The 57,665-nt window shown below is 64.9% G+C and carries 51 protein-coding genes; 8 read left to right on the forward strand and 43 right to left on the reverse strand.

Features of this window, described 5'->3' with window-relative positions; translation table 11 throughout:
* Positions 1-437 precede the first annotated feature (437 nt).
* Positions 438-1,502 (forward strand): alcohol dehydrogenase, encoded by a 1,065-nt coding sequence (locus C2L80_RS03110; protein ID WP_103262620.1) that lies wholly within the window; start codon positions 438-440, stop codon positions 1,500-1,502.
* A gap of 331 nt (positions 1,503-1,833) precedes the next feature.
* Here the strand turns inward: C2L80_RS03110 and C2L80_RS03115 are convergent, their stop codons facing one another.
* From C2L80_RS03115 to nrfD (C2L80_RS03155), 9 genes are all read right to left on the reverse strand, one after another.
* The gene (locus tag C2L80_RS03115) at positions 1,834-3,402 is read right to left on the reverse strand and encodes an amino acid permease (RefSeq protein WP_193602620.1); all 1,569 of its coding nucleotides are present in this window, start codon (positions 3,400-3,402) and stop codon (positions 1,834-1,836) included.
* Between the two features lie 202 nt (positions 3,403-3,604).
* Complete coding sequence (locus C2L80_RS03120; protein ID WP_103262621.1) at positions 3,605-4,942, reverse strand: ATP-binding protein; 1,338 nt, start codon at positions 4,940-4,942, stop codon at positions 3,605-3,607.
* Between the two features lie 87 nt (positions 4,943-5,029).
* Positions 5,030-5,800: a TorD/DmsD family molecular chaperone gene (locus C2L80_RS03125; protein WP_103262622.1), complete on the reverse strand. Its 771-nt coding sequence runs from the start codon at positions 5,798-5,800 to the stop codon at positions 5,030-5,032.
* A 62-nt stretch (positions 5,801-5,862) separates the two neighbouring features.
* On the reverse strand, positions 5,863-7,089 hold the full coding sequence (nrfD, locus tag C2L80_RS03130) for an NrfD/PsrC family molybdoenzyme membrane anchor subunit (RefSeq protein ID WP_103262623.1): 1,227 nt from the start codon (positions 7,087-7,089) through the stop codon (positions 5,863-5,865).
* A 15-nt stretch (positions 7,090-7,104) separates the two neighbouring features.
* Entirely contained in the window at positions 7,105-7,722 is a 618-nt protein-coding gene (locus tag C2L80_RS03135; protein ID WP_103262624.1) for a 4Fe-4S dicluster domain-containing protein, read from the reverse strand.
* A gap of 10 nt (positions 7,723-7,732) precedes the next feature.
* Positions 7,733-10,162, reverse strand: coding sequence for a molybdopterin-containing oxidoreductase family protein (locus C2L80_RS03140; RefSeq protein ID WP_103262625.1), 2,430 nt, complete (start codon positions 10,160-10,162; stop codon positions 7,733-7,735).
* A 1,376-nt stretch (positions 10,163-11,538) separates the two neighbouring features.
* Entirely contained in the window at positions 11,539-12,531 is a 993-nt protein-coding gene (locus C2L80_RS03145) for a slipin family protein (RefSeq protein ID WP_103262626.1), read from the reverse strand.
* Positions 12,512-12,991, reverse strand: coding sequence for a GntR family transcriptional regulator (locus tag C2L80_RS03150; protein WP_087195730.1), 480 nt, complete (start codon positions 12,989-12,991; stop codon positions 12,512-12,514). Before C2L80_RS03150 ends, C2L80_RS03145 begins: the two co-directional genes overlap by 20 nt.
* A 1-nt stretch (position 12,992) precedes the next feature.
* Positions 12,993-13,928, reverse strand: a complete 936-nt coding sequence (gene nrfD, locus C2L80_RS03155; protein ID WP_103262627.1) for an NrfD/PsrC family molybdoenzyme membrane anchor subunit — start codon at positions 13,926-13,928, stop codon at positions 12,993-12,995.
* 443 nt (positions 13,929-14,371) lie between these two features.
* Between nrfD (C2L80_RS03155) and C2L80_RS03160 the strand changes: the two genes are divergently transcribed.
* A complete protein-coding gene (locus C2L80_RS03160) occupies positions 14,372-15,841 on the forward strand; it encodes a DEAD/DEAH box helicase (protein WP_103262628.1) in 1,470 nt (489 codons plus the stop codon).
* Between the two features lie 286 nt (positions 15,842-16,127).
* On the opposite strand, the gene C2L80_RS03165 is transcribed toward C2L80_RS03160, so the two are convergent.
* From C2L80_RS03165 to C2L80_RS03205, 9 genes are all read right to left on the reverse strand, one after another.
* Positions 16,128-17,051 carry a slipin family protein gene (locus C2L80_RS03165; RefSeq protein ID WP_103262629.1) on the reverse strand — a complete coding sequence of 308 codons (924 nt, stop codon included), beginning with the start codon at positions 17,049-17,051 and terminating at the stop codon, positions 16,128-16,130.
* 25 nt (positions 17,052-17,076) lie between these two features.
* Positions 17,077-17,541, reverse strand: a complete 465-nt coding sequence (locus C2L80_RS03170) for a GntR family transcriptional regulator (protein ID WP_103262630.1) — start codon at positions 17,539-17,541, stop codon at positions 17,077-17,079.
* A gap of 134 nt (positions 17,542-17,675) precedes the next feature.
* Positions 17,676-18,302, reverse strand: coding sequence for a TorD/DmsD family molecular chaperone (locus C2L80_RS03175; protein WP_157941005.1), 627 nt, complete (start codon positions 18,300-18,302; stop codon positions 17,676-17,678).
* 60 nt (positions 18,303-18,362) lie between these two features.
* Entirely contained in the window at positions 18,363-19,346 is a 984-nt protein-coding gene (gene nrfD / locus C2L80_RS03180) for an NrfD/PsrC family molybdoenzyme membrane anchor subunit (RefSeq protein ID WP_103262631.1), read from the reverse strand.
* A gap of 71 nt (positions 19,347-19,417) precedes the next feature.
* On the reverse strand, positions 19,418-19,945 hold the full coding sequence (locus C2L80_RS03185; protein WP_103262632.1) for a 4Fe-4S dicluster domain-containing protein: 528 nt from the start codon (positions 19,943-19,945) through the stop codon (positions 19,418-19,420).
* Between the two features lie 2 nt (positions 19,946-19,947).
* Positions 19,948-22,365: a molybdopterin-containing oxidoreductase family protein gene (locus tag C2L80_RS03190; RefSeq protein ID WP_169998973.1), complete on the reverse strand. Its 2,418-nt coding sequence runs from the start codon at positions 22,363-22,365 to the stop codon at positions 19,948-19,950.
* 1,129 nt (positions 22,366-23,494) lie between these two features.
* On the reverse strand, positions 23,495-25,150 hold the full coding sequence (locus tag C2L80_RS03195; protein ID WP_103262634.1) for an ABC1 kinase family protein: 1,656 nt from the start codon (positions 25,148-25,150) through the stop codon (positions 23,495-23,497).
* Positions 25,151-25,197: 47 nt separating this feature from the next.
* A complete protein-coding gene (locus C2L80_RS03200) occupies positions 25,198-25,596 on the reverse strand; it encodes a phasin family protein (protein ID WP_087195735.1) in 399 nt (132 codons plus the stop codon).
* Between the two features lie 286 nt (positions 25,597-25,882).
* Complete coding sequence (locus C2L80_RS03205) at positions 25,883-26,902, reverse strand: DMT family transporter (protein ID WP_103262635.1); 1,020 nt, start codon at positions 26,900-26,902, stop codon at positions 25,883-25,885.
* Between the two features lie 358 nt (positions 26,903-27,260).
* Between C2L80_RS03205 and C2L80_RS03210 the strand changes: the two genes are divergently transcribed.
* Positions 27,261-28,145, forward strand: a complete 885-nt coding sequence (locus C2L80_RS03210; RefSeq protein WP_103262636.1) for a LysR family transcriptional regulator — start codon at positions 27,261-27,263, stop codon at positions 28,143-28,145.
* A gap of 50 nt (positions 28,146-28,195) precedes the next feature.
* Here C2L80_RS03210 and C2L80_RS03215 read toward each other — a convergent pair whose 3' ends face one another.
* From C2L80_RS03215 to C2L80_RS03230, 4 genes are all read right to left on the reverse strand, one after another.
* Complete coding sequence (locus tag C2L80_RS03215; RefSeq protein WP_103262637.1) at positions 28,196-28,849, reverse strand: HAD family hydrolase; 654 nt, start codon at positions 28,847-28,849, stop codon at positions 28,196-28,198.
* 312 nt (positions 28,850-29,161) lie between these two features.
* Positions 29,162-30,919, reverse strand: a complete 1,758-nt coding sequence (locus C2L80_RS03220) for a proline--tRNA ligase (RefSeq protein ID WP_103262638.1) — start codon at positions 30,917-30,919, stop codon at positions 29,162-29,164.
* The gene (gene ispG / locus C2L80_RS03225; protein ID WP_103262639.1) at positions 30,916-31,983 is read right to left on the reverse strand and encodes a flavodoxin-dependent (E)-4-hydroxy-3-methylbut-2-enyl-diphosphate synthase; all 1,068 of its coding nucleotides are present in this window, start codon (positions 31,981-31,983) and stop codon (positions 30,916-30,918) included. Before ispG ends, C2L80_RS03220 begins: the two co-directional genes overlap by 4 nt.
* Positions 31,984-32,275: 292 nt before the next feature.
* The gene (locus tag C2L80_RS03230) at positions 32,276-33,364 is read right to left on the reverse strand and encodes a site-2 protease family protein (RefSeq protein ID WP_103262640.1); all 1,089 of its coding nucleotides are present in this window, start codon (positions 33,362-33,364) and stop codon (positions 32,276-32,278) included.
* A 1,156-nt stretch (positions 33,365-34,520) separates the two neighbouring features.
* Here C2L80_RS03230 and C2L80_RS03235 point away from each other — a divergent pair.
* On the forward strand, positions 34,521-34,712 hold the full coding sequence (locus tag C2L80_RS03235) for a DUF4160 domain-containing protein (protein ID WP_224759267.1): 192 nt from the start codon (positions 34,521-34,523) through the stop codon (positions 34,710-34,712).
* A gap of 13 nt (positions 34,713-34,725) precedes the next feature.
* Entirely contained in the window at positions 34,726-35,397 is a 672-nt protein-coding gene (locus C2L80_RS03240; RefSeq protein ID WP_087195742.1) for a DUF2442 domain-containing protein, read from the forward strand.
* Here the strand turns inward: C2L80_RS03240 and C2L80_RS14635 are convergent.
* The 21 genes from C2L80_RS14635 to C2L80_RS03340 form a co-directional block, all read right to left on the reverse strand.
* Positions 35,318-35,797, reverse strand: coding sequence for an RNA polymerase factor sigma-54 (locus C2L80_RS14635; protein ID WP_420820254.1), 480 nt, complete (start codon positions 35,795-35,797; stop codon positions 35,318-35,320). The genes C2L80_RS03240 and C2L80_RS14635 overlap by 80 nt on opposite strands.
* 180 nt (positions 35,798-35,977) lie before the next feature.
* On the reverse strand, positions 35,978-36,802 hold the full coding sequence (locus C2L80_RS03250) for a biotin--[acetyl-CoA-carboxylase] ligase (RefSeq protein WP_087195744.1): 825 nt from the start codon (positions 36,800-36,802) through the stop codon (positions 35,978-35,980).
* A 36-nt stretch (positions 36,803-36,838) separates the two neighbouring features.
* The gene (locus tag C2L80_RS03255; protein ID WP_087195745.1) at positions 36,839-37,705 is read right to left on the reverse strand and encodes a triphosphoribosyl-dephospho-CoA synthase; all 867 of its coding nucleotides are present in this window, start codon (positions 37,703-37,705) and stop codon (positions 36,839-36,841) included.
* A gap of 25 nt (positions 37,706-37,730) precedes the next feature.
* Entirely contained in the window at positions 37,731-38,495 is a 765-nt protein-coding gene (madM, locus tag C2L80_RS03260) for a malonate transporter subunit MadM (protein WP_204600524.1), read from the reverse strand.
* A gap of 12 nt (positions 38,496-38,507) precedes the next feature.
* Positions 38,508-38,897 carry a malonate transporter subunit MadL gene (gene madL / locus C2L80_RS03265; RefSeq protein ID WP_087195746.1) on the reverse strand — a complete coding sequence of 130 codons (390 nt, stop codon included), beginning with the start codon at positions 38,895-38,897 and terminating at the stop codon, positions 38,508-38,510.
* Between the two features lie 63 nt (positions 38,898-38,960).
* On the reverse strand, positions 38,961-39,170 hold the full coding sequence (locus C2L80_RS03270; protein ID WP_087195747.1) for a biotin/lipoyl-containing protein: 210 nt from the start codon (positions 39,168-39,170) through the stop codon (positions 38,961-38,963).
* A 28-nt stretch (positions 39,171-39,198) separates the two neighbouring features.
* Positions 39,199-39,891, reverse strand: coding sequence for a malonate decarboxylase holo-[acyl-carrier-protein] synthase (mdcG, locus tag C2L80_RS03275; protein ID WP_087195748.1), 693 nt, complete (start codon positions 39,889-39,891; stop codon positions 39,199-39,201).
* 4 nt (positions 39,892-39,895) lie between these two features.
* The gene (locus C2L80_RS03280; RefSeq protein WP_129589882.1) at positions 39,896-40,990 is read right to left on the reverse strand and encodes an AMP-binding protein; all 1,095 of its coding nucleotides are present in this window, start codon (positions 40,988-40,990) and stop codon (positions 39,896-39,898) included.
* Positions 40,991-41,000: 10 nt separating this feature from the next.
* Positions 41,001-41,879, reverse strand: a complete 879-nt coding sequence (gene mdcE / locus C2L80_RS03285; RefSeq protein WP_087195749.1) for a biotin-independent malonate decarboxylase subunit gamma — start codon at positions 41,877-41,879, stop codon at positions 41,001-41,003.
* A gap of 12 nt (positions 41,880-41,891) precedes the next feature.
* Positions 41,892-42,842, reverse strand: a complete 951-nt coding sequence (locus C2L80_RS03290) for a biotin-independent malonate decarboxylase subunit beta (protein ID WP_087195750.1) — start codon at positions 42,840-42,842, stop codon at positions 41,892-41,894.
* Between the two features lie 3 nt (positions 42,843-42,845).
* The gene (gene mdcC, locus C2L80_RS03295; RefSeq protein WP_087195751.1) at positions 42,846-43,166 is read right to left on the reverse strand and encodes a malonate decarboxylase acyl carrier protein; all 321 of its coding nucleotides are present in this window, start codon (positions 43,164-43,166) and stop codon (positions 42,846-42,848) included.
* 30 nt (positions 43,167-43,196) lie between these two features.
* Entirely contained in the window at positions 43,197-44,867 is a 1,671-nt protein-coding gene (gene mdcA / locus C2L80_RS03300; RefSeq protein ID WP_087195752.1) for a malonate decarboxylase subunit alpha, read from the reverse strand.
* Between the two features lie 54 nt (positions 44,868-44,921).
* Entirely contained in the window at positions 44,922-45,380 is a 459-nt protein-coding gene (locus C2L80_RS03305; protein WP_087195753.1) for a HutP family protein, read from the reverse strand.
* 52 nt (positions 45,381-45,432) lie between these two features.
* Entirely contained in the window at positions 45,433-46,647 is a 1,215-nt protein-coding gene (gene madB / locus C2L80_RS03310) for a Na+-transporting malonate decarboxylase, carboxybiotin decarboxylase subunit (protein WP_103262641.1), read from the reverse strand.
* A 33-nt stretch (positions 46,648-46,680) separates the two neighbouring features.
* The gene (locus tag C2L80_RS14525; RefSeq protein ID WP_275668726.1) at positions 46,681-46,809 is read right to left on the reverse strand and encodes a hypothetical protein; all 129 of its coding nucleotides are present in this window, start codon (positions 46,807-46,809) and stop codon (positions 46,681-46,683) included.
* Positions 46,810-47,178: 369 nt separating this feature from the next.
* Positions 47,179-48,537, reverse strand: a complete 1,359-nt coding sequence (dxr, locus tag C2L80_RS03315) for a 1-deoxy-D-xylulose-5-phosphate reductoisomerase (protein WP_103262642.1) — start codon at positions 48,535-48,537, stop codon at positions 47,179-47,181.
* Between the two features lie 132 nt (positions 48,538-48,669).
* Positions 48,670-49,599, reverse strand: a complete 930-nt coding sequence (locus C2L80_RS03320; protein WP_103262643.1) for a phosphatidate cytidylyltransferase — start codon at positions 49,597-49,599, stop codon at positions 48,670-48,672.
* A 3-nt stretch (positions 49,600-49,602) separates the two neighbouring features.
* Complete coding sequence (locus C2L80_RS03325; RefSeq protein ID WP_103262644.1) at positions 49,603-50,385, reverse strand: isoprenyl transferase; 783 nt, start codon at positions 50,383-50,385, stop codon at positions 49,603-49,605.
* A gap of 297 nt (positions 50,386-50,682) precedes the next feature.
* Positions 50,683-51,240 carry a ribosome recycling factor gene (gene frr / locus C2L80_RS03330; protein ID WP_087195758.1) on the reverse strand — a complete coding sequence of 186 codons (558 nt, stop codon included), beginning with the start codon at positions 51,238-51,240 and terminating at the stop codon, positions 50,683-50,685.
* A 68-nt stretch (positions 51,241-51,308) separates the two neighbouring features.
* Positions 51,309-52,025 (reverse strand): UMP kinase, encoded by a 717-nt coding sequence (gene pyrH, locus C2L80_RS03335; protein WP_087195759.1) that lies wholly within the window; start codon positions 52,023-52,025, stop codon positions 51,309-51,311.
* Positions 52,026-52,272: 247 nt separating this feature from the next.
* Positions 52,273-53,760 carry a S1C family serine protease gene (locus tag C2L80_RS03340; RefSeq protein ID WP_103262645.1) on the reverse strand — a complete coding sequence of 496 codons (1,488 nt, stop codon included), beginning with the start codon at positions 53,758-53,760 and terminating at the stop codon, positions 52,273-52,275.
* A gap of 485 nt (positions 53,761-54,245) precedes the next feature.
* Between C2L80_RS03340 and C2L80_RS03345 the strand changes: the two genes are divergently transcribed.
* Genes C2L80_RS03345 through C2L80_RS03355 form a run of 3 tightly spaced genes read left to right on the forward strand, consistent with a single transcriptional unit; the run spans position 54,246 to position 57,390 of the window.
* Positions 54,246-54,767: a D-alanyl-D-alanine carboxypeptidase gene (locus C2L80_RS03345; protein WP_087195761.1), complete on the forward strand. Its 522-nt coding sequence runs from the start codon at positions 54,246-54,248 to the stop codon at positions 54,765-54,767.
* A 33-nt stretch (positions 54,768-54,800) separates the two neighbouring features.
* Positions 54,801-55,991, forward strand: coding sequence for an iron-containing alcohol dehydrogenase (locus C2L80_RS03350; RefSeq protein ID WP_087195762.1), 1,191 nt, complete (start codon positions 54,801-54,803; stop codon positions 55,989-55,991).
* Positions 55,984-57,390 carry an aldehyde dehydrogenase gene (locus C2L80_RS03355; protein WP_087195763.1) on the forward strand — a complete coding sequence of 469 codons (1,407 nt, stop codon included), beginning with the start codon at positions 55,984-55,986 and terminating at the stop codon, positions 57,388-57,390. Before C2L80_RS03350 ends, C2L80_RS03355 begins: the two co-directional genes overlap by 8 nt.
* Positions 57,391-57,665: the final 275 nt, after the last annotated feature.

The raw sequence follows: 57,665 nt of genomic DNA on the forward strand, positions 1-57,665 counted from the left end.
AGCTCGGCCGCCTCGGTCAGGCTGAACCCCGCCGCGACGGCCTCCACGGCGAGCTCCCTGGTCTCCAACGGGTACATGCGGACTCCAATCCGGACACCGGAGTGTCCAACTTTTTGTCCGCACCCCCTACTCGCTCGAAATCACCCAAATCGGTAAAAATATCGCCGACAATCGTCGATCCATTACCGAAACGGCCCGAAGGAAAATCATTGCGGTAAAATATCGATGGAAAAATTCCAATTCGTTACCGAAATGCACCCGATGCGCTTCCGGAACCGCAGGGCGATCGGCGCGCGAGGGGAAGGCGCCGTCTGCGCGCGGCGCAAAGGCGCCTCGAGCGCAAGGCGAAAACGCCCGCACGCAGGACAGGTCGTCCGCATGCGGGTAAAATCGCCGCAGAGCAACGGAAACGCAAAACGCACAAGAAAGGAGCCCTCATGAAAGCACTCGTCCACGACGGCAACGGCATTATCACGCTCACCGAGCGCCCGCGTCCGCGCATCATCGAGCCCACCGATGCCATCGTGCGCGTGACGCTATCGTCCATCTGCACGAGCGACCTGCACATCATCCACGGCGCCGTGCCGCGCGCGCTGCCGAACACGGTGCTGGGGCACGAGTTCGTGGGCGTGGTGGAGGAAGTGGGCGGCGACGTGCGCGGATTCGCCCCCGGCGACCGCGTGGCCGTGAACGTGGAGACGTTCTGCGGCCAGTGCTTCTTCTGCAAGCGCGGGCATGTGAACAACTGCGAGCAGGGCGGCTGGGAGTTGGGCTGCCGCATCGACGGCTGCCAAGCGGAGTACACGCGCGTGCCGTTGGCCGAACAGGGCCTCACGCGCATCCCCGACCACGTGACCGACGAGCAGGCGCTGCTTCTGGGCGACATCCTGGCGACGGGCTACTTCGGCGCGGAGATCGCCGAGATCGAGCCGGGCGACACGGTGGCCGTCATCGGCGCGGGGCCGGTGGGGCTGTGCGCGATGGCGTGCGCGCGGCTCTACGGCGCGGCGCAGGTGGTCGCGCTCGACATCGACGCCGCGCGGCTTGCCGTGGCGAAGCGCGAGGGGCTGGCCGATGTCACCATCAACCCCGCAGGCCCCAACCCCGCAGCGGCGGCCAAAGGCGCCGAGCTGGCCGTGCGCGACCTCACGGAGGGCCGCGGTGCCGATGCGGTGATCGAGTGCGCGGGCGGCACCGGCACGTTCGAGATGGCGTGGCGCGTGGCGCGACCGAACGCCGTCGTGTCGGTGATGGCGCTGTACGAGCAGAACCAAGTGCTGCCGCTGCCGCTCATGTACGGCAAGAACCTCGTGTTCAAAACCGGCGGTGTGGACGCCCACTGCCTCGACCGCGTGATGAACCTCATCGCGGCCGGCCGCTTGGATGTGAGCTTCCTCATCACCCACCGCTTCCCGCTCGACGACATAGAGGAAGCCTACCGATTCTTCGCCGCCCACGAGGACGGCTGCCTGAAAGTGGCCATCACCCCGCCGCGCGGATAACCCAGTCCTGAGCCCATCTGCAAACGAATGCGTTCGACGATCCGACGGCCCGGCAAGATGGCCCTACCCCACCGGCCCTTCTATCGGCTCTCGAACAATCCCGCGAAGTAGACGAGCAGGTACACCTTTTCCAATTAATATTGGATTCTTCTATTCACCTTTTTCCGTGAATTTTGAAACGAGATTTCACTTTCCCACAAATCGATGTTCTTGAAACCCTCATCCGATATCCCCCCCCCGCCAGCCACCGACCGGTGCCGGGACGTCCGCATGATGCCGCACTGCGGGACAAGCTGCGCCGCCGTACTAGGCCGCCGAACCGCCGCCCCGCCTACTCACGCCGCTGCGTCAGTTGGTAGGCCACCAGCAAAACGGCCAGCCAGACAGGCCCCACGATCACGGCCACGCGATAGCTGGGCGAGAAGCACATCGCCACCACCACGCACGCCAGAAACGCCAGCACGAGGTAGGGCATCACGCGCGCGAAGGGCAGCTTGAACTGGATGCGATCCACGGCCTCCTTGCCCGTAAGCCCCGCCAGCTCCCCCGGGCCGCGCCCGGCGGCCACCGCGCGGCGGAAGCGCAGCTGGGTGACCATGATGATGGTCCAGTTGATGATGGCCGAGATGGTGGCGATGCTCATCAGGTAGTTGAACGCGAACTCCGGCCACAGAAACACCACCACGACGGCCACCACGGTCACCCCGGCCGAGGTCAGCACGCCCGCCGCCGGCACGCCCCGGCGGCTGAGCCGCTTCAGGTACGCCGGCGCGTTGCCCTGATGCGCCAGCGAGTACAGCATGCGCGAGTTCGCGTACAAACCCGAGTTGTACACGCTCATCACCGCCGTCAGGCACACGAAGTTCAGGATGCCGGCCGCCGCATGCACGCCCACCGAGTCGAAGATGCGCACGAACGGACTCACCTGCCCGTCAAGGGTGTCCCACGGCACCACGGCCATGATGACGCCCAGCGCGCAGAGGTAGAACACGAGGATGCGCCAGATAATGCCGTTGGTGGCCTTGGGGATGGTGCGGCGCGGATCCTCCGTCTCGCCGGCGGTGACGCCGATGAGCTCGGTGCCGCCGAAGCTGAACATCACCACGGCAAGCGCCATCAGAAGGCCGGTCCACTGCCCGTCGGGCCGCTGTTCCATCAGCCCGTTCGGCAGAAAGCCGCCGTCCAAGGCGAACAGGTTCGCGAACGACGCGGGAATGCCCGAGTCGGTGGGCAGCGCCAGCATGATAACCGCCAAGCCGCCCACGATCATCGCGATCACCGCCGTGATCTTGATGATGGCGAACCAGAACTCGAACTCGCCGAACTTCTTCACGCCCAAAAGGTTCGCCGACGTGATAACCACGAGGAAGAACGCCGCCGACACCCATGCGGGAATGCCGGGGAACCAGTAGTTCACAAACGACCCCACCACCGACAGCTCCACCATCGACACGAGGATGTAGTTGAACCAGTAGTTCCACCCCGAGACGAAGCCCGCGCGCTTGGACCAGTAGCGCGTGGCGTAGTAGCTGAACGCGCCGGCGCGCGGATCCTCCACCGACATCTCGGACAGGGCGCGCACGATCATGAACGTCAAGAAACCGCCGATGAGGTAGGCCAGAAGGATGGAGGGGCCCGCCAGCGAGATGGAGTCGCTCGAGCCGTAGAACAACCCCGTGCCGATGGCGCCGCCCAGCGCGATCAGCTGGATGTGGCGGTTCTTAAGCGAACGGCGCAGCGCGCCCTCGCCCTCGGCAGCAGCGGTACCGCCCTGCGCGCCCTCGGACATGCCGGCATTTTCGGTCGCACCCGCGCATTCGCCCGCGCCTCGACCGGCGCTCGTCGACGCGCCGCCGCGCAGCACCCGGCTGCACACCGCTTTCGGATCGTTCTCCTCCATGCCCCTCGCCTCTCGTCCCTGCCCACATAGTGCGGGCGGCTTGCGCCCGAAGCGCTCATTATACGGCAAGCCCAACGCGCAGAATGCGGGAGGCGGCAAGCGATTCGACGGAGGTTCGCGGAATCGCGGCTGATCTTCTGCATTTGATTCCGCTCCCCCAACGACCCGGCAGCATCATCCCAGCATCTGACGGAAAGCAGCTTCACGCCTCCACGATGAAGCGCTCCGGCAGGGCATCCTGCTTCAGGAACGCGGCGGCGTACCACGGCAGGTAGGTGATGCGGCCGCACCTCTCCACGTTCCCGCGGCACAGCACCATCGCCTCGCCGAGCTGCCATTCCCCCACCGCCATCAGGTTATCGAGCGCCACGTGCTTGGCGTAGTCGACCCCCGACTTCGCCTCGAGGGGGATGACGCGCGACCCCTTCTGGATGAGGAAATCGACCTCGCCGATCTTGCTCTTGTCGTAGTAGAACAAGTCGAACCCGTTGACCGCAAGCTCCTGCGCCAGCGCGTTTTCCAGAAAACTCCCCCAGTTCACGGACACATCGCCCTGCACAAGGTCGAACTGCACAGCCCCCACCGAGGCGGCGCTGAGCAAGCCCACGTCGCACAGGAACAGCTTGAACAGGTTGTGGCGCGCGTTCACCGCAAGGGGGGCTTGCGGCGCCACGGCGTTGTAGCACGGCAGGGCCACCCCCGCGTCCACCAGCCACATGAAGTCGCTCGCATAGCGCTCCATGCGAGCCGATTTGGCGAGGTCGGACAGCTTGAAGCGCTTGTTCTTCTTGTCGAGTTCCGCAGGCAGCGCATCGAAGATCATGTGAACATGCGCCTTGTCAGCCGCGTATTTCGCTATGTCTTGGCGGTACATCCCCACGATGTCGCGTTGCACCCGCAGCACGCGCGCAAGGTCACTCGTCTCCACGAACTCCTGCACGGCCGCGGGCATGCCGCCCACGGCGAGGTAGAGCCGAAACAGGCGCATGAGCCTTTTATGGGCGACCGTCGGAACCGGCCGGCCCTCCTCGCAGCACCGGCGAACGAGGTCGAGCGTTTCTTGCTGGACGCCGTTTTCCAGAAAGAACTCCGTAAGCGACAAGGGGTGCATCCGCAGCATCTGCTCGTAGCCCACCGGAAGCGAGGGAACCTCGCCGGAAAGCACGCCGAGGAGCGACCCCGACTCGATGTAGTCGAAGCGCCCGTCATCCACGAGGAATTTTATGGCCGTGCGCGCTTTCGGGCATTCCTGCACCTCATCAAGAAACACGAGGGTGCCGCCCGGTTTGAGCGCCGTGCCGCTGAACGCGGTGAGGTTCGCGATCAGCGTCTCGGCATCGAGATCCCCTTCGAAAATGGATTTTGCGCTGGGCGTCTCAACGAAGTTGATCTCAAGAAGCACCTCGTAGTTCTCCCGCGCGAACTGGCGGATGAGGAACGTCTTGCCCACCTGACGCGCGCCCGCAACCAGCAAAGCGCCGTGGCGGGGCGCTTCTTTCCAAGCCTCGAACTGGGAATAGATACTCCGCGTAAGCGCCATGTTTCTCCTTTGCGACGTGCTTCACCAAAAGAAACCCGGTCTATGCGACGCATTTTAGCAGAATATCTTCTACCTGCGCGACGTGTTTCAGTATTTTTGGCAAGCAGTTTGCGACGCGTTTAGTCCCAGCGGAACGCGCAGGAGGGCATCGGCGAGGGCTAGCAGATGGGAGAAGTAGCCATCCGGAACGGCGTCCTCCACGGCGGCGCGCAGGGAGGAAAGCCACGCGAGAGGGTGGGCCTCGATGAAAGAGGCTACCTTGCCCGCCGCGGAGCCCTCTGCCACAGAAAGGGACTCCGCTTCTGCGACGGTTGCGGCAGCCGCAGCGGATGGGTCGGTCGTGGCGGGCGCCGCCTTCTCTTCGACGGCCCCCTCCTCCCCCTCGGCGGCGCGGGCGCAGAGCGCGGAGAGGTAGAGGAGCTCGATGCCGATATGGTCCTCGTACTGGTTGTTCTCGTTCTTCACTTCGAGACCCGCTTCGCGCAGAAGCGCCCGCATCTCGAAGGTGGCTTGGCCGAAGCCCACCGTTGCGCCCCCGACGGCCGCGCCACCCCGGTACATCGTCTCCCACGGGGCGGCCGCGGGACGCGGCGGGCCCACGAACAGGCGCGTGTACTCCACCGCGCAGCACTCCACCGCATCGCGCCCATCGGAGGCGGCAGCTTCGCGGGCAGCGAGGGCGTAGGCGGCCAACGCAGCGCAGACCCCCGCGACCTCGGAGCTGCCGAACGTCGGAAACGCCTCCCAAAACGCCGGATCCAACCCCACGTCGGAGGTCTGCGTCATAGGCTTCAGCAGGGAGTTCCCCACGAAAGCGTAGGCTTCGGAGAGTTCCTTCCAGGAAACGTCGACAGGCATGGCATCTTCCTTTCTCGAAATGCCCCGCCGGACAGAGCGTCCGGCGGGGCAGAATGGAACCCCTACACGGCGGCGTCAACCCCGCCGGGGGTCGGAGCTGCGGCGGGCTCGCCCTCCGCGACCACGCCCTTCCCCAGCAGCTTGCGGCACAGCACCATGAACGCCAGCGCGCCCAGCGACACCACGCCGATCACCACCACGAACTCGACCCATGTGGGCATGTACGAACTCGCCACAGCCCACACGTCCATGCCCGAGGCGCCGCGCGCGGTCGTGGAGCCGGAGATCACGCCCGGCGCGCCGGCCACGTTGAACTCCGCGAACGACGTGAGCAGAAGCCACACGCGCTTGCACAGCACGCCGGCCACCACGAGCGCGCTCGCCAGCGCCACGAGGTCCATCCGGGCACGGTTGCGCGCGAACACCAAAATGCAGAACGGCACCAGCACCCCAGCCAGAATCTCGAACCAGAAGAACGGGGCCGTCGCGCCCGTCGCCATGATCGCCAGCGTCTCGGCGCCGGCGGCGCCGGGATAGGCCATCGTCAGCACCTCGCAGCCCACCATGAAGCCGTCGATCGCCACGCAAGTGGCCAGCAGCCCGGCTAGATTCGACAGCAGCTTCCTGTCGGTCTTGAACCAACCGGCCTTGTCCAGCCCCAGAAGCGACAGGATGAGCAGCGCCAAGCCGGAATCCATGGCGCTCACCACGAACAGCGGCGCCATGATGGCCGAGTACCAGCCCTCCTTCGCCATCTCGAGGCCGAAGATCCACGCGGTCATGCTGTGCACGAGGATCGCCACCGGCAGCGCGAAGCGGCTCACGACGGCCACCTTGCCCTGCGCGCCCGGCTTCTTCGAGGTCATGAACACCAGGTAGACGACGTTGATGACCAGATACAGCGTGATGACGCAGATATCCCAGAACAAAGGAGAGGTCGGGTTCGGCCCCGTCACAATGCGCCACACGCGCTGGATGCCGCCGAGGTCGATGAGCACGAACATGCCCGCGCAGCAGATGCACACCGTTGACAGGATGACAGCCGGCAGCGCCACCTTCTTGTACTGCGCCACGTGGAACACGCTCGCCGACGAGGCCACGATGAGCCCGCCCGCGGAAAGCCCCACGAAGAACATGAACATCGTGATGTAGAGGCCCCACGAGGTGCCGTTGCTCATGCCGGTCACGCCGAGGCCGCCCGCCAGCTGGTAGATCCACGCCGCCAAGCCGGCAGCCGTCAGCGCGCCCAGCACGCCGGCGACTGCTTTGAATTTCATTGAAGCTCCCATAGCTCGCACCTCCCCTTAATCGAAGTAGTAGACTTGCGGTTTCGTGCCCTGCTCTTCCAGCAGCACGTAGGCGCTTCGCTCGCGGACGATGCGCGATATCTCGCTGTCCGGATCGTCCAAGTCGCCGAAGATGCGAGCGCGCGTGGGGCAGCACACTACGCACATGGGCTCCTCGCCCCTGTCGGTACGCTCTTTGCACAGCGTGCATTTCTCCACCACGCCCTTCGAGCGCACAGGCACCGCCGCGTCGCCGTAATTGAAATCGGGATCGCGCACCGGTTCCGACCAGTTGAACACGCGCGCGTTGTATGGACACGCCGCCATGCACATACGGCACCCGATGCATTTGTCGTAGTCCACTTGCACGCGCCCCTTATCGTCCTTGTAGGTGGCACCTGTAGGACACACCCGCTGGCACGCCGGATTCTCGCAATGCTGGCAGGCAAGGGGCAGGTAGGTGCGCGTAAGGTTCGGGAACTCGCCTAGGGCACCGTCCTCGACATCGCAGCCTTCGGTCAAGACCCGATTCCAGCGCATGCCCTGCGGCACGCCGTTTTGCATCTTGCACGCGAAAGCGCACGTCTGGCAGCCGATGCAGCGCGTTTTGTTAATCGCCATTCCAAGCTTCGTCATGGCGCATCACCTACGCTTTCTCTATTTGGACAAGGGTGTCGTTGTAAGGAATCTGCGGACCGAAATACAGCGAGTACGCGCGTTCGATGCGCGCCGAATTCGTCACATTCTGCAAAAATCCCTCGTCATAGTAGCGGGTATAGGTGGTCTCAGCCATGAACAGCACACCCGGCTGCAAACTGGGGTTCACATGTACGCCGCATTTGAACTCGCCCCGGCTGTTGAACACGCGCACCTTGTCCCCTGTCGAAAGGCCACGAGCCTCGGCATCCTCGGGACTGATGTTCACGTACGGACCGAAATTCTCTTGGAACCACTGGTTCGACGTGTAGTACGCATGGATGCGGTAACGGGTCTTGCCCTGCATGAAATACAGCGGATACTGTTCTTTAAGAGGATTGGCTTCATATGCCTCATTGGCATCCTCGTACACGGGGAACTGGTGCCCGAAGTCGCTCAGATACTCGAAGTAGCATTCTATCTTGCCGGATGGCGTAGGTATCTCATCCACCCCGCCATCAGGACGGTAATCCGGCCCCGCGCCGGCCACCGGCAGACACCCACCGCTTTCAAGCAGTTTCTCGTAGGTGATGCCTTTCATATTCGGATCGAGTTCCTCCACCCCATCCAGCATGAAACGGGCCAACTCTTCGTAGGTTTCCGGCAGCAGATGCTCAAGCCCCCATTCGGCAGCCAGCAGACGCTCGATCTGCAGGTCGGACTTCGATTCGAACAGGGGCTGAACCATGCCGTTCGCCAACATCACATGGCCGTAGCTGGCGCGAAGGGCCTTCACGTTCTCCTCGCACTCGAATTTCGAGCAAGCCGGCAGCACGATGTCGGCATAATCCACCGCAGAAGAATGATAGATATCGACGATGGCGAAGAAGTCCAGGCTTTTAACCCAAGCCAAGGTGTCGTTGGCCGCTGCAGCTTGCAACGTGAACGCATCACCGAACGTAAGCGCCACGCGAATGGGATTCTCCTTATACGGCATATCGTACATGGATATCCCGCACGTTGTGTATGCGTACTCTTCGGGAAGGGCCCAAGCGTTCAACGTGGCGGCAGGATCGTCGGCGCCCAACCCGCCATGATAGAAACCGAAGCCGGCGCCCGGCTTGCCGTAGTTGCCCGTGATGGCAACCAAGATGGAGGTCGAATGCCCCAGCACATCGGCATTGGTGTACTTGTCAGGACCGCCCAACCCGAAGTCGATGATAGCGGGCCCGTTGTTGGCATAACGGTCGGCCAACGCGGCTATCGTCTTCTGCGAAATGCCGCACGTCTCGGCCGCCCACTCCAAAGAGTAATCGGCCAGCCATTCCTTCATCAGGGTGAACTCGGTCGAATACTCCTTGCCGTCAATCACCCACGTGCCTTCGAGCGCCGGCTGCACGCCGGATTCGCTGTACAGACGCGGCTCGCCGGCGGCCTCATCCCACACATGCGGCGCACCCACTTCCTCCAAAGAGACGACAGCGGGATTGGGGCACATCGCTTCGGCGCTGCGGTACGTCTTGCCCGCCGCGCGATCGACCAGATGTACCAACGAGGTGTTCTCCTTTATGAACTCCTCGTCATACCAGCCCTCGTCCAAGATGACGCGTATCATGCCTTGGATGAGCGCCGCGTCCGTTCCAGGACGCACCGGAAGCCACTCATCGGACTTCGACGCCGTGCCGGTGAAGCGCGGATCGACGGTGACGATATGCACGCCGGCTTCCTTGGCGTCCATCAACGCGCGGGACCACACGATGCCGCTTTCCAGCGGATTGTGCCCCAACTCGATAATGGTGGAAGCGTCCGTGAACTCCCAGATGGAGCGGTTCGGACAGTAGCTGAAAGGCCCGAATGCGCACGCCGTTCCATTGGGCTGACCGCGGTCGAGGCCCCACTCGCCGCCGGAGTCCGCCTTGATGAGCGCTCCAAAGAAATCGAAGTCTATACCGGCCTCGGTTGATTTGCGGACGAACACCGATTCCTCGCCGTATTTCTTTTGGGCTTCCTTGATGGCATCGGCGATGGTCTTGATGGCTTCTTCCCAGCTTATCTGCTCGAACTTGCCCTCGCCGCGCTCGCCCACACGCCTAAGCGGCGTCTGGATGCGATCCTGCGCGTAAATGTGCTGAACCTCGGATATGCCACGTAGGCAGATAGTGCGATGGTGCTCGTCCACCAAATCGCTCGGCTCCACCATAGCCACACGATCATCGCGAATGGTGCACTTCAGATTGCAACCGGTCAGGCAATGAAACTGATGGCACAGATGGGCCACCCGCTCCTCTGCCTCGGCGTGAGCCTCGGCGGGCGAAAGCCAGCCGTCGGTCGTCGTCATGCCCGCAGCTGCCGCAAGGCCAAGGGCGCCGGCAGCGGCGCCGGAGGCTTTGAGAAAGCTCCTGCGCGAAAGCCCGCTGTGCGGGCTGCTCGTTCCTGACATGTCTCCTCCTCAAAGATGTCGTCAGGATATCCCCGATATGCCGGGTGCGTGGCCTTCGCCGGTCCAGCCAGCAAGCCCCATACGAGGACACCCCCGTTTCTCCTCGTGAGAATTGGCCAAATTCCACTGGCCTCAGTGTACAAAATAATCATATGACAATCAAGGATTGTCATATGATTATTTGCAAGCAGACTATCCTATTTTGAGGATATATTTCTATAATCTTGCAGGTCATACCATGTATATCCTCTCGACGGCGATATCTGCGCGCAGGGTATCACAATCGAGCGCGCACGACGGAGAGAGTTTCCGCAAGCCGATCAACTCATCAGACGAGGCTTCGGCATCCAAGGCGAAACGCGCCTCCAGGCACCCTCGCCTCTGTCGCCATCTCAGGAAAACCTCGGCCCTGCGGCATCCCCCTCGCGCGATCCTCCCAGCGCCTTCGCCCTCTCGAAGAAAAGCGCGTCTCACGATAAGAGGCGGGGGCTTCGCCCTCCCCTCGCACGATCCCCCCCGCGCGCCCGCAAAACGAGCTTCAAACGCCCAAGAAGAGGCAAGTCCCTTGGACGTGCTCCGTTCAGACCGATTTCCACCGCGCTGGGACAGCTGCCGATTCCGAAGAAACGCACGATCGCCGCATCCGGAGAAATCGGTGCCGCCGCAAAACCCAACCTATCGCACGCCGAAAGGCCCTTTTCGGCACGCACCTTCGACAAGCCCAGGGCAACCCGACGCGAGAACCCGCCCGAATTGGCGCAGAGCCCATCTTATGCATAGGTTCCGCACGGATGGCCGACCCGCCGGAAGCACAGGCCGTCGACTCGTCTGCATTTCTCCACATCGCGAGCCCTCACCTGCCGACAAGCAATTCAAACCCCTCCCAAACCCATGCGCAAGACGCGATTCGTGCCAGTTCGAGCGAATTCTCGTGTCGAAGCGCTCCGGCCACCTCGCCGCCGAACCTCGTTCGGATCACCATGCGCGAAATCAGCCCGAAAATGGCCACGAAACCGCGTTCTGGCACGGGATGCGTCCTCCCAAGGATCGGCTTGCGCGCAGTCGAAGACAAAAGCCCAGGTCGCCTTTGCCCGTCGATTGCATTCGCTTTGCATCTGCCCCCTCTAGCGCTCCGACACGTACCAGAACGCGGTTTCGTGGCCATTTTCGGACGATTCTGCCGCACGACCTCATCGGACCGGCGGCAGACAGCCCGAAGGTCGAAACAAAAGAAAGGGCGCGCACCAACAACGAAAGAGGGCAGGGCGATCAGGCCCGTCCCACCCAAACGCAGAAGGATTGCAACACCCCTTCGAGGTCTGCCGCAGCTTGGGGCGATCAAGCCCCGTCCCACTCAAACACGGAAGGGCCCGAAGCTACAGCTTCCCGCCCTTGAGCGCGTCCTTCGCGGCATCGCCCAGCACGTCGCCGAAGCCCTCGCTGAAGCTGCTCGGCACCACAACGGTGCCGCCCGTTTCGCGCACGCTTTCGTACAGCAGGTGCATGGCGCGCAGACGCAGCGCGGCGTCGTTTTCGGCGTAGGCATCGCCCATCTCGCCCATCATCTCGCAGATGTCCTGCTCGGCCTCCATGAGGATGATGCGCGCCTTCTTGCGCTGCTCAGCCTGGGCCTCCAGCGACATGACCTCCTGCAGATCCCGCGGCAGCAGGATGTCGCGCACCTCCACCGACAGCACGGCGATGCCCCAAGGCGCCACCTTCTCCTCGAGCACGCGCTTCAGCTCGCGATCAAGCTGCTCGCGACGGATGGCCACCTCGGCCACGCCCGCGCGCCCGATGGCGTCGCGCAGCGCGGTCTGCGCGGCCAGCTCCACGGCGCGCGTGAAGTCGCCCACCTCGGTGCAGGCCGCCTTCGCGTCCCACACGTGCCAGAACAGCACGGCGTTCACGTCGAGCGGCACGAGGTCGGCCGTCAGCGTCTCCTCGGCGCCGAACGTGGTGGCGCGCACGCGGGTGTCCACGCGCATGGTGTTCTGCTCCACGATAGGAAGCGTCCAGAACAGCCCCGGCCCGCTCACGCGGTTGAACCTTCCGAACCGCAGCACCACCACCTTCTCCCACTGCTGGGCGATATGCACGGCCATGGCGGCGAACCCTGCCGCGACCAGCGCGCACGCCGCCGCCACAGCGCCCACCGGGCCCGCGAGCGCCGCCCACGCGCCGAGCACCGCGACGAACACGACGAGGAACACCGTCAGCGAGAACAGCGCCACGCCCGCGCTCGACGCGCGCTCGCCCACCACCTCGGTGCTCGCATCGGGCGCGACAACGAACCGCCGCCCTTTCTTGGCGGGTTCGACCGCGTCCGTCCGCGTCCCCTTCACCCGATCACGCTCCCGTCCGCGCATCGCGCACCTCGCTTCCCATATCCACCCGCACGATGCGGCCCCGACCGTCGCCGGACGCCCCGCCCGAGCCGAGGCCTTCGTCCTGCTTCATCCGCTTGATCTTGCGCGCCATGCACCGTTCGATGTCGTCGAGCGAAAGCCCCAGGTCGCGACAAGCGGCCACGCAGTCCGACAAAACGCCGTCCACCTCGCTTGCGTGCTCCTCGTCCACCTCGGCGTCCAGATCGCGCACGAACACGCCGCGCCCGCGCGTCGACTCCAGATAGCCATCGGACACGAGGCTTAGATACGCCTTGTTCACCGTGTTGTAGTTGATGGATATCTCGGAGGCCAGGCCGCGCACCGTGGGCAGCTGGTCGCCGGGCTTGAAGTAGCCCGAGTTGATGAGGTGGACGAGCCGTTGGCGCAGCTGCACCCACAAGGGCACGTCGGTGGTGGCGTCCACTTCGAACGGAAACATGTCACATCACTCCCATCGTCTGAAGCGCAGGATGCGCCCCCGCGGCCACGACGCACCATCTCATCGCGAAGCCGCCCGCCAGCACGCACGCCGCAGCGGCGAGCGCCGCATGCGGCAGCGGACGGCGTGCGCGGGCGAGGACGAGGTCGAGCGCGAACGGCACGACGAGCCCCGCCAGCGCGAAACCGCCCCAGAAAAGCCACGCGTCCGGCCCGGCCACGAGCGCCTCGGCCGACGCGACGGCCGCCTCCTGCGAAGCGCCGCCCATCGAGCCTCCCGCCGCCGCGAACGCCACAAGCCCCCACGCCGCGGCGGCCTCGGCGACGATCGCGACCGCATCGACGGCGGCGAGAGCGCGAAGCACGCCCGGGAACAGCCGCGCCGCGCCCGCAAGGTGCGCCGCGCCGATGACGCACGCGACGCCGCACGACAGCGCCGAGACGACGAACAGCGCCGGAAGCCACGGCGACGCCCACAGCGGCACCGCGCCCACGCCGCCGAGCAGAAGCCCCGTGTACGCCATCGCCACGAGCGCGTCGACGGCACCGAGCACGCCGAGCGCCCGGACGACGGCGAGCCGCCAACCGCGCGCCGACGACCATGCCGCGCACGACAGCGCCGAAAGCAGCAGGCCCGCAGCGAGCGCCCACGCGCCCACCGTCAGATGCGTCGCGCGCGGCCGCACGAACAGCAGAAGCGCCCCGTCGAAGCTGCCCAGATCGACCGCCAAGCAAACGGCGCCTGCCGCGAGCAGCGCGAACGCCGAAGCGAAACCCGGCGCCAAAAGCCGCCGATACGCAGAGGTCGCGCGCAACCGCCCGCCGCGCGCCAACGCAGCCGCGCGCGTCGAGAGCAGCCCGAGCGCGCAGAGCACCAAAAGCGCCCCCGCGCCCGCCCCGCCGAGGAACAGGTAGCACACCACAAGATCGCTCAGCAACGCCCCTCCCCTCGCCCGTCCGTTCTCCCGCTGCGCCTCACGCAAACTTCGCCGCCGCAGCAGCCCAAGCCGGCCCCGCCACAACCGCGAAATCCCGCCGCGCCGGAGCCTTCCGAAAATCATAGGATAATTCTAGCACGGCACGCCCCGGAACAACCCCGACGGAACGGAAACGGCACCTTGGGCAGGAGGCGAATCGGGCGACGAAAGCGGGCCCCGCTCATGGAGATTCGCACATATCTCGCCGGTTTTCCCCATTTTCAGCGCTTCGCGCATCGAACAGGCTCCATAATAGACGGTCGCTTCACACGAAATTCTTTCTCGTCTCTTCTCGCGCATTCGCAGGACTGCAGAAAGCGGCTCGCGTCAAGCGCAAGGCACGCCGCAGGAGCGGGTGCGAACGGAAGCGCGCCCTGCGCGCACGAAGAGAACGGAACACCATCATGTCGAACTTCGCCGACCTCGGCTTGTCCTCGTCTGCCCTCGCAGCCGTCGATCGCTTGGGCTACGAGCAGCCCACGCCCGTGCAGGAGCAGGCCATCCCGCTTGTCCTCGAGGGCCGCGACCTCATCGCCGCCGCCTCCACCGGCACCGGCAAGACCGCCGCGTTTCTGCTGCCCACGCTGTCCACCCTCCCCCGCGGCACGCGCGGCAAGCGCGCGCCGCGCGTGCTCGTGGTCAGCCCCACGCGCGAGCTCGCCCAGCAGATCGCGCGCACGTGCATGCAGATCGCGCGCAAAACCGGGCATTTCGTCACCACCGTGTTCGGCGGCACCCCCTACGGCCCGCAGATCAACGAGATCCGCCGCGGCACCGACGTGCTCATCGCCACGCCCGGCCGCCTGAACGACCTCATGGAGCGCGACGTGGTCGATCTCGGCCGCATCGAAGTGCTCGTGCTCGACGAGGCCGACCGCATGCTCGACATGGGCTTTTTGCCCGCAGTCACCACCATTGTGGACGCCACGCCCGCCGAACGCCAGACGCTTCTGTTCTCGGCCACCATCGACCGCTCCATCGAGAAGAACCTCGGCTCGCTTCTGAACGACCCCGCCATCGTGGAGATCGCCCGCAACGGCGAGACGGCCAAGACCGTCGAGCAGTTCATGATGCCCATCAAGAACTTCGACAAGCCCGAGCTTCTGCGCGCGGTGCTCGAAGAGAAGGGGTCGGAGCGCGTCATCGTGTTCGCGCGCACGAAGTTCCGCACCGAGGAGTGTGCCGAGGAGCTGCGCCGCGCGGGGTACCGTGCCGAGTCCATCCACTCCGACAAGTCGCAGGGCCAGCGTCGGCGCGCGCTTGAGAACTTCCGTCGCGGCAAGACGTCCATCCTCGTGGCGACCGACGTGCTCGCGCGCGGCATCGACGTGCCGGACGTCGACCACGTCATCAACTTTGACCTGCCCGACATGCCCGAGGACTACGTGCACCGCATCGGCCGCACGGGGCGCGCAGGCGAGCAGGGCTACGCCATCTCGTTCGTCACCCGCGAATCCCGCCGGACCCTCGCCGAGATCGAGAAGCTCATCGGCAAGGAGATCCCGCTCATGGAGCTTGAGACTTACGAGCTCGACCTCTCGCTTTTGAAGAAGCCGGCAAGGAGCAAGGGGCCGCGCAAGGGCGCAGGCAGAGGCGCGAAGCCGAAGGGAGCTCGCAGCGGGCGGCCCGCGTCGCCGGACAGACGGCCCGCGAAAGCCGCGCACGGCGAGCGCGTCCGCGACGCACGGCCGGGGCGCGCCCAGCGCGCAGACGGCCGCAGCCGCAACGCCGAGCACGCGAAAAAGCGCCTCGAATTCAAGGAGAGGCGCGCGCAAGCAGCTGCGAAGAAGCCTGCCGTCGCATCGTCCAAGAAGCGCCTGTCCGGCGGCTACGACTACAGCAAGTTCGCATCTGCTAGCCGTTCGGCCGAGTAGATCCGCGCAAAAACCGCTTGAACGCCTCTAGCGCACCGCGAGGAGCCTCCTCAAGGAAGGCTCCTCGCGTTCTTTCGGCATGAGAACAGCCGACCCCTCCCCCACTGCGTCCCGACTCCCCGTCATGCCGACAACGCTTTCCGCTCCCCGGCAACCTTCCTTGCGCCGGCATTCACAACCGGAGAAAGCCTTCACTTGCGCCCTTTTCGGCAAAAAGAAAGGGACGCCGCAAAAGCAGTTAGGCTAGACCCGTTGCGACCAAAGAACGCCCAAAAACGCGCCCCCGTCACCCTTCCGCATCCGACCTTGGCAAATTGAATCCATCGGCCAACGCGCTGGGAGCCAGCAGCACGCCCTTCGAGTCCTTCGCCCCCTCGTAGGCAAGATTCATGGCGCGCAGCCGCATGGCGCGCGGATTGCGATCGTAAACCTCGGCGGCCTCCACGAACATCTCGGAGATGTCCTTCTCCACCTCTGCCAAGACGATTCGGGCGTTTCGCTCGCGCTCTGCCTGGGCCTCTTTCGACAGCGCATCCTGCAGCTCGCGCGGGATCATGATGTCGCGAATCTCCACCGACATCACCGTCACGCCCCATTGCTCGCATTTCTTTCCCAGTATCTCCTCGAGATCGCGATCGATTTGCTTTCGGCGCATGGAAATGTCAGCGAGGTTGAGCTGGCCGATCACGTCGCGCATGGCGGTCTGCGCAGAACGCAGCACGGCTTTCGGATAGTTCTCCACCTCCAAGCACGCCTTTTTCGCATCCCACACCATCCAGAACAAGATAGCATCCACATCGACGGGAACGAGATCGGCCGTGAGCGCCGCTTCGGCCGAGAAGGAAGCGGTCGCAATGCGGCAGTCGACGTGGATGGCCGCGTACTCGGCGAACGGTATGCAGCAGTACAGCCCCGGACCAGCAATACGGTTGAATCTCCCGAACCGCAAAATGACCACGCGCTCCCATTGCGGGGCAATGCGCACCGACGTCGCCAGAACAAAGCCCGCGACCGTCGAGACCGCCACCGTCAACGGAGACGCGAAAGCGACGGTCGCAAAGAACGTCGCCGAAAACCCCACCGCGAACATGGCAAGGAAGAACAGGTACACGCCCCCGCGGGAAGCGTCGTTCGTCTCGATCTCCGTCTCGGCGACCTTTCGCTCGCTTTCGGATCCGCGCTTCAAATCATCGCGTTTGAACAACCCCATCGCCACCCCTCCGATCGATCGACGCTCAGTTCTCCTCGTCGATGCTGTCCAATCGGCTTTGCACCAGATCGGCGATGTCGTGGCGGGGAACGCCCAGCTCGCGGCATTGCCGAATGAACTCGTCTGCCAAAAACTCCACTTCCGACTTGGCCGCTTCTGCCTCCGCCGGCACCCGTTCGGCCACGAACGTGCCCCTGCCTCTTTTCGACACGATGTAGCCGTCGCGCTCGATGTCCTGGTACACCTTGCTCACCGTGTTGTAGTTGACTCCGAGGTCAACCGCCAACTCGCGCACCGTCGGCAGCTTGTCGCCCACTTTGAATCTACCCGATGCTATCAGATAGATCAAACGATTGCGCAGCTGAAGCCACAACGGTATGCCGCTGTCGCTATCGATGGTGATCTGGACGGTTTGGTTGGCAGCGCTCACTCTGTAGTAGTCCCCATCTTCGTTCGTTGAGCTGTACCATCGTATGATAGCATTCCTCATTCCGCTTGCCACGCAGAGCCGCCGACCGCAATCGCGCAGCATGCCGTCGGGATTCGACGCGGTCGAACCAAGAGGGGAGGGCGATCGATCGCGCCGAATCCCGACGGCGAGCATCCGCACGTCAGCCGAAAGCGCTACCCCGCGTCAAGCTCCTCGCGTTCAAGCGACAGGAACCGCCGCGTCATCTGGGCCAAACCGCGGTACAACCCCGATTTCGCACGCGCTTCCAAGTCGTCGCACATTCGCGGCATCCAAACGAGCAGATGATCGCGCACAAACGTCTGCTGCGTTCGCCGAACGTCCCAAACAGCCCCTTCATCGCCTCCGGTCATCGCATCGAGCTCCTTGCGGCACAAACGCGCCATGAATTCCAGTTCGATGCCCGCATGGTCTTCCGGGATGTTCAGATCGCCGACACGCCCAAGCCCTTGCGACCGATACAGAGCCAGCACTTCGTCGCGCGCGTCCTGCATCATCAAACGCTCAGGGCTTGTGTACACCGACTCGTAAGGATGGACAGGATCAGCGGACATGCCCAGTAGCAACGCCGCGAATTCAGCAGCTGCGTCCCTGCGCACTGTCGAAAGATCGGCAGTCGCCAACCCCACGGCAAACCCTTCCAGCTCCCCGCCAAGATGGGGCGGCTCCGCAGCCAGACGCTCCAAAAAATCCTGCGAAACCTCCCGCAAAAACATGCCCGACAGAAACAAGTACGTGGCCGCCCTCGCCTCGACGTTCGCGAGAGCCTCGCCTGTCTCCATATCTGCCTCCCTCCGGGCGTGCATGCGCGACGAACGCGCATGCACGCCTCATCTCGATCGTCACGAAACGAACAGCAGCACGCCCTGAACCGCCTGCAGCGCCGCCGGACTGACGAGCGCGGCATGCAAACCCGCCGCCAGCACAAGAAACCGCAGCGTGAACCCGCCCACAAGCGCGCACGCCGCACCGCCCACCGGCACGGCGGGCACCAACGCCGCATCTTTCTTTCGCTTCGCCGTCGCCACCTGAACAAGAGCCGCCAAAAACGGGCCGACCAACCCTACAGCCACCACGAGCGCCCAGAACTGCATGCTCAACGGGCCACTCACAAGCAGCCCGGACGCCAAAGCCTCGTCGGCGCCCGAGCCCTGCATGGTCGTCAAAAACGCCGCAAGCACGACGGCCTCGATAGCCACCAAGCACAGCACCGTCCATTCGAGGGCCGTGCGTAGGCCGTGCGCGCCTTCATCCTTCTCCAGCACCGCAGCGAACACCGACACCGCCGCCACGCCCGTATCCAGCGCCGAAACCGTGAACAGCGCCGGCAGAAGCCAGGTTCCCCACAAAGGGATGGCCGGAGCCGCACTCAGCAGCACGCCCGTGTACGCCGCAACCGCAAGCGAGCACGGGATGCCCACGATGGCCAGCACCTTGTTGATGCCCGCCCGCGCGCGTCCGAGCGGCTTGCACACCTTGCCCAGCCAGTCGGCCAGCTTGTCCGTGGTGAACAGCGCGCTCAGCACGAACACGACGAACGTCACCAGCAGAAGCCAGGCGCCTATGGTCATCCAAGACGACCCGTTGACGAAGCTCTTGAACAGGATCATGGCCTGGAAGGGCTTCTCCACTTCGGACACCAGCGCCAACAGGCCTATGGCCAAAGCGGCCACAGCCGTCCACACGCCGCCCGTCACGGTTTTCTTGAACCGGTCGGGCTTCACCAGGTGCAGGATGGACACTGTCAGAAACGCTCCGGCGCTCAGACCGCCAAGGAACAGGTAGATCGCCGGCAGCCAGCTCCAGGTCGTCTGCAACTCAACCATGGATGAACCTCCTTTCCGTCTTTCTCACCGGGGACGCGCCGCCCACGGCGGCACGTCCCAGCGCCGAGTTGTCACGACACGAAGACCGAGGGGTTCGCCGCAGCCGCGCCCATCTGCTTCGCTGTCTTGCCGGACACCTTCTCAGCCAGCTCTTCCATCGTCCCGAATTGCAGCGCCTTGGTGGGACACGTCGCCACGCAGTGGGGCGTATCGCCCGGCGTCACGCCGTTGCCGATGCAGCAATCGCATTTGTCCATGCCCTCGTCGGTGTACTGGGGCACGCCGAACGGACAGGCGAAGAAGCAGTAGTGGCACCCGATGCACTTCTCCTTGTCCACCACCACGATGCCGTCCTCGCCACGCTTCGAGATGGCGCCCGCAGGACATACCGCGGCGCACGCGGGCTCGGCGCAGTGCATGCACGACATCGACACGAACGTGCGCGTGACGTTCGGGAACGTGCCGCTTTCCACCTCGTGCACCTTGCGGCGCGCGATGGTGCCCGCCTTGATGCCGTTCCATTGCTTGCACGCCACCTCGCACGCCCAGCATTTGATACAGCGCTCGGTGTCCATATAAAAGCCGTATTGCTTCGCCATGGCTAGTTACCCTCCTCCAGCTTGCTGATCTTCACGAGCGTCTGCTTCGACATGGCCGAGTTGAACGGGTCGAAATTGGCCAGCTCGGCATCGTAGAGCACGTTGATCTCGCTGCCGCCATCCAGGTGATCGTAGCCGGGCAGGTCAAGCTCCTCGCACGGCTGCCACCATCCGCGACGCGACATGAGCACGTCGGGGGCGATGCTCTCAAGGTAACGCGCGACCATCTTCACCCAGCCGTGGGGCGACTCGATCTTCACCCAGTCGCCGTCGGCGATGCCGTATTGCTTGGCCGTGGCCGGGTTGATCTTCACCCAGGGATACGGCTGCAGCTCGCGCAGGTAGGGCACATCAACGTAATAGCTGTGGTTGCACAGGCGGTACGCATGCACGTCGGAAATGACGAGCGGGTACTCCTCGGCGATGTCGGGCGTGCCCGCGATGCTCTCTGCCGGCCCGTTGTACACGGGAAGCGGCGAGATCGTTCCGGTGTCGTCGCAGTTCGGCTTGTTGCCGATCCACTCGTTGTAGCACTGCACCTTGCCGCCCGGCAAACTGGCGAACATCTTCTCGTAGTCCTGGTACTTCGGCTCCGTCGGCTTCGCGCCGTCGGTGCGCTCCACGAAGATGCCCTTGTTCGCGGCGCGCAGCTCCTCCAGATCGATGCCCGAGCCGTCCAACTGCTCGCGCAGGCAGGCGTCCATGTCGCCGTTCCAGAAATCCTCGCCGTAACCCATGCGCACGGCCAGATCGAGGTAGTACTCCCAATCGGAACGCGATTCGCCCATCGGCTCGGCGATCTTCTGGTTGATGGCGATGAACGTGCCGTCGGCGCTGTTCTTCGTGCCGAACTGGTAGCTGCTCTCGTAGTTCGTGCACGCCGGCAGCACGTAGTCGGCGAAATCGCACGACGAGTTCCACTGCGTGTCCATCACCACGTAGAAGTCGAGCTTCTTCAAAGCCTCCTCAACCTTCTTGGGCTGGCGCGTGGCCGAAAGCGGGTTCGACGACTGCCCGAAGATGCAGCGCAGCGGATAGGGGTCCTCCGTGAGAATGCTCATGATGCCTTTGAAGTAAGCCGTCGTGGGGCCGGACTCCTGCGTCTCCATCGTCTGGAACCAGCGCGGGGTCTCGGGACCCACGAGGTCGGACACGCCGGCCATGAAGCCGTTCTTCTCGTCCTCCTCCGTTTTCGGAAGCTTGTCGGTCAGTACATCGATACTCTTCGTCTTGATAAGCGATGGAGGCGCCACCATGCCGGCTCCACCGCCGCCCGCGATGCCGAGGTTGCCGGTGATGGCCTCGATCAGGCACGCGCACGCCACGGTCCAATGGCCGTCGTTTTGCTGGTCGCCGATGCCGTTGCCAATGTTGATGCCCATGGGCTTGACGGTGCCCATAAGACGCGCCACCTCGTAGATCTGCTCGACGGGAATGCCCGTGATGGGCGAGGCCCATTCGGGCGTGTACTGCTTCATATGCTCGGCCAGCTGGTCGAAGCCGTTGCACCAATTCTCAACGAAGTCGTGGTCGTACAGGTCCTCTTCGATGATGACGTTCAGGATGGCCATGGCCAGCGCGCCGTCCGTGCCGGGACGCACCGGCACCCAGATGTCGGCCTTCGCCGCCAACCCGTCCTGCATGGGACGGATGTCGATGACCTTGAGGCCCTTCTCGATGGCGTTGAGCCGCGCATACGGATTGCCTTGGTTGATGGCCGAGTTCTCGCTGTTGTAGCCCCACACCACCAAAAGCTTCGTCTTGTCGAGCTGTCCCGGAGCCGTGTCGGTGGCCTGGGCATGGGCCGGACCGCCGATGGTGACGAGACGGCTGAACATGCGCTGCGAGTTGCAGATGGCGCTGTGCATATAGTTCGGGCTGCCATGCACGTTCAGGAAACGGCGGCCCATCGTGCCGAGCACCGCGTAGAACTGCGGGGACAGCACGCCGTAGGACTTGGCGCCGTACTGCTCCTTCTGCTCGAGCAGCTTGGCGGCGATGGCGTCCATGGCCTCGTCCCACGTGCAGCGCTCGAACTTCCCCTCGCCCTTCTCACCCACGCGCTTCATCGGGTACAGCAGACGCCCCGGCGCGTACAGCACGGCCATGGCGGCGTTGCCCTTGGCGCAAAGGCTGCGGCTGCCGCGACCCCAGTTGTTGCCGGCCTCGGGGTTGCCCTCGACGTTCGTCCAGCGACCGTCCTTTATGTAGCACAGCGTCGAGCAGTGCGTGCGGGCCGGACCGCACATCTGGCACCATGCGTGACGCACCTCGGCTTCCCCCGCTTCAACGGCGGGCGCCCCGGCAGAACTCGGTTCGAGCGTTTCCTGGCCCGCACAGCCTGAAAGCGCGGCCGTCGCGCCAAGAGCCGCCGTCCCTTGCAGAAACGCGCGCCTTGTCAGCTTTCCTTCTTTCGCCATGCCTTCTCCTCCTATCCTCGTCTTACCCGAAAGCCCGCAACCTCTTTCGCGCGAGCCCGATCGCCCAGCATCGCTCCGCGCACCTTGCATTCTCGACTCTTGCGGTTTCCCCGCCGCAAAAGACATGGCTTCGCCCTTCCTCGCAGCCAGAGGCCCTGCAATGCGAATATGGACAATGATTGAAACGTCAGATGCGACCGATGCGAATCAGAATCCCACTCTCATAGAACCAACTCCCCCGAGCCTCCCCCGGCCCTTCAGTTGTCTAATTGAACTATTGTCATAGTGTCATAGTGTTTTATTTTAATCAAGAGGAAAGATTATCCTATTTTGTAGATAAAGGAGGGCTTCGGGGAAGCGAATAGAGGGTGGGGTGCGCCTATAGAGCCACGGTGCCCGCCGACACCTTTTCTTTCCCCGCACGAAACGGCTCTTGCGACAAACCCGGAGGAAGCACGCGGCCCGCATTGCGTCGTCCGATCCATGCCGCCCGCACGACCCAACCCACTCCGCACCGTGCGGCCCGCGCCGCACCATCCTCCCCACCCAACACGCCGTCAGCCCTGCGGATCCGCATCGGCGCCGATCGGCTGTCAGAACGCCTTTGGCCTGCAGAAGATGGACCGGCGAACCTCTCTGTGCGCCCGCAAGGCAGACCGGCACGACGGTCTGCCGTTTCGCTTCACCCCCTCTTTTTTGCTCGGTTGCAGAAAACGAAGCACAGCCGCTTCTCGTTGGAATTTCCCGCAACCTGCGGTTGCGGCATCTGAGAACTGGAACGATGCAAGCCCGCACAACGAAAGCCGCAACGATGCGAGAGCCCTTTCGCCCCGGAGCCCCGAACTTCGCCGAAGCAAAACGGCAGCAGGAAGCGGACGAAAGTCCGCAGCGAGGCACGGCGCACCGGGTTTCGTGGCGGGTTTTGACGGAAAACCGCCATAGCATCCGCAGCGCGTTTTCCCCTGCGCGGTACATTGCTTTCGTTTCCCCAAGTCGCACGACACTGAAAAGGAGGCGCTTCAAACGCGTCCCCCTTTTGCCCTTTCGCGATAGCGGATTTCCGTCAAAACCTGCCACGAACGACCGATTCCCGCGCGCAACCGCCGCGCAAAAGCCAAAGCCGTCGGCGTCACAGCTTCCGGCGGCTGATGTCGAGGATCACCCACACGCTGAGGATGGCAGCGCCCAGGTAGCCGAAAAACGCGAGTACGGGCACGCCGAGCAGCCGCGGCTCCATGGACGACAGCGACAGCATGCTCGAGCCGATGAACAGCCCGGCGATGATGATGCCGATGGTCAGCCGGTTGATGATCTTCGCGAGCTTCGAAAGCGGCGCCTCGCTGCCCAGAACCTCCATGTTCATCTTGAGCTGCCCGCGCGTGAGCATCTTGAGCGCCTCGCCCGAGAACCGCGCCGCGTCGAGCATGCCCTTCGATGACGAGCGCAGTGAAAGGGCGAGGTCCTCCATTGCCTGCGCCAGCTCGCCGCGCACGCTCTTCGAGCGCTGGATGTGCGCGTTGATGATGGACACGACGTTGTCGTTGGGGATGAACGGGGCGATGGTGCCCTCGAGCGTCACGATGCCGCGCGAGACGCTTGTGATGGACGCGGGCAACGTCACCTTGCACGAGCGCGTGAGCAAAAGGATGTCGTTGAGGAACATGCCGATGTCGATGTCGGCCACGTCGCAGGAGCCGTAATCCGAAAGCAGCAGATCGAGGTCGGCCAAGAAGCGCGTGTGGTCGATGACGCTGTTGTCCTTCGCGATGGCGAAGGACAACAGCGCGTCTTTGAGCTCGGCAGCACTCTCCATGCCCACGGCCTCGATGATGCCGCCGAACCCGGCGCGGTCGCGCGGCGAAAGACGGCCCATGATGCCCAGGTCGATGTAGACGATCTTCCCGTTGCGGATGAGGAGGTTGCCCGGGTGAGGATCGGCGTGGAAGAACCCGTGGTCGAGGATTTGCGTGGCGTAGTTGTCGAGGATCTTCTGGCCGATCTCCTCAAGGTCGTAGCCCGCCTCGCGCAGCCGATCGACGGCCATGATGGGGATGCCGTCGACGTACTCCATCACCAGCACGTACTCGCCGCACAATTCCGGGTACACCTTCGGACAGTCGATGAACGCCACGTCTTCGTTCAGCCGCGCGAACTCCTCCAGGTTGGCGGCCTCGCGCGCGAAGTCCGTCTCCTCCAGAAACGTGGCCCACAGCTCCTCCACCACGTCGCGCAAATCGAGCATTTGCTCGTCTTTCATGAAGCGCGACGCCTGGCGCGCCACCATGCGCATGATGTCGATGTCCTGCGCCATCGTGGCCTTCACGCCGGGGCGCTGGATCTTCACGGCCACCGTCTCGCCCGTCGCGAGGCGCGCCTTGTGCACCTGTGCCAACGACGCGCTGCCCAAAGGCGTGGGGTCGATGGCGTCGAACACATCGCCGCGCGCGTCGCCGTATATCTCGTCGAGCGCGGCCAGGATCTGCTCGAACGGCAGCGGGTCGCATTCGGTTTGCAGCTTCGCCAACTCGTCGCAGTACGCTTTCGGCAATATCTCCGAGCGCGTGGACAGCGTCTGGCCGATCTTCACGAAGCTCGGGCCCAGATCCTCCAACATCGCGCGAAACTCCTCGGGAGAGAAGCCTTTGAGGAAATGGTGCTTCTGCACTATGGCGTAGATCTCCCGCAGACGGCGCATGCGCGTCTTGCGGCTCAGGTTGAACCGACCCTCGGGATCGACCTCGGCACCTGAGCTGAAGAAGTATTTGAGCAGGGTGTTCTCCACCATCGGCTACCGCACGGCCCCTTTCGCGGCCCGAAGGCGCAGCTCCCTTCCTAGCTGCACGGCTGCACCGGTTCCACCGGGGTCTGCGCAGCCCCGGACGCAGCGGGATCGTCGGACGTCTCGACCGCGGACGCGTCGCCCACCTCGGCTCCCGCCTTCTCCTGCGCGTCGACGCGCGCGGCGATCTCGGCCGCCTTCGCGGCGAACTCCGCGCGCTCCTCGGGCGTCATGGCCGCCATGCGGGCCTCGAGCGCGTCGTAGCGCACCGTGGCGACCGCCTGCTCGGCCTTGTGCTTGAGCTCGGTGTTGATCTGCCTGCCCTGATCGACCGTGAGCTCGCCTTTGGAGATGAGCTGGTCGACCAGCTCCTTGGTCTTCTCGCCCGTGATGGCCATCGCGCCGACGCCGGCCAAGAAGATGTCTTTGAATCCGTCGCTGAGGTAAGCCATGAAAGCCTCCTTTGACTGCGGCCATCCACCGGATGCGGACGGCTTGTGACCATGATGCACCAAATCGGGCGAAAGGGCAATGCGCATGTGCGCGTCGATGCGGAAGAGCGCCGAAATGAAAAGGGGCCGCCAAGTCGACGTCGACTCGGCCCCGCCCGCACGCGCGAAAGGGGCCGCCCTCCGAAGGGGCGGCCCTGCAAACCCGGAACTCAAACGAAGCCCCTCCCCGATGCGGCAGACTCGGCACTCCACCTGCCGACCGGACGCCCAGTCCCACTGAAGCGCGCTATGCGGTCCGATCCGCGGCGAGAGAGCGGCGCTCGGGCAGCGGAAGCGCCACCTGCGGCAGCTCGACCGCTTTCGAGGCGGCCTCCGCATGCGCCCCGGAGGCGGGCGCATGCGCGAGGCAGTCGTCGGCGTCAGCCGCCCGACGCCCCTCCAGCCACGTGGCGGCGACGACACCGGCCACGATGACGGCGGCGCCGGCAAGCCCCGTCATCGAAAGCGTCTCCCCCAAGATGACGAACGAGAACAGCGCCGTGAACACCGGCTCACCCGTCAGAAGCAACGACACGGTGGAGGACGGGAGCGCGGACAGCGCCACGTTTTGCAGGAAGAACGTGAGGCAGGTGCTCAGAAGCGCGAGGAACGCGACAACGCCCCACGCCATGGGCTGCACGGACGCCACGTCCATCGGCGGCTCGAAAGCCAATGCGCAGATAAGCGCGATGACGAACGAGGCCCCTATCTGCGTGCCGGCGATCGTCGCGGCATCGAGCCTTTCAAGACCGCGCTCGCCGAACACGAGCGCGCCCGCCAACGTCATCGACGACAGCAGCGCAAGCGCCTCCCCCCAGCCAAACGACGGCGCGCCGCCGTTCGCGCACAGCAGGTACAGCCCCGCCACGACCGCCCCTTGGAACGGAAGGAACGCGAACGGGTAGCGGCTGCGGTTCACGATCGACGACAGCAGCGGAGCGAACACCACGGGCAGCGCCACGAGGAAGCCCACGTTCGTGGCGGTGGTCAGATCGAGCGCCACGTTGCAGGTGATGAACGACAGCGCCATGCACAGCGCGGCCGGCAGCCAATCGCGCACGCACACCGAGCGCAGCTGACGCACGATGCGCGGGCCCAGGAACAGGCCGAACACGAGCGCGGCAAGGCCGAAGCGGACAACGAGGCACCACAGCGGCGTGATGCTCTCGTAGGCGAGCTTCGTGATGGCGCTTCCCGAGCCGAAGATGACGGTCTGCAGCACCACGCAGGCCACGAACGGCCAACGAGCGGACGAGCGGCGAGCCATACGGGCCTCCTTTCGAGCGGACGGCGCAAGACGACCATGCCCCGCGCGGGACCGCGTTCACGTTGAAATCGGATTCGTCCGTCATGGTAGTGCTTCCCCGCATCAAAGTAAAACGAGAATATCTTTAAAGAAATTAAAGAAATACTTGTTATACCTGGTCACAATCATTGCAAAACAAGTCAGGTTGAGCCATCATGGACAAAGTCGCCAAGGGTTCAGGAACCGAGATGCGCACAGGCAAAAGGCGCGCACCTCGAACCCCGCCGCACCCATCGCGCAGCGAGGGAGCGCGAACGCCTCCCGCTTCACCGAGCGCCCCCCCCCCGAGCGCCCCCGGCACGATAAGAGAGGGCAGACCATGGCCAACCAGAAGTACGAGGCGTTTCTCAAAGTAGCCGAAACGGGCAGCTTCAAGCAGGCGGCGCTCGAGCTGGGCTACACGCAAGCGGGCGTGAGCTACCTCGTGAGCGCGCTTGAACGCGAGCTCGACCTACCGCTGTTCGTGAGGGACTACGGCGGCGCGCGCCTGACCGCCGACGGCGCCGAGCTCCTTCCCTGGGTGCGCAGCGTGCGCGCCGACGAGCGTCGGCTTGAGACGCGCGTGGCCGAGCTCAAGCACCTCGCGAGCGGCGTCGTGCGCGTGGGGGCGTTCACCAGCACGGCCATCCAGTGGTTCCCTGGCATGGCGAAGTCGTTTTTGGCGCAATACCCCGGCATCGACCTGCAGCTTCTCTGCCTCGACGACCAAGACGAGCTCGAAGGGGCCGTATGGCGCGGCGACGCCGACTGCGGCTTTTTCGTCTTCCCCATCAAACGCGACCTGCATGCCGTGCCCCTGCGCCACGACCCGCTCCTCGTGGTGCTGCCGCCCGACCACCCCTTGGCCGACGCGCCGTTCGTGCCGCGCGAGGCGCTGGCCACCGAGCCTTACATCCGCCTCAAAAGCGGCACGTCGTCGGAGATGGAATCGCTGTTTCGCAACAACGGGGTCGAACCCTCCGTGCGCTTCACCATCGACAGCGACTACGCGGTGATGAGCATGGTGAGCGCCGGGCTCGGCTTCAGCGTGCTCTCGGGCCTCATCCTGCGCGACGCGCCGTTTCCGCTGGCCATCGTGCCCCCGGAGGTGGAGACGAGCCGCGAGATAGCCCTTGCGCTCCGCTCTCGGAAAACGGCGTCCACCGCGACGCGCGCCTTCGCCGAGCACGCCGAGCGCTGGATAGCCGCCACGTACGGCGCGTGAGCCCCGCCGCCGCGCGAGGGGCGCGAGGGGCGCGGTGGCGGGAGGCGACGTCAAAGCCCGAGCAGGGCGGGAACCTCGATGCCGTCGGCGCACACGAAGCTCGGCCGCTCGGCCACAAGCGCCTCGCGCGGGAACATCCCCCACAACGCCGCCGCCGTAGGGCACCCAGCCGCGTTGCCGGCTTGGATATCGAAGGGGCTGTCGCCCACATAGAGGCATGCGGCGCTGTTAAGGCCCATGAGGTCGCATCCGTGCGCGACGGGGCCGGGCGCGGGCTTGTGCTCGGGCCAGTCGTCCGACCCCACGACGAAGTCGAAGCAGCCTTCCAGCCCGAACGTCGCCAGCCCCTTCACGGCCGGCTCGTGGCGCTTCGACGTGACCACGCCAAGCGGCACGCCCGCCCGCCCAAGCCGCTCGAGCATGGGCTTCGTACCGGGAAACAGCCGGATCAGGTCGTCGTGCACCACGGCGTTGCGCTCGCGGTACACGCGGCACAGCTCCTCGTGAGCCTCCTCGCTGTCTGCGAAGTCCCACATCTGGACGGCAAGCGGCTGCCCCACCTTCGCCATGAGCAGCTCGTCGGGCACGGTGCGGCCCAGCACGGCGCGCACCGTGTAGCGAAACGTCTCCAAAATGAGATCGTGCGTGTCGAGCAGCGTCCCGTCGAGGTCGAACAGGACGGCCTGGATCGCGCGAGCAGTCATAGGTCCTTCACAGATCCTTCCCTCAACGATCGATTCATGCGGCGCGTAAGCAACCGCGCTGGTCGGTGCAATGCGTCCGCGCGAAACGTCCCCACGCCCGAAATCGCGAGGACAGCGGGGCACCGCGCGCTTCGACGCGGAGCGAGCAGCCCCACAAATTTCCTTCCCCGCACCGCGCGCCCGAGCGGACGCGCGCCGATCGGCGAAGCCGAGACGAGGCAAGGCGGGGGCAATCCGACCTCGCCACGAGATTGGGCGCCAGGGCGCATCGCAGCATCGGCTTGTTCCGGCGGCTGGCAAGCCGCCGGAAGGCTACTCGAAGAGCGCCCCGAACAGGCTCACCTCGGAGCCCCACACCTTCGCGTTGCGCTGCGAGAACGCGAGCGCATCGGTGAGCGCGTCGAGCGGAATGTCGCGACGGGCGCCCGTGCTGCGGCGCTTGATCTCCACTTTCTGCTCGGCCAGGCCGCGCTTACCCACGATGACCTGCAACGGCCAACCGATAAGGTCGGCGTCGGCGAACTTCACGCCCGCGCGCTCCTTGCGGTCGTCGATGGCCACCTCGAAGCCGAGGCGCGCCAGGTCGGTCGCCAGTTTCTCGGCGGCGGGCTGCACCTCGTCGTCGCCCACGGTAAGCGGGATCACGCACACATGCGCCGGAGCCACGGAGAGCGGCCAGGCGATGCCGTGCTCGTCGTTGTGCTGCTCGACGATGGCGGCCACGGTGCGCGAGATGCCCACGCCGTAGCAGCCCATGAGGAACGGCTGCTCGGAGCCGTCTTCGGCCATGAACGAGGCGCCCATGGCGCGGGAGTACTTGTCGCCGAGCTGGAACACCTGCGACACCTCGATGCCGCGTGCGCCCTCAAGCGGCAGACCGCACGCAGGGCAGCTGTCGCCGGGCCGCACCACGCACAGATCGGCCCATTCGTCCACCTGGAAGTCCTCGCCGAGGCGCGCTCCCACGTAGTGGTAGCCGTCCTCGTTGGCGCCCACGACCCACTTCGGCACCGCTTGCAAGCTGCGCGCCGCGATGACGTGCGCCTCCTTGGGCAGCCCCACCGGACCCATGGAGCCCTTGTGCAGGCCGAAGCCCTCCATCTCCTCGTCGGAAAGCAGCGTGAAGCCGCCCGCCGCACGCGCGGCCTTGAGCTCGTTGAGCTCGTGGTCGCCGGGGATGAACAGCACGACCAGGCGTCCCTCGTCGTTCTTGCCCGAGAGCGCCTTCACCGTGGAGGACTCGGGGATGTCCAAGAACTCCGCGAGCTCGGCGATGGTGTGCACGTTCGGCGTGGCGATCTTCTCCATCTGCGGCACATCGTACACGGTGGGACGGGCCAGGCAGTCGCCGGCTTCGGCGTTGGCGGCCCAACCGCACGCGCAGTGCACGAGCTCGGCCTCGCCCGTCTCGGCAAGCGCCATGAACTCGCAGGTCACGTTGCCGCCGATCTGACCGGGATCAGCTTCGACGGGACGGTAGTCCAGATCCATGCGCTCGCAGATGCGCCCGTAGGCCGCGCTCATGTCGTCGTAGGTCTTTTGCAGCGACTCTTGGTCGGCGTGAAAGCTGTAGGCGTCCTTCATGATGAACTCGCGGCTGCGCAGAAGCCCGAAGCGGGGACGGATCTCGTCGCGGAACTTCACCTGGATCTGGTAGAGCGAAAGCGGCAGCTCCTTGTACGAGCGCAGCTCGTTGCGGACAAGGGAGGTGATGAGCTCCTCGTGGGTGGGCCCGAGGCAGAACTCGTGGTCGTGGCGGTCGACGAGGCGCATGAGCTCGGGGCCGTAATCGTCCCAGCGACCGGATTCGTGCCACAGCTCCCCAGGCTGCAGCGCCGGCATCATGATCTCCTGCGCGCCGATGCCGTCCATCTCCTCGCGAACGATGTTCTCCACCTTCGCGAGCACCTTCTTGCCAAGCGGCAGGAAGGTGTACACGCCCGAGGCCGTCTTGCGGATGAATCCCGCGCGCAGAAGCAGCCGATGGCTTGCGATCTCCGCGTCGGCGGGATCCTCCTTGAGCGTGGGCGCGTACAGCTCGCTCATGCGCATGATGTTCACGTTCGTCATAGCCTTCCTATCTCCTCCATCAAAGCGTCCACGATGGCGCTCTCCTCCACCTTGCGGACGACGGTTCCCTTGGAAAACACCGCGCCGGAGCCTTTGCCGCACGCCACGCCGATGTCGGCGTCGGCGGCCTCGCCCGGCCCGTTCACCACGCAGCCCATCACCGCCACCTTGAGCGGCTTGTCCAGGCCCGCGATGCGCTCCTCCACCTCGCGCGCGAGCGCGATGAGGTCCACCTGGCAGCGCCCGCACGTAGGGCAGCTGATGAGCTCCGGGCCGCGACGGCGCAGATCGAGCGCCGCGAGCAACGTCCAGCATGCGCGAACCTCGGTCGCGGGATCGTCGGTGAGCGAGATGCGCAGCGTGTCGCCGATGCCCTCTTCCAAAAGGATGCCCAAGCCGCACGCGCTTTTGACGAGGCCCTGAAACGCCGTGCCCGCCTCGGTGACGCCGATGTGCAAAGGCACGTGCGGAAGCTCCTCGCTGAGCAGACGGTACGTACGCACCGTGGTCATCACGTCGTGGGCCTTCGCGCTGACCACCAAGTCGTGGAAGCCGCGCGCCTCGCAGTGGCGCACGTAGTCGGCAGCCGAGCGGGCCAGCTTCTCCGGAAGCGCAAGGTCGTCGCGCGCCGCCAACTCGGCGTCGAGCGAGCCCGCGTTCACCCCGATGCGGATGGGGATGCCCGCCTCCCCCGCCGCGTCGAGCACGGCGTCGGTCTTGGCAAGGCCTCCGATGTTGCCGGGATTGATGCGCAGCTTCGCCGCGCCGCGCCGGGCAGCCGCAACGGCGATGTCCGCGGAGAAGTGGACGTCGGCCACCACGGGCAGGGGCGACTGCTCGCACACGGCCGCGAACGCATCGAGGCAGCCTTTGCGCGGGATGGCCATGCGCACAATCTCGCAGCCCGCCTGGGCGAGCGCGTCGATCTGCGCGAGGTTGGCCGCCACGTCGTCGGCCGGCGCGTTGAGCATCGACTGCACTGCGACGGGCGCGCCGCCGCCCAAGGGCACGTCGCCCACCATGACCCGCCGGGTCGATTCGTTCGGTTTGACTGCGCCGGGCATCCGTCCCTGAGCTCCTCTCGTTCGCGTCTGCCTTCGTCATCGGCCCCGCCTCGGCGAAGCGGCCGCTCGCGCGGCTTTCGACGACGGCCTTCTTTCGCGCTTCGTCTGCGCGTTCAAGCGCTTCTGGCCATTCTACCCCTCCTTGACCCGCACGCGCCCAATTGCACAGGGATTTCGCGAGCGCGCGGCGATAAGCGCGTGAGCGGGTGGGCGGCGGCAGAAGCCGGGGCGGCTGCGGGCGGCAGGAGGCAAGTTGCGGCGAGAGAGCGGCTCGCGCCGACCGACAAAACGCCTATCCCCAGTTGCCGAACACGAAGCGCTGGATGTCCTGGTTCGCCATGACCAGGAAGAAGCACACGAACAGCGCCATGCCCGCAAGCGACAGGTAGTTGAGCGCGCGCATGGACACCACGCGCCGCGACACCTTCTGGAACACCTCGATCACGAAGCGCCCGCCGTCGAGCGGAGGGATGGGCAGCAGGTTCATGACGCCGAGCGACACCGAGATCGAGGCCACGAACATCATGGCGCTCATCAGGCCCATGTCGACCGCCTGCTTCGACATGGCGGCGATGCCGATGATGGACGAGGAGCTCTGCACGACCTCGCCCGCCGTGGCCGGGTTGAACAGCCCCGCGACGAGCTGCACCACCATGCCGATGTACATGAAGCCCAGCTGCACGGCTTGCAGGGGTCCCACGGTCACATGGCGGATCTCGCCGGAGGACAGCTGCACGTCCACGCCGATAACCGAGTAGATCACAACGAACAGCGCCACGGCGAACAGCAGGTTCACCGCCACGCCGGCCACGAGGATCACCGAGCGCTTCCAGAACGGAAGGCTGCGGTACTGCTGGCGGTACTCGCTCTCGAACAGCGCGTGCGCATCTTCCACCGGACGCGCCTCGCCCAAGTCGTAGGCGGCGGCTCCGGCGGCAAGCGCCTTCTTCGACGGTCTGACTTCGGGAGCGCGATACGTGTTGAACCGGTCTTTCTTCGTGGGGCCTTTGGCGCTGCCCCACTCGACAAGCTCCTCGAGCGCCTCGTAAGCCTCGTCGTCGGTGATGCCGCAATCGCGCGCGACGTCTTCCATGTTCGCGGTGCCGCGACGGTGCAGGGACGCGAGCGCAGTCTCGAGATGAGGGCTCATCTCCCCCGGCTCCATGCCGCACACCTTGGCGTAACCGCCCAAGAGGATGGGCGTCACGCCGAACTTCGTGCCCCCTTTCGTGAAGCCGATGCTTGGACCTGGCAATCCCAGCATGAACTCGGTCACCCGCACGCCGAACGCGCGCGCAGCCAGGTAGTGGCCGCCCTCGTGGATGAACACGAGGAACCCCAGGATGAGGACGGCGTAGACGATCGTGAGAACAATATCCATGAACTCGAATCCTTCCGAATGCGAGAGCGCGTGTTTCGGGCACCATTATAAGGATGCCGGACCTTGTGCACCGATCTCGAACCGATGTGCGAAAAAAACCTACAAGTGCCCCTCGATTCCCTCACGAACCGAGCACCGCGCAACCGTCTGCCGCCCGCCGAACGGCACCCGTCCCGTTCGCAGCCACACGTCCCTGCCCCCTCCGCAACCAGACCGCCCCCGCCCTTTCGCTTTTTTCCGCTGCACCCCTTCGGTAGACGACCAGCGCCCAGCGAGGACCGCACGCCAGAGCGGACGGCGACGCCCTCGCAGCAGCGCGGAACCCAGCGGAAGCGAGGTCGACGCCATCGAACGCGTGCAGACAAACGGCTGTTTTTTTGGCCACGAAACCGCGTTCTGGCACAACTCCGGCGAAACACCCTTCAGAATGAATCCAACGACCTGGGGTTTTCCGAACTGCCGGATCTCGCTCATCCCGAAGACAGCCGGAAACCGCCTCCGAACGTGCCAGAACGCGGTTTCGTGGCCAAAATCGAACGATCTCGCCGCACGGGCGGCAGCGTTTCGCGGCGCGGACGGTCGCGCACGATCGTCGAGCATCCGTCGAGGGCCCCGTCCCAAGCGATGGGCATGCATCGCCCTTTCCCACAAGTGTCCTTCATCGAGCACGCCGCGGATCCGCGCGCGACGGGCATTTTGCACAGGTGAAGAGGTGCGGCAGACCAAGCATCGCCGCTCCCTTCCCCGCACCCGCTAAACAGCATCGCACGCAGCAGTCGCTTACGCGATCGCGAGGGGAGCCGTCAATACGAGCGCTCCCCTGCCACCGCATGATGCCGCACGAGCGAAGCATTCGCCCGAAACGCCGACAGCGCACCGAAATCATGTTGGCTAAACGTCAGAACCGCATCGAACACACACCCGAATCACATGGGAAGCGCGTCGGATCCGCATCGGAACCACACAAGCTTTCGCCGAGCATCCGCTGGAGACGCGCCATCGGCACGCAAGATCCGCCCGCTACAATGAATCCAGCGGGCCCGCGCAACGACAACCAAAGCTTCTTTTGAGAGGACGACCATGCCGGAATTGAGCTCCTTCTACGGCATCCGCATCTTCATGCGGTTCGAGCAAGGCTCGAGGCACCACAAACCACATTTCCACGTTTTACTATGGAGGCCGTGAAGCGGTATACTCGCTCGATGGGACGTGCCTCGCCGGGAGACTCCCACCCAAGCAGGATAAGCTCGTGCAGACGTGGACGTGCCTACACGAGGAAGAGCTTAAAGACAACCGGTATCTTGCAATCAGAAATTGCGACTGCTATCGGATAGCGCCGTTACGCTAGGAGCCTCACCTTCATGACATGGACGACCGACAAACGGATTCTCGATTTCTCCACCACCGACAACGGAAAGCTCGTCATGGATTGGAGCGACGACACCCGCCGCGTGTTCGACACCCGACCGTACGCCCGCGGCTTCCTCGCCCCTTTGAGCGATCCCTCCTACTTCGAAAAAGCCTATCTGCAGAACCGTGGCAGTACCATCGCCTGGCCCGACGGTCAGGACTTCGCACCGGAGTGGCTCTACGAAGGCTCGGACATCATCGAGCAGTCGGGGCAACTCCCGCCCCGAAGCGACCTGATGACCTGGAAGAACGGGAAGTTCATCTTGCGCTTGGAACCGGTCTGCGACGACACGCTCGTCCTTCACTGGAGCGATGGGACCGTGCGCGCGTTCAGCGTATGGGGAAATGCGGACAGCGAGTCCATCGAGAGGCTCTCCGACCAGGCATACCTTGCCCAAGCGCGCATCTCCCTCAGCAGAGATGCCGGCACCTGGCCAGGTGGAGAGCGTTTCGAGGCACGGACGCTCTACGAACGCTCGAGGATCGCGGGCGGCGTCCGAAGCGAGCGCCAAACAGCCCCCTCCTCCGAAGCGAACGTAAAGCCTAACGATAGCGCCGCTCGGAAGCCGAAGGAATGCCGAGCTCTTGACGGAACCGAGCAACAGTCCTTCGAGAGAGGTTGACGCCGCGACGCGCAAACTCTTCGGATATCTTCTGATCGCTCAAAGGATGGGAAGACCGCTCGTTTGCCACGATATCGCGCAACACCATGCGCAGATCGCCGTCTGCCGAAGGTCGAGCGATAGTCGAATGCGAGAACAGCGACCTCATGGGAAGCACGCCCCATCGGCATTGCACATAGGATCCTTTGACCGCGCGGCTCACCGTCGACACGCTCAGGGACAAGTCTTCGGCAACTCGACCCATAGTCACTTCGCTTCGGTAGCGAGGACCGAACATGAAAAACGCCTTCTGTCTCTCTGCCAACCTCTCGGCGATGCTCAGCATAAATATCGGGAGCTCCCCGTCCGGCATCGAAGACCGTCTCTGCCCGAAAACCATCAGCACATCCGCGAAGGCCATCGGAAAGAAAACGTCCGCGCAAACCACCCGCAACGTCAGCAAGCACAAAATGCGACATTTTCTCCACCGTCCACAGTGCCATCCTCAAAGAGCTCATCGATAGCAAGTCTTTTTCGCTGCGAGTAAAGCGCGCTCGCAGCAAAAAAGACGGATACGCTGCACGACACCCGTACCGAAAGTTCAAGCGTTCGAAGCGCCAGACTGCGAACCGCTCGCTCGCACCTCGAACACGAGATCGCCCGAGAGGATCGTCCGAACACCCTCGTCGGGAACCTCGACAAGAAGCCTACCCTCCCCGTCGATGCCCAAAGAAACACCGCTTACCTCGCCGTCGACGTCGCTTATGCGCACCGGCTCGCCCAAGCCGATGGCGTGAGCGATCCACGAATGCCTGATCTGAAAGAACCCATCCTTCAAAAGGCGGCGGTAATTCGCCTCCAGCCTTTCAAGCACCGCGCACGCACACGCCTTCCGCGACACGGGCGCGCCGGCAAGCTCTTGCAAGCTGGTCGCTACGTCGGAAAGCTCCTTGGGAAACGATACCGAGCCCACGTTGATCCCGATACCTACGTTTACCCAAGCCACGCGATCGCCTTCGACAGCCATCTCCGCTCGGATACCGCAGAGCTTGCGCCACCGATACGGTCCGCTTGCTGCAAGCACGTCGTTGGGCCACTTGATGCCCACGGAAAATCCCAGGCCGTCAAGCGCCTCCGCAACGGAAACCGCCGCGGTCAGCGTCAAGAGGGGAGCGCACTCAGCCGACAGGTCAGGCCGAAGCAGCGCAGTCATCCATACGCCTTCCCCCGGTGGCGAGTACCACCGACGGTCGAAGCGGCCCGACCCCGCTGTCTGGCAATCGGCCACTACCAATGTGAATTCGGCTTCGCCCCGCTCGGCCAAACGCTGGGCCTCTGTCATCGTAGATGCCACAATCTCATGAGCGTGAATGCGCCAGGAGCTGTCCGATCCAAGCCCTTCCTCTATATCCTTTGCCTCAAGCACCTCTCCGTCCCTCCCTTGAGCAGTTGCGAATGCCCCCTAGCGCACCTCAACAGGGAACGAGCCGCTCTCCCATAGATGGCAGGCAACCGTGACCGACAGCAAATCGGCGCTGCCGCCCGGGCTCAACCTGCGCTCGCGGCAATAGCCGTCGATTCGACCGTACGCCTTGCGCCCTGCGTCAGTGAGCAGCCCGCCCGAACGGCACGCCTCGTCGGCCAAGGCGCGCAGCCCCGAAAGCCCCTCAACTCCTCCGCGCCACAGCACCGTCGTGTCCTCGACGCCCCGCATGAGGTGGACAAGCGCATGCCGCAACGAATCGGAAAGCTGCAACCCCGCCGCGAACGCCTCGCGCAACGCGGGCAAGCCCTCGTGCTCGACATGCGGAAACCCTGCCTCCACTTCCCCGCGAATGCCCGTGGCCCCAAAAGCTCGGTACAGTTTTTCACCCGCCGTGACAGGCTCCTTCACACCATCCAGCTCGCGCTCGACGATCCCGCGAGTCGCCTCGCGCACGTACGCGAACACCTCGTCGAGACGCACCTCCCCGTACAGCCCTTGCACCCGGGCAGCGGCCGCAGCCAAAAGCCCGAGCGCGAACAGGGCACCTCGCTGCGTGTTCACCCCATGCGTGGCCTCAAGAAGATCGTCTTCCGCGACCACGCCAAGACGGCGAACCTCCCTCAGAAGCTCGGAAGGCTCGCCATCAAAGTGCAATCCCGTCCCGACGATACGGTAAAAATGCGGAAGAAGGGCAACGGATCCGCTCATGAACGTCAGGATGCTCATGTCGTCATGACTTCCATTTCCGTCGGAGCACACAAGACCAGGTTTGCCCGGTGTTGCCACTTCCAGCAAAAGCCCATGCACAACCGGCTGCGTCAAACGCCAGCAGACCGCATCCATGCCCTCTCCCTCCGCAACATTTGCGTTACAACAGCGTCGTCATCGCCAAGTACAGCACCGACGGACACAAAAGGCATCCAAGCCCCGTGTAGAACGTGGCAGTCATGGCCCCATACGGCACAAGGCGTGCATCGGTGGCCGCAAGACCCGCCGCCGTTCCGCTCGTAGTGCCCATAAGGCCGCCGTAGATCATCGCCGCTTTAGGATTGTTGAGCCGCAACGGCTTGGCCAGCACCGGAGTGATGATCATGACAACGATCGATTTGATCACGCCGATGGCGATGCTGATGGCCACCACGTCGGAGGTGGCTCCCACCGCAGCACCGGTGACCGGCCCCACGATGAACGTGACCGCGCCAGCCCCGATGGTGGTCATGCTGGCCACGTCCGTGTACCCGAAGGCAAACGCGAGCACAACGCCCAGAATAAATGCCAGCACCACGCCGATAAGCAACGAAAGAATCCCAGGCAGACCCGACTTTTTGATTTCCTCAAGCCGCGCGCCAAACGCCGTGGAGATGATGGCGAAGTCACGCAGCATCGATCCTCCCATGACGCCCAACCCGCTGAACAGGGCCACATCGCTCAAGCCCTTGCTGCCGCCCGTGGCGATACCGCCGATGAAAGCGAGCACCAACCCCAGCACGATGGCGATGGCCGAGCCGTGAATGCGACCCTTCGTCAGCTTCGAGAGCCCGTACGACACCCACATCACAACGCCAACCACGGCAAACGACATGACCAGACCGTAATCGGTCATAATGCCGACAATGATATCCATGATATCCATAGCGCTTCACCCCTATCCTTGCTCGATGGGAGGCAAGGGATCCGAAGGCTTGCCCAGCTTCTGCAGAACGGGAACCAAAAGAAGCGGAATAACCACGACCACAATCCCCGAAATGATGGCGAGCGCCCCGCCGCCGACGATGGCTGATGCCACGTCCTGACACGCCGTCATAGCCACCACGACGGGGATGTACATTGCGCTCCAGAACGTGATACCGCTCTGAGCCTTTTCGGAAAGCTTGCCCTCCTTCGTGAGCTTGCTCGATATCAGGATGAGCGCCAGCATGGCGAAACCCACGCCGCCGACGTTCGAATCCACACCTGTGACAACTCCGAGCACGTCACCGCAGAACATACCGAGGAACATGCAGCCAGCTAGCAAGGTCAATCCGTAAACAACCATGTCATGCCTCTCTTCAATCGCCGGAAGCGGCGCCCCGCTACCGGGACGCCGCACGTCCGCCTGCTACTCGATGACGAACATCACATCGCCTGCGTTCACGCGATCACCGACAGAGAAACGCACCTCCTTAACCATACCGTTGGCAGGACAGGCGATGCTCTGGCGCATCTTCATGGCCTCCATCACGCCGAGGATGTCCTTCTCATGCACCTCGTCGCCCACCTTGACGTTGATCTCGAGCATCTTTCCGGGAACCCTGCTCTTCACGTCCATTTCCTTCTCCTTCTCTTCGTAGAACCCTTTATCTATGATTCATAACGACGGCTTCTTCCTTCGAGAAAAGCCGCACGTCGTTGAACCCTTTGGCAAGAACGCTGCCGCTGTCGGAGCAGAACTCCCCGAGCTTGGCGGCCCATCCGCCCTCAAGCTCGATCTCGGCGTCAATCCGCACGCCTGTCCGCTCCTCCACATCCAGCAGCCCTTCGTGCAACCGCTGCGCCTCGTCCGACCCCTCGCAACGCACGAGCAAATCCAGATCCGAGGTGCCGTCGCAATACGGCAGCCCCGTGGCCAGCTCGAGCGCGGCGGAGCCGAACACCCCGCACGCCAGCCCTTGCCCGCGCGCGAAGCGCAAGGCGCGCGACAAAGCGTCGAACACCGGCAGTGGGCGCAGCATGGCCGTTCGGGCCAACCCCGCCACCTGGTACGGATCGCGCACCAGCGTCACCGCCGAGCGGGGGACGCACGACGACAGGCGCAAACGCATGCCGTCTTTGCGGAAGGGGGACGAAAACCCCACGCACAGGCCCTCCGCCCCCTGCTCCTGGCGCCGCACGATGCCCGGCACCAGCACGCCGTCGAAGCCGTCGACCGCAAGCTCGCGGATCTCCTCCTCCGACCACGCCTTCGCATCTCCCACCACCTCCACCGCCATGGCCCGGCGCGCCGAAGCGGTCAAGGTCACCAGGTCGTGTCGCCTGAAGAGAGCTTTCACCCCCCTACCTCCGCTTCATCCACACCGGGTCGGACTTCGACTGCGACTGGAAGCGCTCCTGCGCCTCCAGAAGCCGTGCGAACAGCACGGTCTTGCGAGGGTCGTCGATCAGATGCGACGACCCCTCAAAACCGGTGGCGGGCCGAAGCTCCAGCACGTTGGCGACCGCGCCCGTCTCCAGCTCGGGATCCACCCGCACCACCCTGCCCTTGATGCGCAGGATGCTTCGCGCCGCCCGCTCCACCGTCATGGCGGAACGGGCCGTGCTCGCCTTCACCACCACGTCGTGCTCGCACCTCGTGCGCTGGCGAGCGTAGGTGGGCAGGCTTCCCTCGCCGCCCAGCACATGCCCGCCGCTTGCGGGAAAGCTATCGCCCGTGGGCAGTCCGCCCACCGCAAGCGCAAGCCGGCCCTCTCCCTCCGGCAGCAGCGAGAGGTCGTCTCGCAGCGGCTCGCCGTCCATGGCGATCCAACCGAACTCCTGGCAGCCGTACAGGTCGTGCACGGACGCATCCAGCGCCCGCGCCGTCTCCAAAAGCTCCAAGTCAAGCGGCGTCCCACTCGCAAAGAGGACAAGGCCGCGCGGAACCAGGTCCCAAAGCCCCAGCCTCTTCGCATCTTCAAGCGCCGCCCGCAAAAAGCTCGATTCGCCGATCACCAGACGCGGACGGTCGCGGCACAACGCGACCAAAAACGCGTCCCGCGAGGAATGCGACAAGAACCGGGGGCGCACCGCCGTATCGTCGAACACCCGGCGCGAGAACACGTTGACCAGCGGCGGGTAGCACACAAGCAGGTCCTCCCCCGCCTGCGCGCCGACGCGCTCCAAGGCGGCCACGCCGGCGGCAACGCGCTCGGGCAGCTCCTCGTGCGTGACGCCCACGATGTTTTGGAACGCGGTGCTGCCCGTGGTGAACGTGACGTAGGCCACGTTCAGGGGCGTGTGCACCTCCTCGATCACGTGAGCGCTCGTCGGCCCCGCCGCAAGCTTGTCCTCCAGCGCGCGCCGCGGCATCTCCGCGAAGCTCGGCGCCGTGGAAAACTCGTCAACAGCCTCGGCCATCTGCTCGAGAACGGCTCGCGCCTCCCGATCCTCCATCGCAAACCCCTTACAGGTACTCGCCCGCCACTGCGGCGAACTCCTCGCGCATCCGCGCGATAACCGGCAGGCGCACGGTACGCCCGCCGCGCTCCTCGCCAAGCTTGCCGTGGTACATGGGACCCGAGGCGTCAGGCTCGCCGGAGAGCTTGGCGGCCTCCACCTCGCCGATATGGCGCTCGACGGCGCTGCCCATGTCCTCGACGTTCTCCACAAGCTCGTCCACGCCGCCCAGGCGGTAGAAGAACTCGGGGCCTGCGGCGAACACGGGGTTTTCCTTCGACAGCTTCTCCAAGCGCTCGATGTCCATCTTCGTGATGCGCGAGATGCTCGTGATGGGCATGACGTGGATCATCGTGCCGAACTCCGGCGACAGCGAAAGAATGTGGTCGGCCTGCAGGCCATGGCACAAAAACGCGCCCGAGATGGCGCGCCCGATGACGAGCGCGATCACGGCATGCCCCGCCTTGCGGGCCTCGGCGAGCGCCAGCTGGTAGGCTCCCGTGGCCTTGTTCATGCCGAAGATCTCCTCGATCTTGCCCGGCCCGTTGCCCGGCGTGTCGACGATGAGCACGAGCGGTCGCTTCTCGCCGATCTCCTTGTCGGCGTCCTGGTCGATGACCCGGTACACCGTCTTGGCCATCTTGTAGGCCTCTTCCATGCCGATGACGCCGAAGTACACCACCGGGAAGCGCTCGTTGAAGGCCTGGGCGTCGTTGGCGATCACCACCACGTCGCGGCCGCCGAGCCTCGCCTCGCCCACCACGGCGCCGGGACCGAGATCCGCAGGGGCCTCCCAGTCGCCGATTTTGTTCTCATGGAAGCTGCCGTCCTCCACGATCATGTCGATCGCGTCGCGCCCTCTTCCGATCATCGACTCTACAGTCATGGCTTCCCTCCTCTACCGACGCTTGGCCGCACGCAGGAACTCTTCAGTGGTTTGCTCGGGGATGCCCGCAGGATCCTCGTTGCCGAAGTACGCCCACACGTCGCGCGCATCCTTCGGCTGGATCTCGCAGGACAGCTCCACGAGGTCGAGCTGCTCGTCGACAAGCTCCTCGGAGCCGATGCGACGGTTCTTCACGATCTCGTCGTAGGGCTTGGACAGCACGTCGGCAAGCGCCTCCTTGAACGAGGCGATGGAGTCCTCGACCAGGTAGTTGCAGTCGCGCATGATGTACTTGTGCTTGCCGCCGGTGGTGCGGTAGACAAGCGCGCGGTCCGCGGAGTCGAACTCGGCCTTGCCCATCTCCTGCTCGATGACCTCGGGGCCGGTAAGGCCCAGGCGCCCAAGCTCGCTCATGACCACCACGTCGGTGGCGGCGGCCACGAAGCCCATGCCGCCGAAGCAGCCCACCTTGCTGCCGATCATGGCGATGACGGGGAACTTGCCCTTCGTCTCCTGGATCTGGTCCATCACCTCGGCATGGGCGAGCAGGCCGGCGTTGGCCTCGTGCAGGCGCACGCCGCCCGTCTCGAACGAGATGACCACGGCGGGAAGCCGCTCGGCCAGCTCGTCGGGATGCTCCTCGAGAATGCGCTCGTACATCTGGCGAGCCAGCTCGAAGGTGCCCACCATCTTGGCCCCGTGAACCTCGCCGACGGCGCCGCCGATGAAGCGGCCCTCCTGCGAGATCACGAACACGGGATGCTTGCCGACGAGGCCGACGCCCGTCACCACGCCGTCGTCGAACTCGATGGCCTCGCCCAGCACCGGCAGGTGCGGGCTGCTCATGCGGTCAGCCGGACCGCACAGCTCGGTGAAGGTCCCCTCGTCGACCAAGCCCCGCGCACGCTCGCGCGCGGTGGCCTCGTAAAAGCTTTTGCCCGAGAGCTTGTCCTGATCGGTCATCGCTTACGCCTCCTTCCGCGCCTCTTCGACCGCCTGGCGCATCCTCATGCCCACCACGACGGGCGTCGCATTGTTGTCGTTGATCTCCACGCTCACATCCGCCAGGCCGGAGTCGCGCACGAAGCGATCGAGCACCTTCTCCCACACCTGGTCGAACCCGGTGACGGGCGTGATCACCTTGAACTCGACCGCGCCATCGAGATCCTTCCTCTCGAACATGACCTCCATGTCGCCCGAGCCCACCACGCCGGTGTGGCTCCATTCGACGGGCAACGGCTTGGGGTCGTCGGCTTTGAACGTGAAGCTCAGTTCGGTCAATGCCATTGCGTGCCTCCTTCGATCTTTCCGTTCGGGTTACCAGTTGCGGAAGCGGGCCGGCGGGTTGTACAGGCCGTTAGACCACTTCACCAGGTCTTTCACGTTCTTCGCCGCAAGCATGCTGCGGTTGGCGCGGGCAACGTCGATGCCGAGGTCGGCCGGCGTCTTGAAGATGCCGCGCTCGCGCAGCCCGGCCGTCTCGGCCGGATCCTCCTGCATGCCGACGGAGGTGAAGCCCGCCACCGCGCGGATCGCGGCCATGCGCTCGGCCATGGTCGTGCACTTGTGCAGGTAGGCGATGCCCTCCTCCGTGACGATGTGCGTGAGGTCGTCGCTGTAGATCATCACGGGCGGCAGATCGAGGTTGGCGTTCTTGGCCAGCTTGACGGCGTCAAGCTCCTCCACGAAGCCGGGGGCCAGCTTCTCGCGGAACGTCTCCTGCAGCTGCACCACGAGGCGCTTGCCGCGCGGCAGGTCGCCCACCAGCTCGCTTTGGATGCCGTACTCCTCGCCGCACTTGAGCCAGCCCGGCGTCGCATGGCGGCGGCCCTTCGCGTCGCAGCCCATGTTGGGCGCGCCGCCGAACCCGGCCACGCGCGTGGCGGTGGCGGTGCTGGAGTTGCCGTACTTGTCGATCTGCAGCGTGCCGCCGATGAACAGGTCGAGCGCGTAGTGGCCGGCCGTCTGCGAGAACGCGCGGTTGGAGCGCATGGTGCCGTCGGGACCCACGAAGAACACGTCGGGACGGGCCGCCACGTAGTCCTCCATGCCCACCTCGCCGCCGAACGAGTGGACGGACTTCACCCAGCCCGACTCGATGGCGGGAATGAGCGTGGGATGCGGGTTGAGCGAGAAGTACGAGCAGATCTTGCCCTTAAGCCCCAGCTCCTCGCCGTAGGTGGGCAGCAGAAGCTCGATGGCGGCGGTGTCAAATCCGATGCCGTGGTTGAGGCGCTGGATGCCGTACTCGCCGTAGATGCCCTTGATCACCATCATGGCGCGCAGCACCTGCGAGTCGGTGATGAGGGCGGGGTCGCGCGTGAACAGCGGCTCCACGTAGAAGGGCTTGGGAGCCTGCACCACGAAGTCCACCCAGTCGCCGGGGATGTCCACCCGCGGCACCTCGTCGACGATCTCGTTCACCTGGGCCACCACGATGCCCTGCTTGAACTTGGTCGCCTCCACGATGACGGGCGTGTCCTCGGTGTTGAAGCCCGTGAACAGGTTGCCGTTCTTGTCGGCGCTCACGGCCACGGTCAGCGCCACGCGCGGCGTGAGGTCCATGAAGTAGCGGCCGTACAGCTCCAGGTAGGTGTGGATGGCGCCGATCTCTATCTTGCCCTCGCGCACGTACTCGGCCAAACGCCCGGCCTGCGGCCCGGAGAACGAGAAGTCCAGCTTCTTGGCGATGCCCTTGTCGAACACGTCCAGGTGAGTGCCCATGGACAGCACCGACTGCACCATGTGCAGGTCATGCACCTTCGCCGGGTCGACCTTGCACAGGCACTCGGCCAAGAAGTCGGCCTGCTTCTGGTTGTCGCCCTCGATGTTGAGCTTGTCGCCGGGCCTGATAACGGCCTCGAGCAACGCCACCGTGTCGTCGGCGGCCACCACCTTGCCCTCCTGAACGTAGGGCCGCGCAGCGGCCCGGCGCTCTTCGGCGTCCCGCTTGAGCGAGTCCCAAACTGCGGTCGGTTGGTTCGTCATGCTCTCTCCTTTCGATAGTGGAAGTTGCGCGGTCGGCCCGCGTCGCCCGCCCGCTCAGTCGGGCAGATGCATCACGCCTAACCCCACGCGCTCGTGGCACGAGAGCGAATGGAGCGACGACGAGCCGAACAGCGCAACGGCGACCCATTTGTCGTTGCGAACGATGGCCACTTTCACAGCCAGGTTCACCGAGGAGGCCACGTTGACGATCAGCCCCCGTTTCGCCTCCTCGGACGCGTGCACCAGCGCATGGACGGATCGGGGTTCCTTCTCCACCAGGCCCGAGTTGAGGGCCGCGCCGATCACGGCGCGTGTCATCTTCTGCTGAAAATCCCCCTCGCTCGAACCGCCCACCTCCGTGGCAACGCAGCGGAACCCCTGGAGCGAGAGCGTCCTTCGGTACGATTCCTCCTCGGCGTCGGTCTCGGTCATGGCCAGCAAGAGCGCTTTCCTACCCAACCCAAGCGGAGTCACACTCTCGTTCCTGCTGCTCGAACCTGCGTGCCGCTCCATGCGCGATCACCCCTTTTTCCTCAGGCCCTTGCGGGCGATTTCCGGAAGAAAGCTACAGGACAAGCGATATGGTCGCCACGAACACGCCTGTGGCGATGGCGGAGACGATCACACCGCCGATGTTGCACCCCATGGCGATGGGGATGATGATGGCGAAGGGGTTCTCCTCCTCGGCGGCATGCTGCGCGAGCTTCGTCGTGGTGGGCACGCACGACACGCCCGCGATGCCGACCACCGGGTTGAACGTCTTGCCGCGGCGCTTGTCGAACAGGTACACGATCCAGCCGCCGGCCAGGCCGCCCACCGCCGAGATGGCCAGGGCGAGGATGCCCAGGATGAGCACGATGCCGACCACCGGGTCGAGGATGGTGCTCGCCTCGCACAGCGTTCCGAGCACCAGGCCCAAGAACATCGAGGAGACGCTGGTGATGACGCCTTCGAACAGCTCCTGGTAGGGCAGGATCTTCGCTTCCTTCACCGCCATGCCCAGGAAGAACGAGAGCATGAGCGGAGCGGCCACCGGCAGAAGCAGGCACAGGATCAGGCACACCACCACGACGAAGATGAACTTGGACTTCGACGAGGCCTGCGGCATGTCGAACTCAACGTCAAGCCCGCGGTACTTCTTGGGCACGAGCGCCTTGATGATGTAGGGGTAGCCCGCGTAGGTGAGGCTCAGGTACAAGTAGGCGATGATGGACACGGACACGAACATGTCAGGCGACATCATGAGCGTGCCGAACAGCACCATGGGGCCGTCCGCGCCGCCGATGGTGGCCACGGAGGCCGCCTGCGCAGGATCAAGCCCGAAGAGGTTCACGCCCAAAGACAGCGTGGCGAACGTGCCCATCTCGGCGAAGATGGCGATGATGATGCACGTCCAGGGGCGGGCGAGCAAAAAGCTCAGCTCGCTGCGGGCGCCGATGCCCATGAACACCAAGCACGCGATGAGGTTGTTGCTGAACGTGAAGTTGTAGATGGGCTGCAGGAAGTTCACCTGGATGGCTTGCATGAGATCGTCGGTCTCGGAGACAAGCGGGTCGATGATGAGGGTTCCCGTGGAGCCGTCGCCCAAGAACAGGACGCCGGCGTTGACAGCGATCATGCCGAGGCCCATGGGAACCATGATCAACGGCTCGAGCTTGCCTTTGAAGCCATAGAACGCCAGCACGAAGCCCAGCAAGATGAGGGCGACGCGCACGGCGCCAATTAGGGGATCATCGAAAAGCGTGAAGATCCCGGGGAAGATTTGCATCAAGATATCCATCTGGACATCCGTTCCTTTCCGTAACTGACGATCCTACTGCTCAGAGTCTTGGGAGCCTTTTCCGTTCATAGCTTTGTTGATCAGGACGACGACTCCGATCACGAAGAACGATATGAGGGCCGTCAGCCCATACGTGAAAAGCATGTACACGTTGATGTCCACCCCGGTTTCACCTCCTTAAGCACAAAAAAAGAAGCAGAGAATCGAACTTTGAGCTCTAATTCTCTGCTTCTCGAAAGCCTGCTATGATGCCTCGCCCTCAACGGGCGGTGCATGTTTGTGTGGAGCTTCGGGATCTCGCGCACGGGCTTGAACGCCCGCGCAATTTCTATAGGCGAATCGTATATCGGGCCTTTACCGTTTGTCAAGAGAGAATTTTACGGCAATGGCGAATGACGGAGGCGGGGGACGCGGGGCGCGGGGATGCAAGCGCCTGCCGGCCTACGGCCGACGCGGCAAGTGCGGAAAAGAGGGCGGCAACCCGGCAAACGCGGCCCTTAAGCGCCTGCGGCGAGGCGCGCGGCTAGGCGGCTAGCGCACGTTCCGGCGCGCTTCGGCGCGGGCCCATGCGTCCAGCTCTTCCAGCTGCTCAAGGCTCTCCACCCGCTGGACGCCCGCAGCCTCGTGCGCCTCCATGACGGCTTCCACGCACTCAGCAATGCCGAGATAGGTGCCCTCCCCCGCCAGAAACGCGGCCACGGCCACCTCGTTGGCGGCGTTCATCACGCACGGCAGCGTGCCGCCGGCGGCGCCAGCATGGCGCGCGAGGGCAAGGCAGCGGAACGTGCCCTCGTCGGGCGCGGCGAACTCGAGGCCGCCCAGCCGCGTGAAATCGAGCGGCACCACGGGGGCGTCCCAGCGCTCGGGGTAGCTGAGCGCGTACTGGATGGGGATGCGCATGTCGGTGGTGCCGAGGTGCGCTTTCACGCTGCCGTCGGCGAACTCCACCATCGAGTGGATGGCGCTCTGCGGCTGCACCACCACGCTGATGCGGTCGTAGGGCATGGCGAACAGGTGGTGCGCCTCGATGACCTCCAACCCCTTGTTCATGAGGGTGGACGAGTCGATGGTGATCTTCGCGCCCATGTTCCACGTGGGGTGCGCGAGCGCCTCAGCCGCCGTGACGTCCGCCAGCTGCGCGCGCGTGCGCCCGCGGAAGGGGCCGCCCGACGCGGTGACCCACAAGCGCGCCACCTCGCGCGCGTCCTCGCCGATGAGGCATTGGTAGATGGCGCCGTGTTCCGAATCGATGGGCATGAGCGCGCCGGCGGGACCGTGCGCGGGGGCCGTGCCGGCCGCACGGCGACGGGCGTCCGCCCGGGCGGCCAGCGGCATGATGAGGTCGCCGCCCACCACGAGCGATTCCTTGTTCGCAAGCGCCAGCACCTTGCCCGCGGCGAGCGCGTCGCAGCTGGCGCGCAAGCCCGCCGCGCCCACGAGCGCGTTCACCACCACGTCGGCCTCGGGCAGCTGAGCGAGCGCGGCCACGGCTTGCGCGCCGAAGCCGAGCGAGCCTTCGCCGCGCTCGGTGCCGGACGAGCGCGCATCCGCATTCGACGCGTCGGACGTGCCCGCAGTCGCGCGCAGCCCGCCTTGCGTCGCCCGAGCGCCCGCAACCCCCGACACCCCGACCGCCGCCTGGGCCGCGGCGCATCGCAAGCCGCCCTCCGCCTGGGCGCGCAGATCGTCCGCGACGGCCTCGCCCTCCAGCCGCTCGTCGCCCACCGCAAGGTGCCGCACGCCGAACTCGCGCGCCTGGGCCAGCAGTTCCTCGGCACGCGAATTCGCCGCCAACGCCACGACCTGCAGCTTGTCGGGATGCCGTCGCGCCACGTCGAGCGTCTGCGTGCCGATGGATCCCGTGGACCCCAAAACAACGATCCTCTTCATGCCCTCACCTCGTCGCTTGATCGCACTTTCGCCTCGCAGCCCCACATCAGAAGACAGCACCGCAGGCATCCGCAGCCGAAGGCCTCCCGTTCGCGCCGTCGGACAACACCGCTCGTCTCCCCGCCCGCTTCGTCAGGCCAGCGGGACAGGGTACGGGATGCAGCCGAACCCCACCAGCAGGATGGCCGACGTGACCGCCACGAGGAACAGGGAGTCGCATCGGTCGAGCAGCCCACCATGCCCCGGCATGATGGTGCCGGAGTCCTTGAAGCCGCTGTTGCGCTTGATGCGGCTCTCGGCCAGATCGCCCAGCACGCCCATGAGCCCGCTGATCACGCCGAACGGGATCGCCTGGGCGATGCTCATCTCAACGCCGGGTATGAGCGTCATAAGGCACCAGAACGCCGCCGAGCCCGCAAGCCCTGCGAAGAACCCCTCCCAGCTTTTCTTCGGGCTCGTGCGCGGCGCCAGCTTGTGCTTGCCGAACCTGCTTCCCACCAGATAGGCGAACGAGTCGTTCGCCCACACGCTGAGGAAGATGGCGAGCACGAGCACGCCTCCCCACGGATCGGGCAGAGCGGTGCGCACGACGATGATGCCCGAGAGCAGCATGCCGCAGTAGGCCGCGCCGAAGAAGCTCACGCCCACGTCGGGCACGCGCGCCCGCATCCAGAACACGTACCACACGATGAGCGCGAGCAGAAGCGCCAAACTCACGTACAGCGCGCCGGTCAGGCCAAGCGCGAACACGCTCGTCGGATAGAGCATGGCGGCGATGATCCCGAGCATCTCGTTGGGCAGCTTCGCGTCCTGGCGCAGCATGTAGTAGAACTCGCCGGCCGTGATGCCGGCCGTGGCCACGAGCAGCGCGAGCGTCGTCCAGTCGCTGATGAGCGCGCACAGAACCGACACCGCCACGTACACGAACCCGGTGCGAAACCTCACCTGCAAATCGGTGGCGTTCTTCAGCTTCTCGGGCGTCTTCTCGTAGGCAAAGTCTTTGATGCGCCCCGCACGCGTGCGGTCGCCATCCCCCTCGCGCGCGCCGTCAGGCCGCGACATCGCTTACTTCACCGCCCCGAAGCGGCGGTCGCGCCCCTGGTAGTCCAGAAGCGCCCGCAAAAACTCGTAGCGGTCGAAGTCGGGCCACAGCACGTCGGTGCAGTAGAACTCGGAGTAGGCGATCTGCCACAGCAGGAAATTCGAGATGCGCATCTCCCCCGACGTGCGGATCACAAGGTCGGGGTCGGGCATGCCGGTCGTGTACAGGCCGCGCGCGAACGCCTCCTCCGACACGGCGGCCAGCGGGTCGCGCCCCTCGGCCTCCTCCAACAGCGCGCGGCGCACGCACCCCTCCACCGCGTGCAGTATCTCCTGACGCGAGCCGTAGTTCACGGCCACGGCCAGCGTCATGCCCGTGTTGCCGCGCGTCTTCTCCCACGCCTCGTCGAACGCGGCGCGCGTGGCCTCGGGCAGCGCCGACACGTCGCCGATGGTGCGCACGCGCACGTGCTCCTCGTGCAGCCCGTCCACCTCGGCCAGCATGGTCTTGGCGAACAGGTCCATGAGGCCCACCACCTCGTCTTCGGGCCGCTTCCAGTTCTCCGTGGAGAACGAGTAGATGGTGAGGTAGCGCACGCCCACGTCGGAGGCGCAGCGGATCGTCTCGCGCACGGCCTCGATGCCGGCCTTGTGGCCGCGCAGCCGGTTGAGCGCCCGCTTCTTCGCCCAGCGCCCGTTGCCGTCCATGATCACGGCCACGTGCTGCGGCACCCGCGCAGGGTCGAGTTGCCGCGGGTCGAGACCCTCCGGAGGATTCGGGAATATGTAGTCGAGCGGCTTGTTCAAGGAGGTAGCACTTTCTGTCGTACGCCGAACACCCAGGTTGATCTTACGGTCGCAGGGCAAACAGGCAAGCAGCCCAAAACTCACAGGTTGGCGCAGTAAGTCAGCGAGAAGCGTCGCGGTGCCCCAGATCGTGGGGAAGGCGATGGCGAAGCGTACTTCGGTACGCGAGCTATCGGCTTCGCCGCGAGATGGGGTGCCCCGACGCTTCGCAGCGTCGACTTCGTTCCGCCGTTCGGCAGAACGGCGGAATCCGACGCAGCGTCGAGCAGTTCCGCGGGCCGTAGGCCCGCGGAACCCCTAGATCTCCATCACCTCGGCTTCCTTCTTCTTGAAGACGGCGTCCACCTCGGCGATGTACTTGTCGGTGAGCTTTTGCACCTCGGCCTGGCCGCGGCGCTCGTCGTCTTCGGGAAGGCTCTCCTCCTTGACGGTGCGCTCGATGGCGGAGTTGGCCTCCTGGCGCGCCTTGCGCACGGCCACGCGCGCCTCCTCCGCGTAGGTCTTGCACTGCTTCACCAGCTCGCGGCGGCGCTCCTCGGTGAGCGCGGGGAACGGCAGACGGATGACCGAGCCGTCGTTGGAGGGCGTCACGCCCAGGTCGCTCTCGAGGATGGCATGCTCGATGGCGCGAAGAACGCCCTTGTCCCACGGCTCGATGACCAGCAGGTGCGCGTCGGGCGACTTGATGCCGGCCATCTGGTTCACCGGTGTGGGCACGCCGTAATAGTCCACCTTGATGCGGTCGAGCAGCATGGCGTTCGCGCGACCCGTGCGCACCGAGCCGAAGTTGTCGTGCAGCGAGGAGACGGCCTTCTTCATGCGCTCCTCAGCCTGCGTGAGAATGTCGTTGACCATTGTTGCGGTTCCTTTCACCCGACTTCGGACGCGCGCCCCAGGGCATCGGCGCGCGCGTTCGCCTCTGCCTATTCTACCGTGGTTCCGACGTTTTCGCCCTTCAAAGCGCGCGAAATGTTGCCCTTCTCGGTCAGGTCGAACACGATCATGGGAACATGGTTGTCCATGCACAAAGACGTGGCCGTGGAGTCCATGACGTTGAGGCCGCGCGACAGCACGTCCATGTAGCTCAGGCGGTCGAAGCGCTTCGCGTCCGGGTTCGCCTTCGGGTCGCTGTCGTAGACGCCGTCCACCTTCGTGGCCTTCATGAGCACGTCCACGTCCAGCTCGCACGCGCGCAGCGCGGCGGTGGTGTCGGTGGTGAAGTAGGGGTTGCCCGTGCCGGCCGCCAAGATGACCACGCGGCCCTTCTCCATGTGGCGGATGGCGCGGCGGCGAATGTAGGGCTCGGACACCTCCTGCATGGTGATGGCGCTCTGCACGCGCGAGAAGATGCCGTGGCGCTCGAACGCGTCTTGCAGCGCCAGCGCGTTCATGACGGTGGCCAGCATGCCGATGTAGTCGGCCTGGGCGCGGTCCATGCCCTCGGCCGAGCCGGCCAGCCCGCGGAAGATGTTGCCGCCGCCCACCACGACGGCCAGCTGCACGCCGTCATGCACGACTTCGGCGATCTGGTCGGCCAGATCGTCGACCACCTTCGGATCGATGCCGTATCCGACGTCTCCTGCCAGCGCCTCGCCGGACAACTTGAGCAGCACGCGGTCGTATCGGTATCCTCCAGACATAAGCCCTGTCCTCTCGATGGTCGATCGTTCTCCTAAGCGCCCCCATCTTACCTGAAAACGCAAACAGCCGCGACAAAGCGCGACCGTTTCCCGTCACTTCACGCAAAGGACAGACAGAAACCTGCTGGAAGGAGTGCCCGTTCGCGTGCGCGGCACAGCGCGCTCGCACCTGCGGCGAACCCCGATGCGACGCGAGCCCCCGACAAAACGGGGGCTCGCAAGGAGAGAGGGGAAAGGAGTGGGCGTCTTATGCGGCGTTCTGCTGGGAGCCTGAGCCACCCCCGAAGAGGCGGTCGAGCAAGGACTCCTGAGAGGTTCCGCTCTGCTGTTGGGTCGAAGCGCTTTCCGAGGAATCGTCGGAACCGAGCGTGACTTCAACTTCCTTCGTCTCGCCGTTGCGGTTCACCTCGAGCGTCACCTTGTCGCCAGGGTTCTTCGAGCGCACGGCCAGCATGAGGTCGCTCGCTGACTCCACGGCGCCGCCGTCGAACTTCGTGATGATGTCGCCGGCCTCGATGCCCGCCTCAGCTGCGCCGGAACCGGGATTTACACGGGCCACGTACGCGCCGCTGTCGGCAGGAAGGCCGTAGCGCTGGGCGTTCTGCGCGTTCACGGTGGACAGCGACACGCCGAGTTGCGCATGGGTGGGCGTCTTGCCGTCGATGATCTGCTGGGCGATGTTCACCGCGTAGTTCACCGGGATGGCGAAGCCCACGCCGGAGTAGTTGCCCGAATAGGACGTGATGAGCGTGTTGATGCCGATGAGCTTGCCGTCGGCGTCCACGAGCGCACCGCCGGAGTTACCGGGGTTGATGGCCGCATCGGTCTGGATGAGGTTCGCGTAGATGGTGGGCTCTCCCGTGCTTTGGCCGCTGAACGGGTCGGTGCCGCTGTCCATGATCTGCGAGCGGCTCGTGGCCGACACGATGCCCGTGGCCACGGACTGCTCCAGCCCGAAGGGGCTGCCGATGGTCATGACCCATTCGCCGATGATGAGCTCGTCGGAGTCCCCCACCTCGATGGGCGCAAGGCCGCTCGCGTCCTTTGCCTTGATGACAGCCAAATCGGAGCTGGGATCGGTGCCGACGATCTCAGCGTCGTACTGCTCTCCCCCGACGGTCACCTTGAGCGCGTCGGCACCTTCCACCACATGGTTGTTCGTGATGATGTAGCCGTCCTCCGTGAGCACGACGCCACTGCCGAGCGACGACTGCGTGAGCGTGTTGGAGTCGGCGCCGCTGTTCGCGCCGGATCCGTAGCCATAGCCGTACAGCCCGCCCATGGACGACTGATTCGTGTACACGTCGATGGCCGCGACGGAGGGAAGCGCCTTCTTGGCGACGGCCTCGGCGAGCGTGGGATCCTCGTCGCCGGCGTCGACCGAGCCCGAGCTTTGCGCACCGAGCTGGGTGTGCTGGCCGTCGTCGGACGAGCCGCCCGAGTTGCCGGTCGCGGCCTGCCAGATGGCGAACCCGCCCAGGCCGATGACGCAGGCGAGCGCCGCGCCGCAGAACGCGAGCAAAAAGGTGCGCAGACCGTGCGACTTCCGCTCAACCGAGACAGGCGCGGGCGCGCGATAACCTTGGGGCTGCACCGGCGCTTGGTACGAGGATTGCTGGTACGTCTGCTGATAGGAGGGCTGCTGGCCCGCAGGGGCCGTGTGCTGGGCGTGCTCCTCGCCCGGCTTCGGCGGCTGCGCGCCGCCCTCGGGAGTGACGCCATGCATGTCGGTCATATGCTTCACGCTCCTTGAATTCGCAATGGTCATGATTCGTCGTGCGTATCTGTTGTGATGCGGTCACCTTACCACGAGGGTTTCCGAGCCGGGCATCCTGCGCCCAATTGTCATCTTCGCGTCACGGAATTACACCGACCGGTGTACATCGGCCGACCGCGCGTACACCGGCCAGAGCATGCGCGACAAGGGGCGTGACAAAGCGTGACAAAGGGACGGGGATAGTGTCACATTGCAAGGCAAGATCGGAGAGAAGAAGATGGAAGAAACGGCAAGGGGCAAGGCCGCAGCGCAAGCGCGGCGCGCGCACCGGATCAAGCCGGATGAGGCGAGGGGCGTCGGACACGGATCGCAAGACCCCCCCCCCCGCAAGACCTCCCGCGAACCGTGCGGCGAAGACTTCGCGCTTTTCCGTCGCGACCATCAGCAAAACGCGCGCCGACGGAGTATCATACGAATGTCTCCGCCGTCATCGAAGGAGCCTCATGGACGATCGACCGCTTTCGCCCCGCACGCTGGGCCAACGTCTTCAAGCGCTGTACGTGCGCGTGCTGCTGCGGCTGCTGCCGCACCTCATCTCGCTGTTCCGGCACGTCTCGCCGAAGATCCGCGCCGAAGTGGACTATTTGAAGCCCGGCTACGCGTTTCTGCTCACCGTGCGCGGCACGAACCTCGCGTGCGTGTGCCGCCGCACGGAATCGGGCGCGTTCAAGCGCGTGCCGCCCGCCCGCCTCGCGCGCGACGTGGAGCCCGGCAGCGGGCTTCCCAGCACCGACGCGTCAGCCGTCACCGTGGACTACGTGATCGCGTTCCGTTCGCTCGCGTTCGCGTTTGCCTGCTTCTCCGGCGGCGAGACGCTGAAGGAAGCGCTGGCCGAGCGCGCGTTCTCCACCCGCGGCCCCAACGACACGGGCGTGGCCCTCACCTATATGTTCACCGCGCTGCTGCGCATGTTCTTCGGCTGGCGCGGCGCGTACCGGGCGGCGAAGCGCGTGGCGCGCGGCTAACCCGGCGGCCCATCCACTTCCGAGGAGGTTCCCTTGAACGGTTTTGAATTCTTCTGCCCCACGAAAATCGTGTGCGGGGCGCATGCGCTCGACAAGCTGCCCGACGAGTTGGCATCGCGCGGGGTAAAGCACCCGCTCGTCATGACCGACGCGGGGCTCATGAAGCTGGGCGTGGCGGCGAAGCTCACCGACGTGCTGGACGCCGCCGGCGTGCCGTACGACGTGTTCGACCAGGTGCCGCCCGATTCCTCGATGGACGTGGTGAACGAGGTGGCGCAGCTATACGGCCGACGCGGCTGCGACGGCTTCGTAGCCATCGGCGGCGGCTCGGTCATCGACACCACGAAGGGCGCGGCGGCATCGCTGGCGTGCAAGGGCGTCGATTTCGCCACGTTGCAGGGCTCCGAGATACTGAACGCCGACCTGCCGCCGTTCATCGCCGTGCCCACCACGGCCGGCACGGGCAGCGAGGTGACGCTCGTGGCCGTGGTAGCCGACACGAAGGCGCACGCCAAGCTGTCGTTCACCTCGTACAAGCTGGTGCCGCACGCGGCCATCCTCGACCCCGCGCTCACCGCATCGTTGCCGCCGAAGCTCACGGCCACCACCGGCATGGACGCGCTCACGCACGCCATCGAGGCGTACACGTCCATCCAGAAGAACCCGGTGAGCGACGCGTTCGCCGTGAAAGCCATCGAGCTGATCGCGGCGAATCTGCCCGTGGCTTGCGCGAACGGCGGCGATACGGACGCGCGCACGAACCTGGCGCTCGGCTCGCTCATGGCGGGCGCGGCGTTCTCGAACGCGATGGTGGGCATCGTGCATTCCATCGGCCATTCGCTGGGCGGCCTCTGCCACATCCCGCACGGGCAGGCCATGATGATGCTTCTGCCCCACTGCGTGAAGTTCAACCTCGACCGGGGGATTCACGCCGGCCAGTACGGGGAACTGCTGCCCTATCTGGCACCGGAAAAGGCCGCCGAGCTGGGCGCGAACGCCACCGCCGCGCAGCGCGACGAGGCGATGTGCGCATCGCTGTTCGCCCTAAACGCGTTCTTCCACGACACGTACGGCGTGCCGCTGACGCTGGCCGATCTGGGCGTTTCGCGCGACGCGCTGCCCGCCGTGGCAAAGCAAGCCCGCTACGACGGCTCGGCTTTGTACAACGCCACCGAGATCACCCTGGAGGACGCCACGACCATTCTGGAGGCCGTATATGAGTAGGCAGGTTTTCAACTCCGTGGCCGACGTTGAGGCCGCCGCGCAGAAACTGCGCGATTTCCACGCCACCGGCACGCCGGCGCACGTGCCCTACCGCCGCGAGGCGCTGGTGAAGATGAAGGCGTACCTGAAGGCGAACGAGGAGCGCATTCTGGAAGCCCTGCGCGCCGACCTGGGCAAATCGCGCTTCGAGGGCTACGCCACGGAGCTCGGCATCGTCTACGACGAGATCAACACGTGCCTGAAGCACCTCAACTCGTGGACGCGTCCGCGCCGCGTTGCCTCCCCCATCGTGCATTTCCGCAGCTCGTCGAAGGTGTATCCCAGCCCGCTCGGCGTGGTGCTGGTGCTCTCGCCGTGGAACTACCCGCTGCAGCTGGCGCTCGTGCCGATGGTGGACGCCATCGCCGCCGGCAACTGCGTGGCGCTGAAACCCTCGCGCACGTCGAAAGCCACAAGCGAATTCCTCATCGACATGCTGACCGACATCTTCCCGCCCGAATACATCTGCGGCTTCCCCGGATCGGGCCAGATGAACGACTGGCTGCTGGAGGTGCGCTGGGACAAGATCTGCTTCACCGGCAGCCCGAACGTGGGCCACACCATCATGGCCGCCGCCTCGAAATTCCTCACCCCCGTGCTGCTGGAACTAGGCGGCAAGAGCCCCTGCATCGTGGACGAAACGGCGAACGTGAAGCGCGCGGCGCAGCGCATCGCGTGGGGCAAGGGCATCAATAGCGGCCAAACCTGCGTGGCACCCGACTACTTCCTCGTGCATGAGAACGTGGTGGACGATCTGATCAAGCAGTTGGACGAGTGCTTCCACCAGTATTACGGCGCGGACATTCTGACCTGCGACGAATGGCCGCACATGATCAACCGCCACCATTTCGACCGCGTGATGGGGCTCATCGAGAACCGCAACCCGAACGCACGCGTGGCGTTCGGCGGGCGCGGCGACGCGGAGACGCTGCGCATCGAGCCCACGTGCCTTACCGGCGTGACGCTCGACGACCCCGTGATGGGCGAGGAGATCTTCGGCCCCGTGCTGCCCGTGCTGACGTACCGCACGCTTGACGAGGCCTTTGACATCGTGCGCACGTTCGAGAAGCCGCTTGCGTGCTACGTGTTCAGCGACGACAAGCAGGTGCAGCACCGCGTGCTCACCGAGCTGCAATTCGGCGGCGCCACCGTGAACGACGTGGTGATCCACCTCGCGAACAACCACATGGGCTTCGGCGGCGTGGGCAACTCCGGCATGGGTGCCTACCACGGCAAAGTGGGCTTCGACGCGTTCACCCACTACAAATCCACCCTGAAGAAGGGCACGTGGCTCGAACTCCCCGTACGCAACCCCCCGTTCGGCGACAAGATCAATCTGCTGCGCATGCTGATGCGGTAAGCGGGGCGCGACCGCCCCACGCGCAGGAGGTCGCCGTAAAATGCGGAGGTTTTGCGGCGGGCGAAACAATTCGGCGACGAAGAGCGTCTTATCATCAAAGAGGAAACGGCCCGACAACAGGTCGGCGGCATTGCGCTGGCAACCAACCGCCCCATCCATAGCTTCGCGCGTCACCGAACGGGAAGCGAACGGGCCGCCCCGATGCCATGCCGAACGCCGTCGGTCTGCCGCGGGCGCCGAACCGAGAGGAAAGCACCTGGCCCTTATACACATCT

The sequence above is a fragment of the Rubneribacter badeniensis genome (assembly GCF_002899695.1).
In the GTDB taxonomy this organism is placed as follows: domain Bacteria; phylum Actinomycetota; class Coriobacteriia; order Coriobacteriales; family Eggerthellaceae; genus Rubneribacter; species Rubneribacter badeniensis.

Bases quoted from the DNA above. Each gene is read 5' to 3' on its own strand.
- C2L80_RS03240 (WP_087195742.1), top strand. From the start codon at position 34,726: ATGACATGGACGACCGACAAACGGATTCTCGATTTCTCCACCACCGAC.
- C2L80_RS03145 (WP_103262626.1), bottom strand. From the start codon at position 12,531: ATGCGCGGACGGGAGCGTGATCGGGTGAAGGGGACGCGGACGGACGCG.
- C2L80_RS03125 (WP_103262622.1), bottom strand. From the start codon at position 5,800: ATGCCTGTCGACGTTTCCTGGAAGGAACTCTCCGAAGCCTACGCTTTC.
- C2L80_RS03345 (WP_087195761.1), top strand. From the start codon at position 54,246: ATGGACGATCGACCGCTTTCGCCCCGCACGCTGGGCCAACGTCTTCAA.
- C2L80_RS03185 (WP_103262632.1), bottom strand. From the start codon at position 19,945: ATGGCGAAGCAATACGGCTTTTATATGGACACCGAGCGCTGTATCAAA.
- C2L80_RS03210 (WP_103262636.1), top strand. From the start codon at position 27,261: ATGGCCAACCAGAAGTACGAGGCGTTTCTCAAAGTAGCCGAAACGGGC.
- C2L80_RS03205 (WP_103262635.1), bottom strand. From the start codon at position 26,902: ATGGCTCGCCGCTCGTCCGCTCGTTGGCCGTTCGTGGCCTGCGTGGTG.
- C2L80_RS03110 (WP_103262620.1), top strand. From the start codon at position 438: ATGAAAGCACTCGTCCACGACGGCAACGGCATTATCACGCTCACCGAG.
- C2L80_RS03280 (WP_129589882.1), bottom strand. From the start codon at position 40,990: ATGGAGGATCGGGAGGCGCGAGCCGTTCTCGAGCAGATGGCCGAGGCT.
- C2L80_RS03355 (WP_087195763.1), top strand. From the start codon at position 55,984: ATGAGTAGGCAGGTTTTCAACTCCGTGGCCGACGTTGAGGCCGCCGCG.
- C2L80_RS03200 (WP_087195735.1), bottom strand. From the start codon at position 25,596: ATGGCTTACCTCAGCGACGGATTCAAAGACATCTTCTTGGCCGGCGTC.
- C2L80_RS03270 (WP_087195747.1), bottom strand. From the start codon at position 39,170: ATGGACGTGAAGAGCAGGGTTCCCGGAAAGATGCTCGAGATCAACGTC.
- pyrH (WP_087195759.1), bottom strand. From the start codon at position 52,025: ATGTCTGGAGGATACCGATACGACCGCGTGCTGCTCAAGTTGTCCGGC.
- C2L80_RS14635 (WP_420820254.1), bottom strand. From the start codon at position 35,797: ATGGCCTTCGCGGATGTGCTGATGGTTTTCGGGCAGAGACGGTCTTCG.
- C2L80_RS03170 (WP_103262630.1), bottom strand. From the start codon at position 17,541: ATGAGGAATGCTATCATACGATGGTACAGCTCAACGAACGAAGATGGG.
- dxr (WP_103262642.1), bottom strand. From the start codon at position 48,537: ATGAAGAGGATCGTTGTTTTGGGGTCCACGGGATCCATCGGCACGCAG.
- C2L80_RS03255 (WP_087195745.1), bottom strand. From the start codon at position 37,705: ATGGATGCGGTCTGCTGGCGTTTGACGCAGCCGGTTGTGCATGGGCTT.
- madM (WP_204600524.1), bottom strand. From the start codon at position 38,495: ATGGATATCATGGATATCATTGTCGGCATTATGACCGATTACGGTCTG.
- mdcE (WP_087195749.1), bottom strand. From the start codon at position 41,879: ATGACTGTAGAGTCGATGATCGGAAGAGGGCGCGACGCGATCGACATG.
- C2L80_RS03140 (WP_103262625.1), bottom strand. From the start codon at position 10,162: ATGTCAGGAACGAGCAGCCCGCACAGCGGGCTTTCGCGCAGGAGCTTT.
- C2L80_RS03320 (WP_103262643.1), bottom strand. From the start codon at position 49,599: ATGTCGCGGCCTGACGGCGCGCGCGAGGGGGATGGCGACCGCACGCGT.
- C2L80_RS03160 (WP_103262628.1), top strand. From the start codon at position 14,372: ATGTCGAACTTCGCCGACCTCGGCTTGTCCTCGTCTGCCCTCGCAGCC.
- nrfD (WP_103262623.1), bottom strand. From the start codon at position 7,089: ATGGGAGCTTCAATGAAATTCAAAGCAGTCGCCGGCGTGCTGGGCGCG.
- madL (WP_087195746.1), bottom strand. From the start codon at position 38,897: ATGGTTGTTTACGGATTGACCTTGCTAGCTGGCTGCATGTTCCTCGGT.
- C2L80_RS03190 (WP_169998973.1), bottom strand. From the start codon at position 22,365: ATGGCGAAAGAAGGAAAGCTGACAAGGCGCGCGTTTCTGCAAGGGACG.
- C2L80_RS03340 (WP_103262645.1), bottom strand. From the start codon at position 53,760: ATGACCGACATGCATGGCGTCACTCCCGAGGGCGGCGCGCAGCCGCCG.
- C2L80_RS03305 (WP_087195753.1), bottom strand. From the start codon at position 45,380: ATGGAGCGGCACGCAGGTTCGAGCAGCAGGAACGAGAGTGTGACTCCG.
- ispG (WP_103262639.1), bottom strand. From the start codon at position 31,983: ATGCCCGGCGCAGTCAAACCGAACGAATCGACCCGGCGGGTCATGGTG.
- nrfD (WP_103262631.1), bottom strand. From the start codon at position 19,346: ATGGTTGAGTTGCAGACGACCTGGAGCTGGCTGCCGGCGATCTACCTG.
- C2L80_RS03150 (WP_087195730.1), bottom strand. From the start codon at position 12,991: ATGTTTCCGTTCGAAGTGGACGCCACCACCGACGTGCCCTTGTGGGTG.
- C2L80_RS03215 (WP_103262637.1), bottom strand. From the start codon at position 28,849: ATGACTGCTCGCGCGATCCAGGCCGTCCTGTTCGACCTCGACGGGACG.
- C2L80_RS03165 (WP_103262629.1), bottom strand. From the start codon at position 17,051: ATGGGGTTGTTCAAACGCGATGATTTGAAGCGCGGATCCGAAAGCGAG.
- C2L80_RS03230 (WP_103262640.1), bottom strand. From the start codon at position 33,364: ATGGATATTGTTCTCACGATCGTCTACGCCGTCCTCATCCTGGGGTTC.
- mdcC (WP_087195751.1), bottom strand. From the start codon at position 43,166: ATGGCATTGACCGAACTGAGCTTCACGTTCAAAGCCGACGACCCCAAG.
- C2L80_RS03290 (WP_087195750.1), bottom strand. From the start codon at position 42,842: ATGACCGATCAGGACAAGCTCTCGGGCAAAAGCTTTTACGAGGCCACC.
- C2L80_RS03120 (WP_103262621.1), bottom strand. From the start codon at position 4,942: ATGGCGCTTACGCGGAGTATCTATTCCCAGTTCGAGGCTTGGAAAGAA.
- frr (WP_087195758.1), bottom strand. From the start codon at position 51,240: ATGGTCAACGACATTCTCACGCAGGCTGAGGAGCGCATGAAGAAGGCC.
- C2L80_RS03135 (WP_103262624.1), bottom strand. From the start codon at position 7,722: ATGACGAAGCTTGGAATGGCGATTAACAAAACGCGCTGCATCGGCTGC.
- C2L80_RS03195 (WP_103262634.1), bottom strand. From the start codon at position 25,150: ATGGTGGAGAACACCCTGCTCAAATACTTCTTCAGCTCAGGTGCCGAG.
- C2L80_RS03220 (WP_103262638.1), bottom strand. From the start codon at position 30,919: ATGACGAACGTGAACATCATGCGCATGAGCGAGCTGTACGCGCCCACG.
- mdcA (WP_087195752.1), bottom strand. From the start codon at position 44,867: ATGACGAACCAACCGACCGCAGTTTGGGACTCGCTCAAGCGGGACGCC.
- C2L80_RS03115 (WP_193602620.1), bottom strand. From the start codon at position 3,402: ATGGAGGAGAACGATCCGAAAGCGGTGTGCAGCCGGGTGCTGCGCGGC.
- C2L80_RS03175 (WP_157941005.1), bottom strand. From the start codon at position 18,302: ATGGAGACAGGCGAGGCTCTCGCGAACGTCGAGGCGAGGGCGGCCACG.
- madB (WP_103262641.1), bottom strand. From the start codon at position 46,647: ATGGATATCTTGATGCAAATCTTCCCCGGGATCTTCACGCTTTTCGAT.